General features: G+C 36.2%; 43 protein-coding genes and 2 riboswitches (1 of these 45 running past the window's edge). Of the genes, 21 read left to right on the top strand and 22 right to left on the bottom strand.

Features of this window, described 5'->3' with window-relative positions:
• A protein-coding gene (locus I6U49_RS13155; RefSeq protein ID WP_198629154.1) for a DUF4198 domain-containing protein crosses the window boundary here: on the bottom strand, positions 1-354 show its beginning. It extends 378 nt beyond the left edge of the window; 354 of the gene's 732 nt are visible here — the first part of the coding sequence; the start codon lies at positions 352-354; its stop codon lies off the left edge, out of view.
• Between the two features lie 246 nt (positions 355-600).
• On the opposite strand from I6U49_RS13155, the gene I6U49_RS13150 reads away from it, so the two are divergent.
• The 5 genes from I6U49_RS13150 (at position 601) to I6U49_RS13135 (ending at position 6,577) form a co-directional block, all read left to right on the top strand.
• Positions 601-2,970 (top strand): TonB-dependent receptor, encoded by a 2,370-nt coding sequence (locus I6U49_RS13150; RefSeq protein WP_198629153.1) that lies wholly within the window; start codon positions 601-603, stop codon positions 2,968-2,970.
• Positions 2,971-3,000: 30 nt separating this feature from the next.
• A complete protein-coding gene (locus I6U49_RS13145) occupies positions 3,001-4,239 on the top strand; it encodes a DUF4374 domain-containing protein (RefSeq protein ID WP_198629152.1) in 1,239 nt (412 codons plus the stop codon).
• Positions 4,240-4,350: 111 nt separating this feature from the next.
• Complete coding sequence (locus I6U49_RS17295) at positions 4,351-4,698, top strand: DUF3325 family protein (RefSeq protein WP_193712022.1); 348 nt, start codon at positions 4,351-4,353, stop codon at positions 4,696-4,698.
• Positions 4,685-4,963, top strand: a complete 279-nt coding sequence (locus tag I6U49_RS13140) for a hypothetical protein (RefSeq protein ID WP_193712021.1) — start codon at positions 4,685-4,687, stop codon at positions 4,961-4,963. Before I6U49_RS17295 ends, I6U49_RS13140 begins: the two co-directional genes overlap by 14 nt.
• Positions 4,964-4,975: 12 nt before the next feature.
• Positions 4,976-6,577, top strand: a complete 1,602-nt coding sequence (locus tag I6U49_RS13135; RefSeq protein WP_198629151.1) for a PepSY-associated TM helix domain-containing protein — start codon at positions 4,976-4,978, stop codon at positions 6,575-6,577.
• A 427-nt stretch (positions 6,578-7,004) separates the two neighbouring features.
• Here I6U49_RS13135 and I6U49_RS13130 read toward each other — a convergent pair whose 3' ends face one another.
• The 7 genes from I6U49_RS13130 to metE all read right to left on the bottom strand — a co-directional run bounded on the left by I6U49_RS13130 (position 7,005) and on the right by metE (position 19,706).
• Positions 7,005-9,818, bottom strand: coding sequence for a M16 family metallopeptidase (locus I6U49_RS13130; protein WP_198629150.1), 2,814 nt, complete (start codon positions 9,816-9,818; stop codon positions 7,005-7,007).
• Between the two features lie 97 nt (positions 9,819-9,915).
• Positions 9,916-11,256 carry a RagB/SusD family nutrient uptake outer membrane protein gene (locus I6U49_RS13125; protein WP_198629149.1) on the bottom strand — a complete coding sequence of 447 codons (1,341 nt, stop codon included), beginning with the start codon at positions 11,254-11,256 and terminating at the stop codon, positions 9,916-9,918.
• A gap of 10 nt (positions 11,257-11,266) precedes the next feature.
• Positions 11,267-14,701, bottom strand: a complete 3,435-nt coding sequence (locus tag I6U49_RS13120) for a TonB-dependent receptor (RefSeq protein WP_198629148.1) — start codon at positions 14,699-14,701, stop codon at positions 11,267-11,269.
• 109 nt (positions 14,702-14,810) lie between these two features.
• Positions 14,811-15,932 carry a FecR family protein gene (locus I6U49_RS13115; protein ID WP_198629147.1) on the bottom strand — a complete coding sequence of 374 codons (1,122 nt, stop codon included), beginning with the start codon at positions 15,930-15,932 and terminating at the stop codon, positions 14,811-14,813.
• 77 nt (positions 15,933-16,009) lie between these two features.
• Positions 16,010-16,546 carry an RNA polymerase sigma factor gene (locus tag I6U49_RS13110; RefSeq protein ID WP_198629146.1) on the bottom strand — a complete coding sequence of 179 codons (537 nt, stop codon included), beginning with the start codon at positions 16,544-16,546 and terminating at the stop codon, positions 16,010-16,012.
• Between the two features lie 568 nt (positions 16,547-17,114).
• Positions 17,115-17,375 (bottom strand): cysteine-rich CWC family protein, encoded by a 261-nt coding sequence (locus I6U49_RS13105; RefSeq protein ID WP_193712014.1) that lies wholly within the window; start codon positions 17,373-17,375, stop codon positions 17,115-17,117.
• A gap of 24 nt (positions 17,376-17,399) precedes the next feature.
• A complete protein-coding gene (gene metE / locus I6U49_RS13100; protein WP_198629145.1) occupies positions 17,400-19,706 on the bottom strand; it encodes a 5-methyltetrahydropteroyltriglutamate--homocysteine S-methyltransferase in 2,307 nt (768 codons plus the stop codon).
• A 177-nt stretch (positions 19,707-19,883) separates the two neighbouring features.
• A riboswitch (cobalamin riboswitch) is annotated at positions 19,884-20,070 on the bottom strand.
• A gap of 130 nt (positions 20,071-20,200) precedes the next feature.
• Positions 20,201-20,403: riboswitch (cobalamin riboswitch) on the top strand.
• Positions 20,404-20,512: 109 nt separating this feature from the next.
• Between metE and I6U49_RS13095 the strand changes: the two genes are divergently transcribed.
• The 5 genes from I6U49_RS13095 (at position 20,513) to I6U49_RS13075 (ending at position 27,064) form a co-directional block, all read left to right on the top strand.
• Positions 20,513-21,658, top strand: a complete 1,146-nt coding sequence (locus tag I6U49_RS13095) for a hypothetical protein (RefSeq protein ID WP_198629144.1) — start codon at positions 20,513-20,515, stop codon at positions 21,656-21,658.
• A gap of 409 nt (positions 21,659-22,067) precedes the next feature.
• Positions 22,068-23,786: a tetratricopeptide repeat-containing sensor histidine kinase gene (locus I6U49_RS13090; RefSeq protein ID WP_198629143.1), complete on the top strand. Its 1,719-nt coding sequence runs from the start codon at positions 22,068-22,070 to the stop codon at positions 23,784-23,786.
• 11 nt (positions 23,787-23,797) lie between these two features.
• Positions 23,798-24,562, top strand: coding sequence for a LytR/AlgR family response regulator transcription factor (locus I6U49_RS13085; protein WP_193712007.1), 765 nt, complete (start codon positions 23,798-23,800; stop codon positions 24,560-24,562).
• Positions 24,563-24,679: 117 nt separating this feature from the next.
• A complete protein-coding gene (locus I6U49_RS13080; RefSeq protein ID WP_198629142.1) occupies positions 24,680-25,483 on the top strand; it encodes a hypothetical protein in 804 nt (267 codons plus the stop codon).
• Between the two features lie 294 nt (positions 25,484-25,777).
• Positions 25,778-27,064 (top strand): hypothetical protein, encoded by a 1,287-nt coding sequence (locus tag I6U49_RS13075; RefSeq protein ID WP_198629141.1) that lies wholly within the window; start codon positions 25,778-25,780, stop codon positions 27,062-27,064.
• Between the two features lie 10 nt (positions 27,065-27,074).
• On the opposite strand, the gene I6U49_RS13070 is transcribed toward I6U49_RS13075, so the two are convergent.
• The gene (locus I6U49_RS13070) at positions 27,075-27,641 is read right to left on the bottom strand and encodes a PAS domain-containing protein (protein ID WP_198629140.1); all 567 of its coding nucleotides are present in this window, start codon (positions 27,639-27,641) and stop codon (positions 27,075-27,077) included.
• A gap of 551 nt (positions 27,642-28,192) precedes the next feature.
• Here I6U49_RS13070 and I6U49_RS13065 point away from each other — a divergent pair.
• The 3 genes from I6U49_RS13065 to I6U49_RS13055 are packed head-to-tail and all read left to right on the top strand — an operon-like array spanning position 28,193 to position 30,858.
• Positions 28,193-28,783, top strand: a complete 591-nt coding sequence (locus I6U49_RS13065; protein ID WP_193712003.1) for a HupE/UreJ family protein — start codon at positions 28,193-28,195, stop codon at positions 28,781-28,783.
• 57 nt (positions 28,784-28,840) lie between these two features.
• The gene (locus tag I6U49_RS13060; protein WP_193712002.1) at positions 28,841-29,272 is read left to right on the top strand and encodes a deoxycytidylate deaminase; all 432 of its coding nucleotides are present in this window, start codon (positions 28,841-28,843) and stop codon (positions 29,270-29,272) included.
• The gene (locus I6U49_RS13055) at positions 29,269-30,858 is read left to right on the top strand and encodes a S41 family peptidase (protein WP_198629139.1); all 1,590 of its coding nucleotides are present in this window, start codon (positions 29,269-29,271) and stop codon (positions 30,856-30,858) included. Before I6U49_RS13060 ends, I6U49_RS13055 begins: the two co-directional genes overlap by 4 nt.
• Positions 30,859-31,164: 306 nt before the next feature.
• Here I6U49_RS13055 and I6U49_RS13050 read toward each other — a convergent pair whose 3' ends face one another.
• Genes I6U49_RS13050 through I6U49_RS13040 form a run of 3 tightly spaced genes read right to left on the bottom strand, consistent with a single transcriptional unit; the run spans position 31,165 to position 32,547 of the window.
• A complete protein-coding gene (locus tag I6U49_RS13050) occupies positions 31,165-31,770 on the bottom strand; it encodes an FAD-dependent oxidoreductase (RefSeq protein WP_198629138.1) in 606 nt (201 codons plus the stop codon).
• A gap of 1 nt (position 31,771) precedes the next feature.
• Positions 31,772-31,969, bottom strand: a complete 198-nt coding sequence (locus tag I6U49_RS13045; protein WP_193711999.1) for a hypothetical protein — start codon at positions 31,967-31,969, stop codon at positions 31,772-31,774.
• Entirely contained in the window at positions 31,966-32,547 is a 582-nt protein-coding gene (locus I6U49_RS13040; protein WP_193711998.1) for a MarC family protein, read from the bottom strand. Before I6U49_RS13040 ends, I6U49_RS13045 begins: the two co-directional genes overlap by 4 nt.
• 134 nt (positions 32,548-32,681) lie before the next feature.
• Between I6U49_RS13040 and I6U49_RS13035 the strand changes: the two genes are divergently transcribed.
• The 5 genes from I6U49_RS13035 (at position 32,682) to I6U49_RS13015 (ending at position 37,781) form a co-directional block, all read left to right on the top strand.
• A complete protein-coding gene (locus I6U49_RS13035) occupies positions 32,682-33,245 on the top strand; it encodes a DUF3109 family protein (protein WP_193711997.1) in 564 nt (187 codons plus the stop codon).
• Between the two features lie 216 nt (positions 33,246-33,461).
• Positions 33,462-34,286 (top strand): DUF4412 domain-containing protein, encoded by an 825-nt coding sequence (locus I6U49_RS13030; protein ID WP_193711996.1) that lies wholly within the window; start codon positions 33,462-33,464, stop codon positions 34,284-34,286.
• A gap of 8 nt (positions 34,287-34,294) precedes the next feature.
• A complete protein-coding gene (locus tag I6U49_RS13025) occupies positions 34,295-34,648 on the top strand; it encodes a DUF4870 domain-containing protein (protein ID WP_198629137.1) in 354 nt (117 codons plus the stop codon).
• A gap of 558 nt (positions 34,649-35,206) precedes the next feature.
• Positions 35,207-36,139: a ribonucleotide-diphosphate reductase subunit beta gene (locus I6U49_RS13020; RefSeq protein WP_198629136.1), complete on the top strand. Its 933-nt coding sequence runs from the start codon at positions 35,207-35,209 to the stop codon at positions 36,137-36,139.
• A gap of 295 nt (positions 36,140-36,434) precedes the next feature.
• Entirely contained in the window at positions 36,435-37,781 is a 1,347-nt protein-coding gene (locus I6U49_RS13015) for a deoxyguanosinetriphosphate triphosphohydrolase (RefSeq protein ID WP_198629162.1), read from the top strand.
• Positions 37,782-37,859: 78 nt separating this feature from the next.
• Here I6U49_RS13015 and I6U49_RS13010 read toward each other — a convergent pair whose 3' ends face one another.
• Positions 37,860-38,882 (bottom strand): DUF3078 domain-containing protein, encoded by a 1,023-nt coding sequence (locus tag I6U49_RS13010; RefSeq protein ID WP_193711993.1) that lies wholly within the window; start codon positions 38,880-38,882, stop codon positions 37,860-37,862.
• 32 nt (positions 38,883-38,914) lie between these two features.
• Positions 38,915-40,693, bottom strand: coding sequence for a 1-deoxy-D-xylulose-5-phosphate synthase (dxs, locus tag I6U49_RS13005; protein WP_193711992.1), 1,779 nt, complete (start codon positions 40,691-40,693; stop codon positions 38,915-38,917).
• Between the two features lie 97 nt (positions 40,694-40,790).
• Between dxs and I6U49_RS13000 the strand changes: the two genes are divergently transcribed.
• The 3 genes from I6U49_RS13000 to I6U49_RS12990 all read left to right on the top strand — a co-directional run bounded on the left by I6U49_RS13000 (position 40,791) and on the right by I6U49_RS12990 (position 46,387).
• A complete protein-coding gene (locus I6U49_RS13000) occupies positions 40,791-41,240 on the top strand; it encodes a nucleoside deaminase (protein WP_198629135.1) in 450 nt (149 codons plus the stop codon).
• A 125-nt stretch (positions 41,241-41,365) separates the two neighbouring features.
• Positions 41,366-44,956, top strand: a complete 3,591-nt coding sequence (locus I6U49_RS12995; RefSeq protein ID WP_198629134.1) for a metallophosphatase — start codon at positions 41,366-41,368, stop codon at positions 44,954-44,956.
• Positions 44,957-45,157: 201 nt separating this feature from the next.
• Complete coding sequence (locus I6U49_RS12990) at positions 45,158-46,387, top strand: hypothetical protein (RefSeq protein ID WP_232804720.1); 1,230 nt, start codon at positions 45,158-45,160, stop codon at positions 46,385-46,387.
• 313 nt (positions 46,388-46,700) lie between these two features.
• Here I6U49_RS12990 and I6U49_RS12985 read toward each other — a convergent pair whose 3' ends face one another.
• The 8 genes from I6U49_RS12985 to I6U49_RS12950 form a co-directional block, all read right to left on the bottom strand.
• A complete protein-coding gene (locus I6U49_RS12985) occupies positions 46,701-46,961 on the bottom strand; it encodes a hypothetical protein (protein WP_193711989.1) in 261 nt (86 codons plus the stop codon).
• 145 nt (positions 46,962-47,106) lie between these two features.
• The gene (locus tag I6U49_RS12980; protein WP_193711988.1) at positions 47,107-48,114 is read right to left on the bottom strand and encodes an acyl-CoA dehydrogenase family protein; all 1,008 of its coding nucleotides are present in this window, start codon (positions 48,112-48,114) and stop codon (positions 47,107-47,109) included.
• A gap of 66 nt (positions 48,115-48,180) precedes the next feature.
• Positions 48,181-48,780 carry a nicotinamide riboside transporter PnuC gene (gene pnuC, locus I6U49_RS12975; RefSeq protein WP_193711987.1) on the bottom strand — a complete coding sequence of 200 codons (600 nt, stop codon included), beginning with the start codon at positions 48,778-48,780 and terminating at the stop codon, positions 48,181-48,183.
• A gap of 395 nt (positions 48,781-49,175) precedes the next feature.
• Positions 49,176-51,107 (bottom strand): OmpA family protein, encoded by a 1,932-nt coding sequence (locus I6U49_RS12970; protein WP_198629133.1) that lies wholly within the window; start codon positions 51,105-51,107, stop codon positions 49,176-49,178.
• A 19-nt stretch (positions 51,108-51,126) separates the two neighbouring features.
• Entirely contained in the window at positions 51,127-52,056 is a 930-nt protein-coding gene (locus tag I6U49_RS12965) for a PorP/SprF family type IX secretion system membrane protein (protein WP_198629132.1), read from the bottom strand.
• 110 nt (positions 52,057-52,166) lie between these two features.
• A complete protein-coding gene (locus I6U49_RS12960; protein WP_198629131.1) occupies positions 52,167-53,402 on the bottom strand; it encodes a gliding motility-associated C-terminal domain-containing protein in 1,236 nt (411 codons plus the stop codon).
• Between the two features lie 379 nt (positions 53,403-53,781).
• Entirely contained in the window at positions 53,782-56,379 is a 2,598-nt protein-coding gene (locus I6U49_RS12955) for a lectin-like domain-containing protein (RefSeq protein WP_198629130.1), read from the bottom strand.
• 89 nt (positions 56,380-56,468) lie between these two features.
• Positions 56,469-57,671 (bottom strand): hypothetical protein (locus tag I6U49_RS12950; RefSeq protein ID WP_198629129.1); only part of this gene is annotated, 1,203 nt, incomplete at its 5' end.

Raw genomic sequence — 57,671 nt, 5'->3', positions numbered from 1 at the left:
AAAATCATATGCTGTATAATCTAAAACCTGCACATTCTTATTATCTAAAACCAGGGCATAGCTTCCTTCCTCAGAGGGAACAAAAACCGCCTGGTAGAAATCACGCTTCATGCTTATTTTCAATTCCTTTTTCTCTCCACTGGGAGCTATTAACCACAAACTAAAATTTTTAACTGCATTAAAAGCATCATTTCCCGGTTTTTCAATTGCTCCTGAAGTATATTCTCCATACTTAATTTTCACCAGGTGTTCTTTATTTAGTTTACCACTGGCAGCTGTTTCTATCCATAAATAATGAGCTGAAGCTGTGGCCTGAACCAGTAGTACAAAGATTAAAATCGTAATTTTTTTCATTTTAATTATTTAGAATGATTATCGATAGTGCAAACATAGGCTAAGCTTTTGAATTACAAAACTTATTTAGACTTATTTTAAATAAAATATGAATTTCCCTTTTCCAGTTAAGAAAAATAATTACATTTGCTCCAGTTTAGAACCAGTCTTAATAATTATGTATTGATTTTAAACAAAAAAAAGAGCCATACAGCGGCAACTGTATGACTCCATGATTACTCTTTAACCTCTTACAATTAAAAAGCAATGCAATATACAACTTTGCGTGGATTTTTTTTGCTATGCCTCTTTATAGGCGGCCACTTATGTGCCCAGGAGCAGCAGCAAATTGAAGGAAAAATAACCGATACCAAGGGAAACCCTCTACTTGGGGTGACCATCTGGATTTCTGAAATTTCTAAAGGGACTACAACAAATCCTCAAGGTTATTTTTCTTTAGCGATACCTTCCAATAATAGCAATCTCAACCTCAACATCTCATTCGTTGGCTATGTCCCGGAAACACGCATAATTACACCAGCTTATAACTTTTTTGATATCCGTTTAAAAGAATCAGCAACCCAATTGGAAGAAGTAAATCTTACCGCAAAAAGTAAACTTCAACAAATTGAGGCACTGGCGTATAATGTAGATGTAGTAGATGCTAAAAAACTACACCATACTTCATTAGACATTGGGCATGCCCTGGACCGGGTTTCGGGAATACGGGTTCGGGAAAGTGGCGGCGTAGGTTCAAATATGCAACTTTCAATGAACGGTTTTAGGGGAAACCAGGTAAAAGTCTTTATTGACGGAATCCCGATGGAGAATTTTGGTTCTTCTTTTCAATTAAACAATATCCCTATTAACCTGGCTGAACGTATTGAAGTGTACAAAGGTGTGGTTCCTGTTGGTTTAGGAGCCGATGCCCTTGGTGGTGCTATCAATATAGTTACAAAAAGTGACTTTGGAAATCATTTAGATGCCTCTTATTCCTATGGTTCTTTTAACACGCATCGTAGCAACATTAATGCTATATACACGGCAAAATCGGGTTTCACTGCAAGAATAAATGCCTTTCAAAACTATTCTGATAACAACTACGCTGTTAATGTTGATGTAGCCGATTTGGAAACCGGAGAGTATTTCCCAAACCAGGAAGTTAAGCGCTTTAATGATAATTACCACAACGAAATAATAATTGGAAATATAGGTGTTGTAAATACATCTTATGCCGATAAGCTATTACTTGGTTTTACAGTGGGCCAAAACTACAATGAAATTCAAACAGGTGCCAGACAGGTTAGCGTTTATGGCAATAGGCACAGACAGGGAAATATTCTAATGCCCAGTTTAAAATATCAAAAAAAAGATCTCTTTACCCAAGGCCTGGATGTCACTTTAAATGCGAACTATAATTTCGGAAAAGAAGAAGTGGTAGATACAGTAAACCGACGTTATAATTGGTTTGGGGAGTTTATTGAATATGACAGCCCGGGAGGAGAATTAAATTATACGCATTTAAAATTTCAGAATAATAATGGTATTGCAAATGCAAACCTTAACTATAACATTAATGAAACGCACAAACTGGCCATTAGTAATGTATATACCAGTTTTAACAGAAAGAGGGAAAACCTGCTATCGGAAGAGGAACAAATCTATAATCAACCTCAAAAAACCACTAAAAATGTGGCCGGCCTAGGTTATACCTTTGAGAAAGAAAATTGGAGCATTACCGGTTTTTTAAAGAATTACAACCAGGTTAATACATTTGAAGAAGCTTACAGGCCCGAAGGTTCAGAATACGGCAGCGTTGCATACCGCTTTAAAAAGAATACATTTAATAGTTTAGGTTATGGAGCAGCCGGTACATATTTCCTTACAGATAATTTTCAGATAAAAGCTTCTTTTGAGAAAAGTTTCCGCTTACCGCAGCCTAACGAATTATTTGGAGATGGCGGTGTATTGTTGCAGGGAAACAGTAGCCTAAAGCCAGAAACAAGTTATAATTATAACCTTGGTGCTCAATATCTATTCAAAATTCAAAAATATCACCAGCTTAATCTAAGCACAAATGGATTTTACCGTGATGCAAAAGATTTTATAAGGCCCAGGCTCAACAAAAATCAGGTTTTTCAGGTAATGGATAACCTTGCAGATGTTAGCAATCTGGGAATAGAAGCCGAAGCTCGTTATTCTTATAAAAATAAATTTTCTGCGGGAGCGAATTTAACCTATCAAAACCTTAGAAACAACACTCAGTTTGAAGATGGTCAAACCCAGGAAAGTATTGTTTACAGAGATAGAATTCCCAACATACCCTACCTGTACGGCAATGCTGATGCCAGCTACACCATAGAGAGCCCTTTTAACTCCAATAACAGTATCAGCTTTGGCTACAATCTGTTATATGTTCATTCTTTCTATTTGTATTGGCCCAGCTTAGGAAGCACAAAGCTGGAAGTACCCGAACAAATTGCGCACGATTTGAGCATGACTTACAGTTTTGGGAAAAAGAACAGCTTTCAGTTTACCCTGGAAGCAAGAAACCTGGCAAATGCCAACTTATACGACAATTTTAGCTTACAGAAACCCGGTAGAAACTTTACCGCCAAAATAAGATATTCATTTTAATCTAATACTAACACCAAAACAATAATCAATATGAAAAAGTTCAATTTTAATTTTCTCGCCATGCTAAGTTTAGCTCTAATTAGTGTAAGCTGCAGTGAAGACGATCCCGATGTTCCGGGAGAAGGAGAAACCGCTACAGATAAATATATTATTGCAGCCACCCCGGTAGCTTCAGAAGGAGTAGCCGACTATTTACTTACTGCAGAAAGTGTTACGGAAGGCACAATAAGCACTCAGGGAAACGGAGTAGAACAAGACGGCACTTACCGTTATTATATTACTTCCAATAATAAGTTTTTTAGCTTGCTCTATGGCCAGGGAAACCCCGGTGCAGTAACCACCTACCAGTTAAATGAAAATGGAGCTTTAGATAAAATATCAGATTTCCAATCGGAAACTGTACATACTTTTACTAATGTAGGAGATGACGTTCTTATGAGCCGGGTTTCCAGAAACAGCGAATCGCCGGTGGCAAGCTGGTACCGATTAGATACCGGCAACAGCCAGTTTGTGGACGAAGGTGAAATTAACACGGCTGCTCTTGCGCCCGAAGGGGAACAGGCATTTTTTACCTGGATGACCCAGGTAGGCGATAAAGTTTTTGCTCCTTTTTATAGTATTAAGGCTTGTTGTAATGATAGGTTTGGAACCAATTACCCAAACCAGGCCTGGATTGCCGTGTATTCTTATCCTGAAATGGAACTGGAAAAAGTTATAAATGACGATAGGACAAGTTCTATTGGCAGGTATTTCACCAATGGGCTTAGTGTAGACGAAACGGGAGATGCCTATGCATTTTCATCATCTCTTGGCTCATCTAATGGAGATATAACCTCTACAAAACCTTCGGCAGTTACCAGGATAAACAGCGGAGAAACCGAATTCGATGAATCTTACCTTTTTGATCTGGAGCAAGCCTCAGGAGGCTACTACGTTACCAATCATATTTATGGCGGAGATGGAGACTTTGTTGTGATGATGAAAAAAGAAAAAGCAGCTTATAGCGTAGGCACGAATTTGGCGATAATCAATGTTTACGATAAAACATTTGAGTGGTTAGATGGAGTCCCTGAGGCAGCAAGCATACAAAATGTAACCAGTAATAACTATGTAGATGCTAATGGAACTGTACACATTGGCATTACCACAACCGAAAGCAGTTATGTTTATAATATTAATGTTAAAACTGCAACTGCTACAAAAGGCTTAGAAGTAAAGGGAGGTAATATAACAGCTATTAGCAAGCTTAGCCCGGTAAAAGTAAATTAGTAAACCAGTTTGAATAAGCCAGAGACATTTCGGCCTTCGGGCCGAAATGCTCACCTTACTAATATAGTTTATAACTCATAATTTTATGAGGCCTACTATTAAAATTTAAAGATGATCTCACTCGCCTTTTTAATAACGCTTTTAGGTTTTATCTCCTGTTATCATAGTTCAAAGAGAGCAAAATTCAATGTAAAATATCCTGTGCAACAATGGCTAAAAAATCATCCCAAAAATGCCAATTATCTAGGGATTTTATTAATGGTATTAGGTCTGTGCATTTGTTTTTTACATTTAGGTTGGTTAGTAGGATCTCTTTATTTTTTAATGATCTTAAGCCTGGCAGCGAGTCTAAGCATACTGCTTATACCTTTAAAAATTCCGTCTCTAAAATTATGGGGCGTTTTAATTGCACTAATCTTACTTACTGAAATTTACCTCTCTTATTATGCCGGCAAATAAAAAACACTTCTCCTCTACGTGGCAACGTCTCTTAAAAATTACGGCTGGTTTTATTGGTGGATTTATCCTCACGCAAAGCTTTTTTATGATTTTCATCCAATTTTTTAAAAATGCCGCATCGCTCATTACCTTACAATTTGCAGGTTTTATAGTATGGGTTGCGTTAATGATAATCGCCTTTTTGGCTAAAAATGGCTTTAAAATATGGGGGATATACCTTCTTTTATCCGCATTTTTCGTTCTGCTTATTTATGTCATTCCCTAAATTCCCTTCAAAATGTCCAATAGAATTTACAATATTCTCTTTCATACCCACACCATTAGCGGTATAATTATAAGTGCACTTTTATATATTATTTTTTTCACCGGTTCTATTGCTTTTTTGCGAGATGAAATAAGTGCCTGGGAGCATAACAAACCTATTGAAGAAAATTACTTTAACACCATTAATTTTGATAGGTCTTTAAAGAAATTAGAAGAAAATAAAAATCTCTATGGAAGAGATATTTCCTACTCTCATCGTTATTTTGAGCGGGAAGTAAATGTTTCTATGACGCCTTCCAAAGACTCTAGCCTTACTGATGAAAATAGCGGAAGATTATCTAATTATCTTTTTATGGATATGGATTCTTTTGAAAAAAAGGACTATCAGTCTAATTATTCACTTGGTGAATTCTTCTATCGCTTACACTTTTTTGCACAGCTTAACTTTTTTGGAAGGTCTGGTTATTTACTGGCAGGTTTAGTTGCTTTCTTTTTTCTTTTTGCCATAATAACCGGTGTGCTGGTACATTGGAAAAAAATAATCTCCAACTTCTACACATTCCGTCCCATGGCCAAATGGAAAACTATTTGGACTGATGCCCATGTGGCACTGGGTATAATTGGACTTCCCTACCAGTTTATTTTTGCAGTTACCGGTTGCTATTTAATGATTGGATATATGGTAATGCTCCCGCCCGTAGAAAGCTACCTGTTTCCAGATGAACCCGGTGAAATAGCAAACATCCTAAACCTGGAAGAAGAAGTTGACAACATGGAATTCACCTATACACCAATACAAAAAGACTTTTCAATTAATCATTTTGCAGGGAAGATCCTGAAAAAATGGCCCGACCTAAAACTTAGTGAGCTTAAAATTATAAATTATGGCGACGCCAATATGTATGTACAACTAAGCGGTTCTCCCGGTTTTGATGAAAATCTGCTAGACCGGGCCTCCCAAACCTATAGAATAGCAGACGCTAAACTTATCGCCGAAAAATCTATCGACTCCCCCACTTCTTACGCCCAGGGAACTTTTAACCTTTTACGCCGATTGCATTATGGTGATTATGGTGGGTATGGCCTTAAACTAATTTACCTTGTTCTGGGTTTTGTTACATGTTTTGTAATTCTTTCAGGGGTTTATATATGGCTAGTTGCCAGAAATAAAAAAAGTGTTTCAAAAAGCAAGAGAACCTTCAATAACTGGCTGGTCACTATTTATACCTCTGTTTGCCTAAGTTTATTACCAATAACTGCCATTATTTTTATAGTTATGAAGGTTTTTGGAGAAAGTTATGTTGCAGATACAGGGGGAGTACGAAAGGATCTTATTTACCAGGTGTTTTTTTGGGGATGGTTAATATTAAGCATTTTATTCACCATAAAACGAGACAATCATTTCACTAATAAAACCTGTTTAGTCTTAGGGAGTATCCTCGGTATGCTGGTTCCGGTTGCTAATGGTATAATCACGGGTAATTGGATATGGATTTCCCTTCAAAAAGGTTATACCCAAATTTTTGTAGTTGATGTATTTTGGGTACTACTTTCTTTAACCGCTTTTTTTGCTGTTTTGAGGATATCAAAGAAAACTAAGGCGAGCGCAGCTTAAAGGCAATTACAAGTTTACTCTATAATCCTTTATCCCGAGATTATTGAGACTTTCAGGCACGCCTTGAAATCAAAAAACTTTACATTTAATGCTCCATTGGCTTGTCACGAGGTAATTTATTTTTTCACCTTAAATACTTTACTTTTCCATTCAAACCTAAAAAGCTTAGTAGAATAGAATGAACAAATTTTAATGTAATATGCTCTTATTTGTTCCGGCACCACAACTGTATTTTCACACCAGTTTTGTGCAGTGCAGATTACCGGGAAATAAGCGTAAAATGATTTCTAAATTTCTGTTTATTATCAAAGCTTATTCATTGGCTATGTAAGCTTGAAGGATTAAAGAGCTTGTAAAAAAGTCATAAAAAAAACCGTTTCTTTTTAACGAAACGGTTTTTCTTGCTAACTCAATCAAATCACTGAAATTACCCAGCTTTCTTTTCCATTTTTTCAGGTAGAAGAATAAATTGAGAATAATTATCTTCTATTAAATATTCTTTGGCAAGCTCCTGAAGCTCCTTTGAGCTTAATTCATCGGCAAAAGAATTAAAGTCTGGAATTTTAGAAGGGTTCAGGTTGTATTTATAAGCTTCTTTTAGCTTCATAGACCAATAACTATTATAGTCCAGGCCTTCTTTTCCCCTTAAGCGTAAAGCTTCTTTTACCTTATTTAAATCTTCCTGGGTCACGCCTTCTTTTCTAATTTTATCTAATTCTACGTGTACGGCCTTTATAAGGTCCTCAACATCATCTGGAGCAGTGGTAAAGTCAATGCTTTGGCGGTACCATTTGTAAGGTATATCTGTAGCAAATGAAGCTACTCTAACACCATAAACCCCTCCTCTATTCTCTCTTAATTCTTCATATAACCTAAGCCTTATAACGTGCGTCAGTGCACTTAATAAATCTCTTTTTCTTGTAGAAAAATCAAATTTACCTGTATACCTAAGATGCACTTCAGCTTTATCTTCCTGTCCTTTATAAAAGGTTTCGTTATTCCCCTGGGTATAGCGCAATTTAATGTCTTTGCTCTTTTGCTTTATATTCTTTGAAGGTAAACTAGCAATATAAGTTTCAACATAAGGCTTTATAGAATCCAGTTCAAAATTTCCTAAAATAAAGAAGGTAAAGCCTTTGGCAGAAGCAAAGCGTTCTTTATAAAAATCAAAAGCTTTATCTAAATTCAATCCATCTTTAATTTGTTTCGATTCTACCGGAACAGCCCTAAGATGGTTATCGCTCATTTCAATAGCGATTTTCTTACGGAAATAGCTATAAGGGGTGATTTCGTTATTTTTATAGGCTGAAACCCTTCTGTCTTTAAAAACTGAAAAGGCAGCTTCGTCTTTATTAGGATTGGTAAAAGAAAGATGTATCATTTTTAACATCGTTTCTAAATCTTTAGTAGAGCTCTCTCCAGAGATTAGTTCTTCATAAAAGTTTATATAATTTTTAACTGAAACTGTCTTTCCCATATTCAGTTTTCTCAATCCGCTTTCAGAAATATTATTTAAACCGCTTTTATTGATTATACCTGCTGCAAAACGTGCAGATATATAGTCTTCATCGGGAGCTAAAGAACTACCGCCGGGACGAACAGCACTAATGCTTATAACATCATTTTGTAATTTTGTAGGTTTCAAAACTACTGTTACCCCGTTTGATAATTCCCATTCGGTAACATTAATATCTTTATTGTAAGAAGTATTTTTAACCTTTCCCGGTTTTGGTTCCCAGGACATTAATTCATCTACTTTTAAATCGTCTTCATAGGGTTCTAATTTCAAATCTTTTACAGATTCAAACCACTGTACCAAAGTTTCCTCTCCCGGAAGTTTTAAATCATCTTTTTCCGGTCCTGCTAGGATTAAGCTTATATTCTCATCGCCTATCCATTTCTCACTTAAGGCATTTACTTCTTCCAGGCTAATTGTAGGAAGCTGGTCTTTGTAAAAATTGTAGGTAAATTCACTACCCGGAATTGGATCACCTTCTATAAAATGATCTACATAATCTTCAACATAACTACGAGAATTTATTTTTCCTTCTTCCTTTCTAACCAGGTTTGCACGATTAAGAAGTTGTTTTTTATAGCGATCTAATTCACTTTGGTTAAAGCCATAACGTTTAGCCCGTTCACTTTCTTTAAGCGTAGCAATAATACCTTCTTTAATCTGGTCTTCTTTAAGGGTAGCACTTACAAAATATGAATTCTTATCGGCTAGAAAATTCCCCATTCCTCCTTTAATTTCAATAACAGGAGCTCTTCCTTCTTCCCTGGCCTCTTCCATTCGTAAGTTTAACATACCGGTATACAACCTACCCACTAAGGTTTTGCGGTAATCTTCTAAAGTTTCGGTGTTGTTTTTCTGTTTTTTATAATAAGCAAAAAACTTAAGGGATGATACCTCGGGATCTGTAAAAATACCGGCCTTTAATTCCTTATTATCAGGTATACCATATTGGGTTCGTGGCTTAGGACTGGTTGGGTTCTTCAAGTCCCCAAAATTTTGTATTATTTTTTGTTTGGTTTCTTCTACATCAATATCCCCAACTACCATTAAAGCCATTAGATCTGGTCTATACCAATCTCTATAAAATTTTCTAAGCTCTTCGTAATCAGCATTAAGAATAACGTCTAATTTTCCAATAGGAAGCCTTTCGGCGTGCCGGGCATTATTTGTAATTAAAGGTATATAACTGTTAAAAAGTCGGCGTGAACCTATAAGTCCGCTTCTCAATTCTTCTGCAATCACGCCACGTTCCTCATCTATGTCTTTTTCTGCCAGGGTTATACCATCACTCCAGTCTCTTAAAATCTCAATACCTTTATCATAAACCTCTTCATCATCTGTTGGCAGTGTTAGCTTATAAACGGTCTCATCAAAACTGGTGTGCGCATTAAGGTCGGCACCAAATAGTACTCCCAGATTTTCCAGGTAGTCAATAAGTTCATTTTTTTCAAAATTACGGGTTCCATTAAATGCCATGTGCTCAAGAAAGTGGGCAAGACCTTGTTGTTCTTCGGTTTCCAGTAAGGAACCTGCATTTATAACCAGGCGTAATTCTGCTTTGTTCTCTGTTTTGGGATTATGTTTAATATAGTAAGTTAAACCGTTATCCAGCTTTCCAGTAGTTATAGAAGGATCTATAGGAACCTTTTTAGTTAGGTCCTGGGCAACTAGATTGGTTAGGGCACAAAAAAGCAGTATCCCCGTAAGGAATTTTAATTTACTCATATAGTTTATCTTTAAAAAATGATTTTTATAAACACCCAAAAAGCAGATTTACACCTTTGATATAGAGGCTTTTTTTTACTTTTTGGGCATTGTATTATTAATAACCAGGATTCTGGTCTGAAAGGTTTAATTCTGAATTTCCAAAAATTTCATCTTCCGGTATTGGTAAAATGAATTGGTTTTTATTTGTTACTTCCGGCTTTAGCTCCATAATTTTATTAAATCTAATCGCAGCAAACCATTCGGTACCATTTTCAAAAGCAAGTTCTTTCACATATTCCTGAAAGATCTCTTCTTTTACAGCCTCGATAGTAGTTGCTTCAGAAGGTGCCAAACCTGCTCTTAAACGAATTGCATTAAGTGGTTCCTGAATATCTTCAAGCGCAGCATTTTCAAATGCCAGGGCTTCAGCTTTAATTAAGTACATTTGAGCCAATCTAAGAAAGTAAGTAGGCCTAAAAGTTTCCTCATTATTTACCTTCAGAATTTTAAGCCCTTCATAGGTAAACTCCTGCCTGGGGTCTCCTTCCATCATTTCAGGATACCAGCTGTTACCGGTTCTTCCTGAATAAAATCGCTTTCGGTTATTGTCTTCAGTGTCTGAATCTGGACTTCTATGGGTAAGAAGAATAATTTCAGAAGAATTTAATCCATTATTAAACACTGTAGGGAAATCTGGCTCCAACTGCCTAACCTGGCTTTCTATAACCTCGTTTGCCATACTGGCTGCACCACTATAGTTCCCCATGAACAAAAGCACACGAGCTTTTAATGCCTTAGCCGCAGTTTTAGAAGCTCTATGGTTTACCGAAAAATCTGGAGCATTAGCGATGGCATAATCTAAATCTGACAATATCTGCTCGTAGGTAGCGGCCACGCTGCTTCTAGCTTTATTACGGGTAACAAAGTTTACCGGTTCTGTACGAATAATAATTCCATATTCACTATCTAAATCGTAGAACTCACCGAAATACCTTAATAAATCAAAGCTACTCATTGCCCTTAAAAAATGAGCTTCGCCAATAATTTCAGACTTGGTATTCCCCGAAAATTCTTCATCGGGCAATTCCTCTACAAGAGCTATGGTATTATTAGCTGCATCCAGTACTTTGTACTTAATTTGCCAGAAACTTTTTAATTCACTATTGTCAAAAAGAACGCTGTTGGTCACAAAAGCTGAATTTCCGTCACCAAAACCAATGTAGCTCATAGATCCGCTAAGGCCAGCGGGAACTAATTCTGAGTACATATAATAATGCGCACTTGAGAAAGAAATTATTGTACTGTAAACACCATTCAATAATGCTTTTGCGTCATTCTCATTTTTCACTACATTCTCGGGAACCAAATTATTTGGTGGGTCCTGATCTAAGACATCGGTTAGTTCACAGGATGCCATTAGGAATATTGATAATATAGGTATTATTATTTTTTTCATCATATAGTTTTTAAAATCCAATTTTCACTCCTGCCGTAAATACTCTAGATATAGGATACCTGTTATTGTCTCTTCCTGCACTTATATCGTTATTATACAAGTTAGAAGCTTCAGGATCTGCACCAGGGTAGTTGGTAAAGGTTAACAAGTTTTGTCCGGTAACGTATATAGTAGCACTATTTACAAACCCAAACTTGTTCAAAGCTTCCTTAGAAAACACATATTGAAGGTTTACGGTTTTTAAACGTAGGAAAGAAGCATCATATACATAATAGCTTGAAATACGATCGTTATTATTTGGATCTCCATAAACTGCCCTTGGCTGGTTGGTTGGGTTTTCTGGGGTCCAGGCATTAAGCACTTCAGTAGTCTTATTTTCACCAAAATATGAATTAGCAAAATTTATAGACCTTGCCTGGTTAAACCAATGTAAATCATTCCCTACTGAAAAATTGAATAAGGTAGTAAGTGAGAAGCCTTTATAGCTAAAGGTATTGGTAAACCCTCCAAAGAAATCGGGTTGGGTATCACCAATAACCTCCTGGTCCTGGGCATTCACCACTCCGTCATTGTTAAGATCTGCAAATCGAAGGTCACCTAGAGACGTCCCGGCCTCTTGGTAAATTCCGGTGGGAGAATTAGCATTTAGCCCATCAATCTCGCTTTGTTCCTGAAAAATACCTTCTGACACATAACCGTAGATAAGTCCTATTGGGCTTCCTTCCCTAAGTAAACCTCCACCGCCAAAGCCAGATACAAAACCATCTTCATCTTTAAAGTCATCAGAAATTTCGGTTAATTTATTTCTGTTTTTATTGGCATTTAAGCCAAGGCGCCAGTTGAAGTCATCTGATCTAATTATATCGGCATTTATTTCAAACTCAACACCCTTGTTACTGGTATTACCTACATTGGCCTGTACAGAAGAAAAACCTGTACTACCCGGACTAATGGCTGTAAAAATAGCATCCTCGGTATTCTTTTCATAATAACCAATAGTACCGCTAAGCCTATCATCAAAAAGGGAGTAATCAACTCCAAGGTCAAATTGTTTACTGCGTTCCCATTTTAAGCGATCATTTCCTAACTGGTTAAGTACAATAGCGGGCATATCTCCATAATCATCTGTTGCATAAAGCGTTCTCCACTGGTAAGGAGAAAAGTCCTGTTGTCCCGTAACACCCCAACTAGTCCTTAACTTAAGCTCATTAACTGTATTAGAGTTTTTAAGGAAAGCTTCTTCTGAAAGTCTCCATCCCACTGCAGCCGCAGGGAAAAAAGCGTGGGTATTTTCTTTGGCAAATTTGGAAGAACCATCTACCCTGGCCGATAAGCTTAGTAAATATCTGGAATCAAAATTATAATTGAATCTTCCAAAATAAGACTGCAAACCATAAGCCGTTTTATTAGAGGAAGCATCCCTACTTACTGTAGCACTGGAAATGTTGGTAAGTACATCGTTAAAATAACCGGTTCCCCAGCCTTTAAGCAAAGAAGTTTTATTTTGCTCAAATGAAGCACCAATTACTGTATTTATTTGGTGAACTTCATTAAAGACTTTATCATATCTTAATGTATTTTCCCACATAAGGTTAGAAAACTTACTGGAGCTCTGTTGGGCATATCCATCGCCTTCTCCTGTAAAACTACTCCACCCACCTCTAAATGTGAATTTTGGATAGAAACTTGCTTGCGAACCATCGTTGTAGTTTAATGCAATAAGGGATTTTGCAGTTAAACCATCGGTAATTTCCAATTCTGCAAATAAAGAAGTAAGCAGTAATAGGGTTTGGTTATTATTGGTAGCCTGGGCTAAAGCTGCCGGGCTTTCGCTTGCATAACCACTGGAAAAAGAATAGTTCCCATCAGTATCAAAAATTGGCAAATCTGGTCTAAAGGTGTACATTCTATCAATTAATGATCTATCAAGCGCATCCTGGTTTGTATATGAAATGCTAGACTGAACTCCAATATTCAATGCATTGTTAACTTTAGTATCCAGATTAAGCTTAAACGAATACCTATCGAAGTTTGATCCTTCAAAAGCCCCCTCCTGTGTATTGGCTCCTATTGCTGAAAAATATCGGGTATTTTCACTACCACCCTGCACACTTAAATTAAAATTCGAGATTACCGAACTAGAAGGAGAAAGTACTTCTTCCCAATTGGTATTGGCATTTCCAAAATAAGAACCATCTAAAACATTTCTAGTGTAAGAATTATCTAAGATTCCGTTTTCTACCGCAGTAGTAGTAATTGCTTTAAATTGTTCAGCATTTAAAACATCAAGGGTTTTGGCTTCCTGCGAGCTTAAAGAATAATCTATATTAAATCGGGGAGCCTGGGAGAAATTCCCTGATTTGGTTTCAATTATTATTACCCCATTGGCTGCACGAGAACCGTAAATGGCCCCGGCAGATGCATCTTTTAATACAGTAATAGAAGCAATATCGTTCGCATTAATATTTCCAATGGGTGTATTTAGGCCTTGCGCCTCCAGCACACCACCCAGTCCCTGGCCTTCTCTACCACCTACCGGGATATTACTATTAGGAACCACCGGAATTCCATCAATTACATAAAGCGGTTGATTTGAGCCCTGTAAGGAAGTTGTTCCCCTAATTCTAATCCTGGCAGGTGCCCCGGGTTGCCCGGTAGCTCCAGAAACATAAACTCCGGGAATTTGACCTTGCAAAGCATGGTCTAGATTTATGTTGGGAGATTGCATTCGAATATTCTCCATATTTACCGTACTCACCGCACCGGTTAAATTCTGTCGTTCTGTAGTACCATATCCTACTACCACCACTTCATTTAGATTACCAAGATCTGCTTGTAGGGTTATTTCATAGAAATCATTATCGGTTATCTCAACTTCTTTACTTTTATAACCTACAAAAGAAATATTTAAAACAGCCTCATTTGGTACTGCCAGGCTAAATTCACCGTCAAAATTAGCGGTAGTACCGCGGTTCATACCCTTAACAGTAATTGTAGCGCCCAATAGCGGAATTCCCTTTTCATCTAAAACCTTTCCGCTAATTTCCCTTTGTTGCGATTGAGGCTCCCGGGAGCTAGACTTTAACGGAATATCTTTTTTGGTTAGAATTATTTGCTCCTTTAAAATTTCGAAATTAATAGCTGTATTCTTGAACAGCATCTCCAGAACGGTTTTAACTTCTTGATTTGAAACATCTAAGGAAACTTTTCGCTCTAAATCAATTATAGAGTTTTCATAAAAGATATTATAAGAAGTCTTTGCTTCTATCTCTTCAAACACCTGTGCCAGAGAGACTTTTTCCAGATGTATTGAAACTTTTTCCTGCCCATAAGTATTGGCATTAATTGGGAAAAGAGAAAGCATGAAAAATAAAAAGGAAAGTTTAAGCGATAACCTTTTACACTTTGGTTCGGTAGCTCCGAACAAAGCTAATATTTTTTTCATAATTTTGTTTTTAGTTTAAGAATTGAGGAAATTTTTAAATAATTTGTATTTTAAATCGGGAAATGTTCCAGCATTTTCCGATTTTCTCTTTTTGTAGCCTTATGTCATATTAATTATTTTTTGGATTAATGGTAACTTTATCGTTGTTTATACTAAAATTGAAGGAGGCGGCTCTCTGAAAGGTTTTAAAAACTTCTTCTATAGACTCATTTCTAAAACGCCCGGTAAAGCTTTGCTTTAATAGATCCTTATTTTTACAATCTATACTAACATTGTAGTGTCTTTCAAGTTTACGTTGAATTGTGCTAAACTTTTCGTTTCTAAAAAGCATAATTCCTTTAGTCCATGCGATATGGTCGGTGGCATTGGTATTAACACTGTGCAAAGAATTCTTGGATTTTTGAAATACAGCCATTTCATTAGGCTTAAGCACACTTGTATGCTGTAATCCCTCTGTAGAAACCTGCACTGAACCTTCCAGCAATGCAATATTCTCATCCTTATCGCCAGGATAAGCCGAAACATTAAACTTTGTCCCTAAAACCTGTGTTCTGGTATGATTTGAATTTACTATAAATGGTTCGTCGGGGTTTGAGACCACTTCAAAATACGCTTCCCCCTCAAGGTAAACCTCACGGCCTTTCCCTTTTAGAAAAGTTTTTGGATACTTTAAAGAAGACCCCGCATTAATTATAGTCGTGGAACCATCAGATAAAACCAATGTTACCGATTTTCCAAAAGGCACACGTATGGTATTAAATTCCAACTTTTCATTTGAAGGCTTGCTTTTTGGTGTATACAACAATTTCCCCTTTTTATAAGTAAAATCTGAATGTTCTACCAGGTCTTCTTGTGAATCTAATGTTCTTATACTCCCATCTTCCAACTCAATGGTTATTTCAGGACTATCTTGCGTATCAGCGGGCAGGTTAAAAAACCAGATTGACACGCCAAGTATTCCAATAAAGATGGCTGCATATTTTAAAAATGCAGTCAATTTAAAACGTGACTGTTTTTCAACACTCACCTGTTTCATAATCTCTTTCAGAACCAATTCCTTTTTTTCACGGGGTAAATCATTAGGCTTAGGATTATTCCATTCATCCAGCAAAAAAGCCTCAAGCTCTTCAAAAGAATCCTTTTCGAGGTAATTCTTTAAAACATTGATTTCATGACGAGTACAATTACCCTCAAAGAATTTTTCTAATAAAATGTGAATATTTTGAGACATTGGTTACAAGTGTTTCTATAAGGTTTACGATGCCCAACTAGAAAATCACTAGTTCCAAATGTTAAAATTTTAAGTTTTTATAGTATTGGAAAGAAAAAGCTAAACAGCCTACTATTCTTTTTTAAAAACTTCATGGCTGTTGAAAAGTGGCTGGAAACGGTATGTTTAGAAATACCTAACTTAGAAGCAACTTCATTATAAGTATATCCCTGAAATTTAATTAATTTAAAAATTTCTTGCTGTCGTTTAGGGAGTTGCTCTAATAGGCCATTCAATTTTTTTAGCTGATCATTTTCACTAGAAGTTGTAGGGTTCCTGGCTTGCTCCTGGTGTAATTTGTATTCCCTCAATAGCTTTTCTTCGTTTACTTTTTTTCGAAAATGGTCAAAAACAACATTCTTGGTAATAACATACAACTGCTGATCTAGAGGGAGTTCCAGGTTAATGCTACTACGGTTTTTCCATATTTTTAAAAAGGAGTCCTGCACCAGGTCCAGGGCAACACTTTCATTTTTCACAAACTTTATGGCAACGGCATATACTTTAGAAAAATACAGGTTGTAAATTTCCTCTAATGCTTTTGAATCTCCGTCCTTCAGTTTTTTTTGCAGCATTTTTAAACCTTTTACGCCAGGTATAGGCACTCATAATGTTTGCAATAGTTAACAAAATGCTAATATACTATTTCCAAAGTTTTATTTTATTTTTCTAAAAGCTATAAATTGAGGAAAATTTATATGCCATATAAATAGTTTTATAGAACCTATTTATATTTTCTTTAAAGAAGACCCTGCTAACAATGCGTAAACCCACTTAAGTAAAAAAGTCATAAAAAGAACAAGAGATGTAAACTGGAAAGAATCATTTTTTTTATTTGAACAAATTTTACTCATTTTAATCAACAGCTATTAATATCGGCTAAAGTGGGTTGTAAGTAACCGGTTAAAATTTCCGGACTGAAAAATAAACCTGGCAGATTGAGATACCATGATATAAAAAGACTGCCTGAAAAGCCTTAAAAATTCACCTTGAGCTTTTTAAACTGAAATAAATCCAGTTTGGTGAAAATTAACCTTTCAGACAGCCTTAATTTGTTATTGTTAACCAAATATACTTTTTCAGTTAACTACCTCGGGGTGTTACACCCTTTGGCAGTGTCAATAAAATTCCAACTAAGCCTCTTCAGCCGCCTTTATTATTTTTTGGCGGCCTATAAAATACACCCAGAATAGCCTTTAATTTTTCCTGTAAATTTTGGTTGCGATACTCTGTTTTTAAAGCCTTCATACATTTAGCGCAAAGGCAACTTTCATAAAGTTTATGTATGTATTCCAGTTCTTCATTATCCAGTACCACTTGAGAGCATTGGCAAAGTTCTATAGAGCCAACTTTACATTCAAAGGCTGTTTTACATCTTGGGCAGTATTTTTCTTCGTGCTTCATGGGTATTTATAAAAAAAGTTGGTTTTAATTCTCCACCAAAGCAGTTCTTACCATTTTTGCGGCGCTAACCATTGCTTTTAATGCAGCTTCAGTTTCTTCCCATTTCCTGGTTTTTAAACCACAATCTGGATTTACCCAAAGTTGTTCTGCAGGGATTACTTTTTCGGCTTTTTTTAGCAAAGTAAGCATTTCTTCGGCGGCAGGAACCCTGGGGGAATGTATATCATAAACCCCCGGACCAATTTCATTGGGATACTCAAAATCAGAAAAAATTTCCAGCAACTCCATTTGCGATCGGGAGCACTCAATGGTAATCACATCTGCATCCATATTTGCTATACTCTCCATAATATCATTAAACTCAGAATAGCACATGTGTGTATGAATTTGAGTAGAATCTTTTACCCCTGCCGATGCTAATTTAAAACAAGTAACCGCCCAATCTAAATATTCTTTCCAGCCGGATATCCGTAGCGGTAATCCTTCTCTAATGGCAGGTTCGTCAATTTGAATTATTTGAATCCCGGCCTGCTCTAAATCTTTTACTTCTTCACGAATAGCCAAAGCTATTTGTTTACAAGTGGCAGATCTTGGTTGATCGTCTCTAACAAAAGACCATTGCAAGATGGTTACAGGCCCCGTCAACATTCCTTTAACCCATTTATCGGTTAAAGATTGCGCATATTGAGACCAATAAACCGTCATGGCTTCTGGCCTGGAGACATCTCCATATATAATAGGAGGCTTAACACATCGGCTACCGTAACTTTGTACCCAGGCTTTTTTGGTAAACAGAAAACCATCTAATTGCTCTCCAAAATATTCTACCATGTCATTACGCTCATATTCTCCATGTACAAGAACATCTAAACCTATTTCTTCCTGCCATTTTATGGCATTTTGGGTTTCTTTTTTTAGTAAACTATCATATGTTTCTGCTGATAATTTTCCTTTTTTAAATTGAGCCCTCCAACTCCTCACTTCTTTGGTTTGCGGAAACGAACCAATGGTGGTGGTAGCAAACAAAGGCAAATCCAATACTCTCTGCTGCTCAATCTTTCTTATGCTGAAGGAGTTGGATCTTTGTGAGTCTTTTTCTGAAATTTGACTCACCGCATCTTTCACCTTTTTGTTGTGAATTACCTCTGAAGTTTTTCTACTCTTAACAGCATCTAAATTCTCTTTAAACTCCTTTAAAAGGGGCGCTTCAGTACTACCGGTAGCCAAAGCCCGAAGAGTTTTTAATTCTCCTACTTTTTGCCGGGCAAAGGCCATCCAGTTCTTAATTTCAGGGTTTATTTCAGTCTCCAAATCAAGATCGTATGGAACATGTAACAACGAACAGGAAGGAGCCAGTAGCAATCTATCAGAACCTATTTTATCCTGTGCCTTTTGAATAAGATGAAGGGAATTTTCAAAATCATTTTTCCAAATATTACGTCCATCTACTATCCCGAGCGATAAATTTAAGCTAGCAGGAATTTCTTCAAGCACCCTGTCTAATTGTGATGGGCATCGCACCAAATCCAGGTGTAACACATCTACCGGAAGCTTTAGAGCCAGGGCAAGATTGTCGTTAAGGCCTTCAAAATAAGTGCTGAGAACAAATCTAAGTTTAGGGAATTTTTTTCTAAGCTCATTATATACAAAAGAGTAGGCATCCCTGGCTTTCTCATCTAGGTCTAAAGCTAGAAAAGGCTCGTCAAACTGAATCCATTGTGCTCCTTCTTCCTGTAATTGAGTTAAAAGCTCCTGGTAAACCGGCAATAATTTTTCTGCAAGGTCTATTTTATCAAAACCTCCCTCTTTTTCTTTTCCCAAAAGAAGGTATGTAACCAGTCCAATAATTACAGGTTTAGGATGAATCCCAGCTTCCTTTGCCTCCTTAAATTCGTTAAGAATCTTATTGGAGTTAAGCTTAAAGTGCTGATTTTTGGAAAATTCAGGAACGATATAATGATAATTGGTATCAAACCATTTGGTCATTTCCATGGCGGTAATATCTAAGCCATCTTTTTGATAGCCTCTGGCCATCGCAAAATATAAATCAAGATTGGTTAAGTCACTTCTACTTTCAATCTCCCTATAACGTTCAGGAATAGCTCCTACGGTAAGGCTCATATCCAAAACCTGGTCATAATAAGAAAAATCGTTACAGGGAATTAGATCAATTCCTTCGTCTTTTTGAAGCTTCCAGTTTTCATGGCGGCTTTTTTTTCCTACCTGAAGAAGATCCTGAAGTTCACTTTTGCCTGACCAATATTGCTCGCAGGCTTTTTTGAGTTCTCTGTTGCTACCAATTCGCGGATAGCCAAGAATGTGCGTTTGCATTTCTAACTTTTAATAATTAAACAATTTGTTTTAAAAGTCTTTATAAATGCTTCGTAATGCCAGGCGATAAGAAAAAAAGGAGAAAGAAGATACACCCAAAAAGAGATACTTCTCCTGTAAAATAAAAAGTATTATAACGGGTACATCTCTAAGACCTAAGCTTCAAACCGCGAAAGCATTGTCCAATCAGAATAGGCAGGTCTCCTGACTTGTAACGGCTGCTGTCATCCTTCCCGCGTTATGCAGTGGATAATTCTTTAGACAGTAGCTTTATTATGTTACTTACAGTTGCGCGACAGTTCGTGATTCTCACACGATTCCCTATTAATCTACCTTAAGTAAAACCTTTTCTGTTTGATGAAGTATGCTAAAGAACTTATGCGGGATAAAACTAGGGATTATTTATTTAATTTCAAGACTTTCATTGAGCTTATAACTAAAAAGAAGTAAAGATAAATTCAGTTTTTAAGATTCTCAAACCAGAAATTTAACTTAATATTGCCGGGATTTTCGGTTACAATGCTTTTAAGGTATTGTATTAAAAGGGAATCAGGTGTAAATCCTGAACAGTTCCCGCTGCTGTAAATCCCTTCCTTAATTTTTAGGAAAATCTTTTTATTGATACCACTGTCTTTTGGGACGGGAAGGTTTAAAAAGAGGGAGAAGTCAGAAAACCTGCCGGAAACATAAGGAACAAAGCTTTCGGGAGTTATTGCTTTGGGTAGGTCTTCTATTCTAACTATATCCCCTGCTGTTTTGTTTTGTAAAATAAGTTAATTCCAATTATTAACCTTTATACAAATCAAATGCAACAAAAATCATTTTTTAAATCATTAATCCTTATTGGAGGTATTTTACTTTTTTCATCTTGTAGCAAAGATGACGGCCCAGGCATAATTCCTATGGAGTTTGCGGATCTAAATTACCAGAAAGATTACGAATTAACCCTGGGAGATACTTTATCTATTAATCCTGAAATTCTAAATTTACCGGAAGGGACAGGTTTTAGCTGGAAACTAGGTGATGATAAAGTTTCTGAAGCTCAAAACCTTCATTACGCCCCCAAGCAATTTGGCACATTTGCACTACAATTTAAAGCATTGGCGAATAACGACTCTCTGCTGCGCTCTTATGAAGTTACCGTAAATGATCCTTATCAGCTTTATTTCCGCCCAAAAACAGAAAACAGCAGTAAATATATTTCTGAAATTATTGAATATAAACCTGCACCCGGCCAATATATTAATAAAACCTACGGTTCTTTGGAAAGCGCAGAAAAATTAGTGGGTGGAAAATCGGCCATTCTATCTTTAGGAGCATGGGGAGGCTACGTAACCTTCACTTTTGATCATACCATTGAAAATAGAGAAGATGCTAAAGACTTTGTAGTTTATGGTAATGCAATGGGCGGACTTTCTGAACCCGGTATTGTAAAGGTTTCTTTTGATGAGAATGGTAATGGCTTACCAGATGACACCTGGTATGAACTAGCAGGAAGTGCACATCAAAAAGAAGAAACTATATTGAATTATCAATTAACCTACACCAATCCAAAAAAGTACGCCAATGTACCCTGGGAAGATAACCAGGAAGATCAAGACAGTGTAATGGTTAATCCCTACCACTCCCAAAATTACTATCCACTCTTTATTGAAGAAAAGGATAAAATGAGTTTTAACGGAACCCGGGTTTACCCTAAGGTGAGCCTGGAAGGATTTGCCTCTATAGATGCACTTGAATGGGGGTATGTAGACAATTTTGATGCTGATTATAATACTTATGCCGGAAACGCCATGGATTTGGATTGGGCAGTAGATGATAATATGAACCCCGTAGCATTAAGAGGTGTAGATTTTATAAGCGTCTACACAGGGGCGCAGGGAAATGTTGGCTGGCTTGGTGAGATATCAACGGAAATCAAAGGAGCTTTAGATCTATCTATGACCGAGTAAAGCCTCTAATAATATCCTTTATTTATCCTTATATAAGAACTTTACTATTTTTCCAGCTCCAAATAGTATTGTTTTTATATAAGGATAAACCTATAAGCTTAAGCTCATTTGTAAACTTCCCGCGTCCATCTGCCAAACTAAAAAATACTTCTAAAAATCAAAAATCGGTAGACTAAGATGCCTTAAACCTTAAATTGATTTCTGCTAAAAGCAAAAACAAGATTAATACTATACTTTTGCAAACGTATTGGCTTAGAAAAGTAATTACCTTGTAACAAGCCATAGATTTTTTAAATCTCGATTATCGAGTAAAATAACATTTTTTATCCTTTAAGAATGTAATACTTTTGTCGCACTAAACAGCGCCAATCTAGCAGAATCCCACAGCATTACCCCCCAATTAAACTTCATGCATTATTTTACAAAATTTACAATAGTACTCTTTTTCAACCTGCTTTTTACTTTTAGTTATGGAATACAACAAAACCCCAAGGACTTTAAAAGTATTGACTCCCTAATTCAGAATAGAGCCCTGGAAAAAGCTAAAGAAGAAAGCTTTCAAATTATCAGGAAACAACCTAAGAATTTTCAAACTGTTGGCAGGGCACACATCTATTTGGGGAAAATAAACCTATTGCAGGGCGAACTGGATATTGCGCTGTCTAATTATATGGATGCCAAAAAGCACCTGGAACTGTTATCTGAAACAGATCGCGTAGAACTATTCTCAGGAATTGGAATAGTGTACTCAAGATCCAAAAACTTTAACAGCGCCGAAGAAAGCTTCAAAAAAGCATTATTGGGCTATAAAAACAATGATTTTTGGCGCCTTAAAACTTTGGTTAACCTCGGCGGGGTTTATATGGAAAAGAATGACCCCAAAGTAATAAAGGTCTACAAAGAGGCTTTGCAGTTGGCTAAAGAAATTGAGCAACCTAAAGTTGAAGTCGTTATTTTAACGAATCTTAGTAATCAATACATCAAAGAATCACAATGGCAATTGGCCATTAACACTGCTAATAAAAGTTTAAGGATAAGGGATAGTTTACAAATGCCTCTATCTGTTATTACTTATAACAATCTAGGCTATGCATTAGTAAATTCGGGCAAAGTACCGGAGGGAATCAATTATTATGAGAAAGCCCTGGCAAAGGCTTCTTCCCAAGAACTACAACAATTATTCTATAACTTACAAAATGCCTATATCAATATAAAAGATTATGAAAAAGGTATAGATTATTATAACCGGTATGATAGCATTAAAGATCAAATAGCAGAAAAAAGGTATGAAGAAAAAATAGCTGCCATTAAAACATTTTATGATACTGCTGAAAAAGAAAGAAAAATTGCCAATCTAGAGGCCGAAAAAAAAGCTCATAACAAAAAAATTACCTGGCTAATTTTTGGGGGCGGTATCTTCTTTCTTCTAATATTGATAATCATTTTCTTTAGAATAAACCATCTTAAAACAAAACAAGCCTTACAGCAGTCGCAACTTCGTAGTAAATTCCTTAGACTTCAATTAAATCCGCATTTTCTTTTTAATGCGCTCCAACAGGTTCAGTATTACATCTATAAAAATGAACCTAATACTTCTATGCAGTATTTAGATAATTTCAGCAAATTAATAAGGCTTATTTTAGAACATTCAGACGAAGAATATATAAATTTAACAGACGAACTGGAAATTTTATCCAACTACCTTGAACTTCAAAAAACCCCTGAAAATCAAGGAATTTCATATCGCATTATTTATAAGGATGTTCATGACCCGGAAACTATTAAAATACCGGTAATGCTACTGCAACCTTTTGTTGAAAATGCCGTAATTCACGGTGCGAGACAGAATAGAGAAAATGGTAAGGTAAAACTTCTGTTCAGGCAAGATGTTAAGAAAAAAGTCCTCTACATAGAAATTGTAGATAATGGAAAAGGCATTCAGACAGACAGGTCTCAAGACCATAAAAAACTTCATCGCTCTATGGGAAGGGAAATTTTAAAAAATAGAGTAGAAGAATTTAATAAAATGAATAAGTCACATATTGTACTAAATGTAGAAAGAGCATGCAATGACAAAGCTTTTCCCGGCACCAAAGTGACCTTGACAGTACCCTATCTTGAATTCTAAATTTGCAGGTTATGAAAGAAATAAATAACGATGTAAAAATTTTAATCCTGGAAGATGATCATGCATCTTTAGATATGATTAGCGGCTTAATTAGGGTTAACTTTAAGGATTGTTTGGTAGAAACTACGAAAACTATCAAAGAAGCCCAGGTAGCCTTTGAAAATTTCCTTCCCGATATTCTTATCCTGGATATCAACCTCCCAGACGGAAATTCTATGGATTTCTTGGAGAATTTATTCCAAAAAGGCTATAAAAACATAAAGGTTATTTTTACCACAGCTTATTCAAATTATGCGGTAAAAGCTTTTCGCCTAAGTGCCCTGGATTTTCTTCTAAAGCCAATTTCCCCTCAAGATCTTATTTCCGCCATTGAAAAGACTATAAAATCACTTAAAGACCATCGTTATAGTTTAAAACTAGAGACTCTCTTTAGCAACCAACAAATGAAAGCCGAGAAAAAAATAGTTTTAAAAACTCTTGAAGATATTCATATCATTCCTTTAAAAGATATTATTCAGGCACAAGCCGATAATAATTATACTATTTTTTTTCTATGTGACGGTCGCCAAATCTTAGTCTCTAAATCTTTGAAGAATTTTGAAGAAGAGCTGCAAAAATTTAATTTCATGAGGGTACATCAGTCGCATCTCATAAACACTATGCATATCTTATCCTATCAAAAGAAAAGACACTGCGTTCAACTGGCAAATAATATTGCAGTACCAGTAGCGCAATCAAAAAGGCAATCACTACTGGAACTATTCAACGAATACTAATCCAGGAAGGTGGAATTCTAAACGAAGCTTATAGAATAATAATTCTTTATTTCCAATGGATTTGCTTATTGAGCTGATACTTACATTTGCTCATAAATTACTCTAAATAGACGCATCATGAAAGCTTCTAAATTTCTTATAATTTTAAGTTTATTTTTATTTGCCAAGCCTGTTCAGGCACAATTATTCGGAAAAATTAAGGATAAGCTTGAAAACAAAGCAGCCGAAATAGTTGAAGAGAAGCTAAATGGTAAAAAGGAAGATAACAAAGAAGGTAAAACTCAAAGCAAAAGTAAAATAACACTAGAAGAAGTTTATGACTTCAAACCAGGGGACTCTACAATTTTCGCTTCCAATTTCAACTCTATACCTAGTGGAGCTATGCCATTAGATTGGAAAACCACAAGTACCGGTGAAGTAGTTAGTATAAATGAAATAGGAGGCAAATGGCTTAAAATGGGGGAAAGAACAACCTATAAGCTCAACAAAAACATCTATTACCCTACCAACTTTACCCTGGAATTTGATATTCTGGTAGCCGCCGATAAAGTTAACGATTTATCTTCCTTATACTTTGGCTTCACTAAAGATAATAGTATTAGAGGTTGGATTTCTAACGAAAATATCTGGGCAGGAAAACTGGAGTATATGAATAACAACGACATAAACATTTCCAGTAGGGCAAATGACCTTTACCAGTCCTCTTCATTTGACCTGGAAACTTACGCCAACCAGGTAATGCATGTAGCCATAGAGGTAAACCAAAATAGGGTTAAAATATATTTAGACAAGACAAAAATTGCCGATACCGAACTTTTTAATAATGAAAAAGCCAAACACTTTTACATTAGTAGCCCATTAAGACAAAATCATGGAGCCAGGGTTCTATTCAGCAATTTTGTTGTAAAAACCTATAAATAAGACGCCTTCCACACGGGTTTTGTAGGCAAATTACTTTTAGATAAACCGCATAGCATTAAGCCGCAATTATTACTAAAATTACTATTAGTTCGGCTCGGGGGTCTTAAACTAAAATAAGCCGGCTTTAATTATTATTCTATATTCACGGCTCTAGCGGCACACTAAGAGCCATTAGAAGGGAGTGTAAAAAATTTCGGCTACCCCTATATCAATCATGTTTATTACCAAAAAATTAATAATAAATCTTTAATTTGGCTGCATAATTTTTACAATCAACAATTTTTAGCCCTTAAAATGCGTATAGCTCAACAACTATTTATCCTACTGGCAATTATAACTTTGCTTTCTTCCTGCGAAAAAGAGAATGATACTCCAAAAACTGATTATTCTATCCAGTCTAATTCAAACTTTGAGCTAACCAGTAAGCATGAAAATGGATGGATAAAGCAAGGGCAATATGAACGTTCTGGGGAACCTTCGGCTGAATTTGAATATTACGCAAACGGCTACATAAAAACTGCTAAAGTATATGCGAGTTATCCAAAGCAGCATCTTTATATGGAGGTGGGCCGAAGTGAAACCAATAAACCACTTTGGTCTAAATATTATACGCCGGAAGGAAATCTGTGGTTTGAAACCAAATATGAAAACGGATTTCCTTTGGTTAAAAAGATTTATAGCGATAAAGGTACTGCCATACATTCCTATACCAATGCTGAGTTAACCTCTGTTGAATTTACCTCAGCAGACAATAGTAACACCACCAAAACAACCTATAACAAAGCAGCCGGAACACGTAATGTATCTATTAATCTTAGCGGACAGGACATATTGAACAAAACCTACCCTTATCAAGAACAAGTTGGTTCGGGAATTTACACAGGTAACCATGTCCCGGTGGCCAATCCATTTGGTACAACTGAAGCTTCATATTACACCCTAAATCAATCCTTTTCTCAAAGCCCAACCTGGCAAACCACTGCCAACCCCATAGAATTTATGTATCCGTTTAGGTTATTTGATGAGTTCTACAATCCCGGAGATTACTTTGCCACCAAATTTGCTGTTAGCACCGAATTATACCAATCGGTTATTGAGCAATACCCAATAACTGAAAAAGGCGTTTTAATTGGCGGCGGATCATACCAGGATGGCTACCAGCATTTTCAAAATAATTGGCAGGTAAGAGATTCACTTAGGAAGATCTATAATGAAAACCCGGAACTTTATAAGCTTAAATACGGAAATGAGTATGTAGCCAAGCTGGGGTATGGAAAAATGTTTTTTATCATTGGGGCTATTCGCAACTTACCTACACAAAACGAAGCAGCTAATGAGATTAAAAAAGTTGCCCAAAAGCATATGAATAATTTGATTAGTGGTGATCAAGAACTTACTACAACAGAGCAGGGTTTATTAAATAAAGTTTGGTTTGAAGTAAAATTTTTCTCTACGCTAAAGAAACATCAAAACGGGGTGGTGATCAACTCTTCCCAGAGCTATAAAAACGCCATAATGGAAGTAAATGATGCAGAACCTTCGCTTGTCCAAATGAAATACGAGAGCCTGGAAAACTTATAAAAGCACCATACTAACCTGCCTTCCTTTCCAGGGCCAAATAATGGGTTGTGTTTTGAGTTTTTAAAGGAATAACATTAATCTCGCATTTATAAGTGCTTTTATCCTTCTTATAATTAACCAAAACCTCAGTAAAAGGTTCATCCTTAGCTAACTTATATCTTATTCTCTCTAAAGCAGCCGGATCGGTTTCTTCTCCCTGTAAAAAATGTGGAGTTCTATTAATTGCATATGTACTGCTATATCCCGTCATTTCAGTAAATCCTTCACTCACCCATTCGATCTTAGCCTTTTTATTGGTTACCACTAAGGCATCAAAAGATTTTCCCTTAAAAATAGCATCTAAATCGTTAGTCCATTCAAACTTCTCCGCCAATTCTTTAAAACTATTAATACTATTCTGTTGCCTTATAATTACTAACTGCCTCGAGTAATAATCATTATAAATATCCCAACTTCTTAGCGGCATCAATTTAATTTCAGAAGCCCTTATCTCATTTTCTATTGCCCTGGATTCCTCCAAACTAAGAGAGGAAAGGTAAATATCCAGAGACTGCATATTCATAAAGTTTTTCTTCATAATCTTTTCTTTTAACAACAAATACGCTCTTGCTACAGTTTTTTAAAATGGTTAAAAAATAGCTTACAATAATTTTATTATACAAATAAACTATCTCGGAGTTATACCCTCTGGCGGTGCCAATAAACACACGACAAGCCTGCATATTCTTAGGTGGAAACACCTGGACGTAAAAGCAAGGCCTGGGACACTAAAACCCTGTAACTGAGTAAATTTAAAAATCAATATAACAGGCAATATTAACCAAAAGTCCACTAAACATTCTTTAAACTAACGTTAATGTTTGAGTTTTTAGCTGAAATATTAGACATAATATAAAAGGAGACCGATTACCAAATAATTTAAAGAAGTACAGAAAATAGAGTAAACTACCTCGGGATATTACACCATTTGGCGGTGCCAATAAAGGAGCAAATACTTTTAAAATCTAATATTTACGGCAAGCTTTTGAAGATAAAAAGAAAGCTAGAAATGGCTTTAATTAGGCCTTTCTAAAGCTTTTGCGAATTTCTGAATAAGTTGTACTTTCGGGTCTTTCTAAATAATTAGATATGTCTCAATTTTGGCTGTATTTTAGATTGGGTTTAGAACACGTTCTAGACTGGCAGGCTTACGATCATATTCTGTTTTTAATTGTTTTGGTTACAGCCTACACCTTTAGCAGTTGGAAACGAATTCTTTGGTTGGTAACCCTGTTCACGCTGGGTCATACTCTTGCATTATTTTTATCGGTTTACGGTATTGTTAAAGTAGACGCTGCCTGGGTAGAACTCCTAATTCCGGTGACTATAATTCTTACAGCTTTATACAATTTAGTAACTGCCAGCAAAAAAGATCGTAACAAAAACCATAATCCTCTATATTTTACTACCATTTTCTTTGGCTTAATCCATGGTCTTGGTTTTTCCAGCTATTTCAAAATGGCTTCTGCCAATATTGAAAATAAATTTTTACCACTTCTAGAGTTTGCCCTCGGAATAGAAACAGCCCAGGTTATAGTTGTAATTGCTGTTATGATTCTTGGTTTTATTGCCCAAAACATCTTTTCGGTATCTAAAAGAGACTGGGTATTAATAAGTTCGGCAATAGTTATCGGTATTATTTTGCCTATACTTCAAAAGAATTTTCAGGCTATTTTTTAAATTAGAACGCTCTAACAAAAGCGAAATGGCACCTTAAAAAGCCGGAAAATATTAATAATGAATAAAAGAAAACAATTAAAATACGATAAAGCCTACTTGAGAATTGCTCGCGAATGGAGTAAATTATCGCAATGCAAAAGAAAACAGGTTGGCGCAGTTATTGTAAAAGATAGAATGATAATTTCTGACGGTTTTAACGGCACCCCTACCGGTTTTGAAAATTATTGCGAAGATGATGAAGGCTACACCAAATGGTATGTACTCCACGCTGAGGCCAATGCTATTTTAAAAGTTGCAAGCTCTACTCAATCTTGTAATGGCGCTACATTATATATTACAATGTCACCCTGCAAAGAATGCAGTAAATTAATCCATCAAGCGGGTATTACCAGATTGGTTTATCATGTAGACTATAAAGATAACTCAGGCCTGGAATTTCTAAGAAAAGCCGGGGTAAGCCTTGAACAAATAAATGATTTAGAAGATTGAATACCAGGCAAAAAATATTGATTCCTATTTTTCTTGCTTCAGCCTGCGCCCTGGGCGTATTGCTGGGCGCCAAACTGGATTTCTCTTCTTCTGACGCACTTTTCTCTTCCAACCCAAAAAAGCAAAAGCTCAACCGACTTATAGACTACATAGACTATGAATATGTAGATGATGTGAATACCGACAGTATAGTTGATCTCACAGTGAATAGAATTCTTGAAAATCTAGATCCACATTCGGTATACATACCTAAAGAAGAATATGCAGGAGTCATAGAAAATATGCAAGGGGATTTTGTAGGAATTGGTGTTAGCTTTTATAATGTAAACGATACGGTTGTGGTAATTCAGGCTCTGGAAGGCGGACCTAGCGAAAAAATAGGTATACGTGGTGGAGATCGCATCCTTTATGCCAACGGCACACCACTCTTCAATAAAAACATTAGTAACGATTCACTAACTAAACACTTAAAAGGTGAAGAAAATTCTCAGGTAACCCTTAAAATTAAAAGAAAAGGAATTAAAGATCTACTAACCTTTAAAGTTAAAAGAGGAAGGGTTCCATTAAAAAGTGTAGACGCGGCCTATATGTTATCGCCTGAGCTGGGCTATATTAAAATAAATAGATTTTCTGAAACTACTTATAAAGAATTTAAAGATGCACTAAGGAACCTTAAGAAAAAAGGAGCTAATAAAATTGCCTTAGACCTTAGAGACAACCCCGGAGGTTATCTTTCTGAAGCTATTAAAATTGTAGATGAATTCCTGGAAGACGAAAAGCTTATACTGTATACAAAAAACAAAAATGGTGCAATTGAAGAAACTTTTTCAAGACAAAAAGGACTTCTGGAGAATGGAGATTTGTATGTACTTATTAATGAAAGTTCAGCCTCTGCCAGTGAGGTTGTAGCCGGCGCTTTACAAGACAACGATCGTGGCACTATTGTAGGTCGTAGGTCTTATGGGAAAGGCCTTGTACAACGTGAAATGGAATTAGGAGACGGTAGCGCAGTTAGGTTAACCATTGCACGTTACTATACTCCAACAGGCCGCTCTATCCAAAAACCTTACAATAACGGAAACGAAAGTTACTTTAAGGATTATATGCGCCGTTACAAGAATGGCGAACTCAACAGCGCCGATAGTATAAATGTAGACGATTCCCTTAGGTATGAAACCCCTAAAGGCAAAGTAGTGTATGGAGGGGGTGGAATTATTCCCGATATTTTTATTCCGCTAGATAGCGATAACGAAAAGAATAACATTAAGCTTCTTCTGCAAGGTGGGTATATGAGTAGGTTTATCTTTAATGTACTGGAGAAAAATAGAAGTTTTTATAACAATGTGCAACGAAAGAATTTTGAGGGTGAAGTAATTATCTCAGATAAGATGGTACAGGATTTCATTGATTTTGTAAACAATGCAAATATTAGACTTGATGTACAGAATCAAAAAAGCCTGGTAAAACAATATTTAAAAGCTGTAATTGCCCAACAATTATACGGCACCAATGCTTTTGAAAAATTAATCAACAAAAATGACCCAGGAATAAAAAAAGTGCTTGAATTATCGCAAAAAAATCAATAGATTGCAGTTGTGATTGCAATTAATGAGAATCTTATAATTTTCTTTACAATTTCGCCGCTATTTTTCTTCATTATAGCGGTAAGCTTTAGGTTATTGGATAACAGCGCTTTGCTATTTTTACAGAAAGAAATTCTCGTTAACTCCTCTAATGTTTCAATAAGTTGTATAAAAAGTCAAATACAAATTACAGACGATAAAGAATTTAAAAATAAATTAAAACTGGCTCTGCTCTACAGAAGAGTACACCACACGTGTCTAATTTTAATGCTTTTTTCTATACCACTTATGTTTACAGGATATTATATGTTATAGTATTTTATCGTGTACCTTAGTTTGCTCTCCCGTCCATAAACTTAAAATATCTGTTGCTACACTTGCACCACTTCCACAGGCTATAGCAAATTGACTTCTCCAACCGGCAAGGCTACCTGCTACATAAATACCCGGTTTTACTAAATGATCTTTATTTTTAAGCTGAATACGATTTTTGGACACCTTTGCTTTTTGATGCGGTATCACTTCGCTTTCCAATCCTTGAATTCTAAACGGGCTGGTATAACCGGTGGCTACAACTACAATTTCAGTTTGATAGTTATTTTTATTGGTAACTACCCTAAAACCCTTGTCTAAAGTAACAATTTCCTTAACTTTTTCTCCCTCTATTTGTTCAATATCGGGATATTGCTCCTTTAAATGAACAACGCCTTCTTCCATAATTTGCTTCCCCGTAGTTCCTGGAACCACACCCAAAGCATTATTCAGCATAGCCGAGTTTAGATGAGAGGCTTTTTGATGCATAACTATTCCCACTTGCCTACCCGGAACTACACCTTTATGGATAGCTGAACCCAAAATTAGCGCGCAAGACATTCCTGCAGCTCCACCGCCTATAATAATAGTGTCAAATTTCATCTTACGAATTATGCTTTTCAGCAATACTCCTTGAGGTCAACAAAATGCCCATAAGCACAATAAGACAAAGACTTCCTACTATTACAAGTACAGCTGTTCCACTATCTCCCTTTAAGAGATCGTCAAAATCTAACGCGGTTGTACTGTAGCCCATAATAACTACAGCTAAAAAAATTACGGTATAAATAAATAACTTCATGTAAATAAACTCTGAATGTTAGTGGCAAATAATTTTACAGCAATAGCCAGTAAAATTACACCAAATACTTTTCTTATAACACTAATCCCCTGGCTTCCTAAAACCCGCTCTATTCTATTAGAGGATTTTAACACCATATATACAAAGATAATATTGATTAGGATAGCGACAATAATATTTATCGCTTCATATTCTGCTTGTAGCGATACCAAGGTAGTAAGCGTACCCGCACCCGCAATTAGTGGGAATGCCAACGGAACAATAGAAGCTGTTTCCGGCTCATCGTCCTTATAAAGCGTTATTCCCAAAATCATTTCAAGGGCTAGAAAAAATAGAATAAATGCGCCGGCCACAGCAAACGAATTTACATCTATCCCAATAAGGTTTAAAATCTCTTTCCCTACAAATAAGAACACAATCATGATAATACCTGCAACAACCGAAGCCTTTTCACTTTGAATATGCCCAACTTTTTTACGCAGGTCTATAATAATTGGGATATTTCCAATAATATCAATTACCGCAAAAAGAATCATTCCGGCTGTAAAAATCTGTTTTACATCTAGTAATTCCCACATAACTACCATTTTAAAAAATATTGCGCAAAAGTAATTTTTAAAAACACAGTATCAAGGAATTAGCAGGTAAAAATTTTATTAAAATTAAGCCTGTTTTTTTTCAGTAAAAATACCGATAGAGCTATATTTGCCAAATGTTTCAAATAGGAAAAACCATAGTTTCGGAAGAAATCTTGACCAAAGATTTTGTTTGTAACCTTTCAGCCTGTAAAGGAGCCTGTTGTGTAGATGGCGATGCTGGGGCTCCGGTAACCCCTCAAGAGCGGGAAATTCTCGATGAAATATACCCAAAAGTAAAACCATACTTACGCCAAAAGGGAATAGATGCCATAGAGGAACAGGGCACCTATATAACCACAGATCTTGATGAAATTGAAACACCTTTAATAAATGGTGCCGATTGCGCCTATGTAACTTTTGATGAGAAAGGTACAGCGCTTTGTGCTATTGAAGAAGCTTACAACCAGGGTGAAATAGACTTTAAAAAACCTATTTCCTGCCATCTATATCCAATAAGAATTCAGGAATATTCAGAGTTTTCAGCAGTGAATTACCACAAATGGCAAATTTGCGATGATGCCTGCAGCCTTGGAGCCGAACTTCAGGTACCTGTTTATAAATTTACCAAAGACGCGCTTATAAGGAAATTTGGTGAAGATTGGTATAACCAATTAGAAGAAGCTGCAAAAGATTTATAATTCACCCCAACCAAATTCAAGCAACTGACTTTCAGAACTATATTTTTTAATATTCTAAATTAATTTGTATATTTAACCTTCAATTTTCATACCCTATAATACCGATTTAACCCTTACATCGGTATTTAAACAATCCCCTACATTTTTAATTAATTCTGCCCCATAGTTTAATTTTTAGGCTTACAGCTTATTTGATAATCTTAAAACTCAAACATTATGAAAAAACCAATCTTAATGGGGTTTGCACTCCTATTCTGTATTTCCACGATGGAGGCTCAATTTCTCAAAAAATTAAAAGAAAAAGTCGAAAAAAAAGTGGAACATGCGGTAACCGAAAACATATCGAACAAAGCTGCGCGCGAAGCTAATAAGTCTCTAGATAAAATGTGGGACACACAACTTAAAAACAGCCCAATTCCCATGGGGGCCAATAGAGTGGATATTAGCGAAGTGCCGGAAGCTTATAATTTTAATTGGGAATACCAATTATATTTGGAGACCAAAGAAGGGAACATGGACATGACGTACTTTTTAAAAGAAGATGCTCCATATTTTGGTATACGAATGCCCCAGGTAGAAAACATGTTTATGGTGATGGATATGACTAAACAACTTAGTATTATGTATTTTTCTTCCGGTGAAAATAACTTTATTACCGCCACCAAAATAAGCGACCTTAACAATACCCAGGAAGATTCCAACCCTTATAAGGATACAGAGCTTAAAAAAATTGGAACTAAAAATATCATGGGATATGAATGCCAGGGCTATGAAGCCGAAACCGAAGAACATAAATTTACATTCTATATTACACGTGAGGCACCTATAACTTTCGCCAATATGTATAGTGATGAAAAAAGTAATATTCCGAAAGGCTGGAATGCAGATTGGCTGGAAGAAGGCGATGCTTTGATGATGGAGATGCAAATGATAGATAAAAATAATTCTAATCGCAATGCCAATATGCGTTGTACCGGTTTGGAGAAAAAATCCTTTTCAATAAATAAAAAAGATTATGCCGCATTAGGCTCACCTAACTAATAAATATCATGGAAAATTCAAACACGCACACCAACGAATCTAAAAGTACATTCGATCCTAAAACCATAGCTATCATTGCTTATTTAACCGTAATTGGCCTGGTAGTAGCTTTTGTTTTAAACAACGAGAAAAAAGATGAATTTGCTGCTTTTCATATAAAGCAATCTCTGGGATTGATATTAATTAGCCTCGGACTTTTTATTATAGGTATGATTCCAATTTTAGGATGGATATTAAGCTTTCTGGGTTCTATTTTTCTATTGTATTTATGGGTAATGGGGCTTATTAATGCAATCAACCATAAAACCAAAGCCGTACCAATTTTTGGCCAGCAATTCGAGAAGTGGTTTGCCAATATATAATCAATATATCCTCACTTCCCTTCCAGGGCTAATATTTAATCTAAATAATTTATTGAAACAAAATTAAGGAATTAGAAAAGGGGAAAAGTCCCATAGATATTGTTTTACGAAAATTTTAAACACTTTTTAAAAAGCGAGAATATAGACTAAGAGAGTTTTTAATATAGAAAAAGAGTCCTACATACAACAGATTACATCTTTATCTACTCTGGGAGCTATCTGGACATGCTTTGAACAGAAATTAAACGACTTTTCAATTGGTAGCCATCTTAGAACATTAAATCCGGACCTTTCAGCAAACTACCTCGAGGTAAGCTTCGGGGTAATATACCCTTTCACGGTACCGGGAAATTTTATTAGTATATAAAAAGGAATGTTTTCTTCATAAGTTTCAAAAATATCGATAAAATGCAAAAAATATAGACGTAACACCCTAATTATAAACTTTTTATGTTGAAAACTTTGTGGAAACATTAAACAATAAACCAATAAAATATTGTTAATAATTATCGATATTTATTAAATAATTATCATTTATACATTAACAATATCGTTTTTATGGATAAACAGAACCCCAGGCTTCGAGACAATAAAGACAGGTTTATAATATTTCCTGTAAAACATAACGATATTTGGGATGCTTACAAAGCAATTGAGGCTAATTTCTGGACCGCAGATAAGATAGATATCAATCAGGATTTGGAGGATTGGAAAAACCTAAGTGAAGAAAAACGTTCGCTCCTCCGTAAGGTAATTGGACTAATTCTTCATTCAGAACATAAACTAAATGGAAAAATTATAGCTAGTCTTAATAAAAATATAGAGTTGCCGGAAGTAAAGTCTTTCCTGGACCTTCAAACAGTAATGGAAAATACACATACTGAATCTTACGGTATCTTTTTAAACACATTTTTAAGCGCAGCAGAACAAGACCTGGTTTTTAAAGAAATTGAAGCATTTCCAGCTACTCTGGCAAGAGAAAAATGGATTAAAAAATGGACCAACAGCTCGTCTTTTGCCGAAAAACTGGTTGCACTGGCTACCGTGAAAAGTATTTTTAACTATAGTTGCTTTGCAGCCCTTTTTTGGATTAAAAACTGTGGATCAATGCATGGTTTAGGTTACACCTATGAGGTGATTTATCGCGATAAAGCTATTCACCGCGATTTTGCAACGCTCCTATTTAAAGATCATCTATTAGAAGATATTTCAGATGAAAAAGTTCAGCAAATAATTGAGGAAGCTGTGGCTATAGAAAAAGAAGTTATTTATAATTTTCTTCCGTTAAATTTAATTGGCCTTACCACAAAAGCTTTAGACGAATACCTGGATTATGAAAGCAATAGGCTTTTTACAGATTTAATGGTGAATAAAAGTTTAAACGAAAAGGCATTTAGCAACGAAAAACTTTTGAAAAAAAGAGCACAAGACCTTTCAAAAAACTTAGAAAAAAACAAAGATTATAATAATCTTAGAAAGAAAACAGATTAAGAAAATTATACATAACTAACGAAAACGGTATTATATATTTTAGTTTTGGTTAAAACAGAAACTTTTAAATCTCGAGGATCGAGTAAAACTGAAACCAGTACCATATTCCCCAATGTGGTACTGTTTCAGCTTTTTTAAGCAAAGCTGCTGCCGAAACTACTACTCTCTAAACCGCATGCGTCTTTCTTTAAAATTTACTTTCAGCAATTCATTAGGAACTAGCTTGTAATCTTAAGGCTTTTTCTATTTTTGGGACTAAATTCAAACTCAGCTTTTAACTAAGGATAAAATTATGATGAACTGGGAGCAACTCCTCTCGCTAAAACGTTTTGGAGACACGAATAAAAGGCTAAGGAAAGAGCAAAACGAAACCCGACTGGGCTTTGAAGTAGATTACGATCGTATTATTTTCTCTTCGGCTTTTAGAAGTCTACAGGACAAAACCCAGGTAATACCTCTTTCTAAAACCGATTTTGTACATACCCGACTAACACATAGTTTAGAAGTATCGGTAGTAGGACGTTCTTTAGGTAGGCTGGCAGGCCAGAAAATTCTGGAAAAACATCCACACCTGGCCAACATACACGCTTATAAAATGAACGATTTTGGTGCCATTGTAGCTGCGGCTGCTCTTGCTCACGATATTGGAAATCCGCCTTTTGGACATTCGGGAGAAAAAGCAATTGGAGAGTATTTTAGCCACGGAAACGGAAAACGCTTTAAAACTAAACTCTCTAACAAAGAATATCAGGACCTGGTTAAGTTTGAAGGGAATGCCAATGGCTTTAAAATACTAACCCAAAACAAACCCGGAATCTATGGTGGCCTTCGGCTATCTTATGCCACTTTAGGTGCTTTTATCAAATACCCAAAAGAATCTCTGCCACACAAACCCACATCGAATATAGCCGACAAAAAATTTGGCTTTTTTCAAACCGAAAAGGAAATCTTTGAAGAAGTAGCCGTAGAGCTTGGCCTTTTAAAAACAGGAAAAGATAACGATATAAGTTATTATAGACATCCCCTTGCGTTTTTAGTGGAAGCAGCAGATGATATATGTTATACTATTATCGATTTTGAAGACGGCATTAACCTTGGCCTTATAGATGAAGATTATGCACTTGAATATCTTATAAAACTAGTTAAAGACAATATAAACACCAACAAATACAATAGCCTTACCAATACTGCCGATAGGCTTAGCTATTTAAGGGCACTAGCCATTAATAGACTTATTACAGAGGCAGTAGAAATTTTCCTGGAAAACGAAGATGCCATTCTTGCCGGAAATTTTCATCAGAGCTTACTGGACAAGAGCAAATATGAAGCCCAAATAGACGATATTATTAAAATTAGTGTTGAAAAAATTTACCAAAGCGAAGAAGTAATCAATAAAGAGATTGCAGGCTATAAAATGCTATCACACCTGTTAGACACCTATACCGAGGCCTTGCTTCCAGAAGAAGATCAGCATAATTCCAATTTTAATAAACTGGTTTTAAAATCTGTACCAAACTTATCTGGCTTACAGGAAAACTCGTCTGTTTATAAACGTTTGCTGGAAATTTGTTCTCATACCGCTTCATTAACCGATGGCTTTACCGTGGCTTCTTTTGAAAAATATAAAGGCATAAAACTATAGGACCTTAAAAAAAGTTAAACAATTATGCTTACCGGCTACCATCTTTAACAAAAATGCCGGCTTAGACAGCCGGCATTTTTAAAATTCATAGACGAGCCCTACACCTAACATTTGCTTAAATTGCACCCTGGGACCGGTAGTTTCCAGTTTACCATCCCCGTTTGTATCTTCTTTAAACTTCACATCATCATCATATCGCAAGTGGGAGCCCACATTGGCTTTTATAAAATCGTTTACTTTTAAATCTACCCTTAGTTGCCATTCCACATCAATATTTCCGAATTTATTCAGGTAATCTGAATACAAGCTTAACTGACTATCTAACTCAACATTCTCAAAGATTTGTTTTGAAAAATCACTGGTAACAAGAAACCCTATTTCTGTTCGTACTTTCTCTCCTTCTTCCACAATATTACCAAGTGTATCGCGAACTGCGCCGGTAACACCAAACATACCTTCGTTTGCCAATCTTTGGTCTAAAACAAAAGTTGATTTTTGTGTAAGTGGTGAAATATATACTTTAAAATCTTCTATAGGATCAGAATATTCGGTACCAATACCTAAAAAGAAATAACCAGGTGCCATAAACTTCGAGATAGGACTATTAGTATCGGGGTACTTATATCCATTGGTAAATTGTGTATTAAAATTGAGTTTTGCTGAATAAAACCAGTTGGAGGTAGAATCCCTTCTATATCCAAAAGAGGAAGTTAAACGCAGTTCATCCTCAGTTTTCCTAAGTTTCTGGCCTTCCTGAGAGTTAATACCATAACGTGTCACAATCTTATTGCGCCAATAAAGATCATCTTTTTTATAATTTCTCTCCAGGTTACCATAAACAAGGGCCGAGACTGAATTATTTCCACCGGCATTCCAATTTACAAAGGCCACTTCGCTAAGGTTAACCCCAACTTCATTTTTCTGTGTCCAAAATGTAACAACCACAGAGTCCACCTTTTTCTCGGGCGGCTCTACTTTAATAGAATCTGAAGGTTTTACCGTATCCTTATAATAATGAGGGTAATTATAGGAATTTAGATTTTTTGCGGTTGAATTTAGATGTATTAAGCAAGCCAGGAGACATAAGACTTTGATTTTCATTAGTTAATTTAGATTTTTTCGGAATTGCAAAATTAAAGATTTTGAAGAAGAGAGACTATCACTTCCTCAATATATTCAACGTTAATTTTTGCAATTTCTTGTAACTCCTTTATTTTTCCTTGTTGGATAAATTCATCTGGCACACCTAAACTTCTAATTTTAGCTTTATAATCGTGTTTTGCGGCAAATTCTGTCACTGCAGAACCAAAGCCACCTGTCACTACCCCATCTTCTATCGTAACAACATATTTATACTTTTTAAATATAGTATGAAGTACTTCTTCGTCTAAAGGTTTTACAAAACGCATATCATAATGACCAATGCTTTTGTTTTCTATCTTTTCTATCGCCTTATTGGCATTATAAACCATATTCCCAATACTCAAAACAACAAGATCATCACCTTCCTGCAAACAATTTGCTTTCCCAATTGCTACCTCTTCAAAAGGAGTCTCCCAAACTTTTTGAATCCCTCTTCCACGAGGATATCTTATGGCTAAAGGTAACTCTATACCAAGTTGAGCGGTATAAAGCAAATTTCTAAGTTCTGTTTCATTGCTAGGGGTAGCAATAATAAGATTTGGTATACATCTTAAATAAGCAATATCAAAAACACCGTGATGGGTAGCACCATCTTCTCCAACCAGTCCTGCCCTATCCAGGCAAAAAATAACAGGCAGTTTTTGCAATGCTACATCGTGAATTACCTGATCGTAGGCGCGTTGCAGGAAAGTTGAATAAATAGCACAAAAAACCACGAAGTCCTGAGTAGCCATTCCTGCAGAAAGTGTTACTGCATGCTGTTCGGCTATACCAACATCGAAAGCCCTTTCGGGAAAAGCCTGCATCATAAATTTAAGGGAGCTTCCCGTGGGCATTGCAGGGGTAATTCCTATAATTTTCTCATTTTTCTTGGCTAATTCCACTAGAGTAAGACCAAAAACATCCTGGTATTTTAGCGGCAGTCCGGCCGTATCGTAAGTTAAAAGCTCTCCGGTCTCGGGCTTAAATTTTCCCGGGGCGTGATACTTTACCTGGTCTTCTTCTGCTCTCTTTAAACCTTTACCTTTAGTGGTAATAACATGAAGAAATTTTGGCCCTCTAATTTGCTTCATTTGTTCAAAAACTTCCAATAATCCACCAATGTCATGCCCATCTACGGGCCCGAAGTATTTAAAATTTAAAGCTTCTATAATATTGCTTTGCTTTGGCTTATAGCCTACCCTTGCTTTGGTTAAATATTGCTTTAAAGCTCCCACACTGGGATCTATACCAATAGCATTATCATTAAGAATAACCAATAAATTGGCTTTGGTCACTCCGGCATGATTTAATCCTTCAAAAGCCATCCCACTTGCAATAGAAGCATCTCCCACTACCGCTATATGGTGTTTATCTAAGTCTCCTTTTAAATTGGAAGCAATTGCCATCCCAAGCGCTGCAGAAATTGCGGTTGAGGAATGCCCTACCCCAAAAGTATCGTACTCACTTTCTTCCCGCTTTGGAAATCCACTAATGCCATTAAGCCTTCTGTTTGTATGAAATTGCAGGCGTCTACCCGTTAAAATTTTATGACCATAAGCCTGGTGACCTACATCCCAAACTAAAAGATCTTTAGGGGTATTAAAGGCATAATGTAGCGCAATAGTTAATTCTACCACCCCAAGGCTGGCGCCAAGATGCCCTTCTTTTGTGGCTACAATGTCTATAATAAACTTGCGAAGCGCAGCTGAAACTTCCTGCAGTCTTTCTGCCGGAAGTTGCCTTAAGTCTTCGGGAGTAAATATATCTTCTAAAATATTGGTATTCATAGTAAGCAAAGTTAAGCTTTGAAAATATATTTCTCATAAGGTTTTCTTCAGAAGCTAATTTTATAATTTTATCTTTCCAAAGAAATATAAAAGTAAGATGTTACAACCCTACAACGACGAATATTTTATGCGAAAAGCCCTGGAGGAAGCTGAAAAAGCTTTTGAAAAAGGCGAGATTCCTGTGGGCGTTGTTGTAGTTATCAACAATAAAATTATTGCACGCGGTCACAATCTAACCGAAACCCTTAACGATGTTACTGCCCATGCCGAAATGCAAGCCATAACGGCTGCCGCTAGTTTTCTTGGCGGAAAATATCTAAAAGATTGCAGTATGTATGTTAGTTTGGAACCCTGCCAAATGTGTGCGGGTGCTTTGTATTGGAGTCAGATTTCAAAACTTATTTTCGCTGCAGAAGACAAGCAACGCGGTTATCGCAAAAGCGGCGTAACACTTCATCCTAAAACCCAGGTAAAATCGGGTATCCTAGCAACAGAAGCTTCTACTTTATTAAAACGCTTCTTTATTGAGAAAAGAAATTTAAATTAAGTGGACAACATTTACGTTAAAGACTTGCTAACACCAAGTGTTATAATGCGTTAAAAACTATTGTTAAGTTGCATTTTTTCTAAAAATTTGTGATTCTATAACAATAATTTTCGTTTTACGCATCTATGGGGAATTACAATACAATTTTTAAATTATTACTATTTTTTTCGTTTTTAGGAATAACAGCAAATGCTCAGGTTACTCCCAATAAAGAAGAACCTAAATCTTTAGAGCATACTTTTTATGTTACAGCAAACCTGGGCAATAATCTTACCGATGAGGCCCAAAAAATACTCAAAGCAATTATAAGAGCTTCAAAAAAAGACAAAGAAGCAACACTTTTAGTTCCCGGGAATTTTCTTCCGCCCAAAGGATTTCAAAAAAACGATGCTAAACGTAAAGCTCAAAAGCAATTTCTCAAGCAACAGTTATTAAATAGAGTTCAAGACTTTAATGGCACCGTGGTTTTTACTCCCGGGCAAAATGAATGGACCAAACAAGGCCAGGATGCCATAGACGATTTAGAGTCTTTTCTTCAGGATAACCAATCTAATGTAGAAGTTTGGCCAGATGACGGCTGCCCTATTGAAAGTGAAGAAATTGCACCCAAAGTAGTTCTTGTAACAGTAGATACACAATGGTACCTGGAAAACTGGAACGAACATCCTAATATGAACACAAAATGTGATATTAAAACCAGAGAACGCTTTTTTGCCGAGTTTAAAGATGATATTAAAGATGCTCATGGAAAAACAATTATAGTTTCTATGCAGCATCCTGTAATGAGTAATTCAAAAAAATCTTTTGCCGAAAAAATTGGTGGTTTTACGCCACAAGATTATCAAAACGATGCGCATAGTTATTTACGGGGAAGATTAGAAACCCTGGCAAGCCAGTTTGATAATGTGATTTTTGTTTCCGGGAAAGATGAAAACCTTCAATATCTAGAAGATGATGGTATTCCACAAATTATAAGTGGAAGCATTGGAAAAACTAAAAAGCTTAGTATTAGAAAGGAAAATGAACACTTCGGAACAACTAAGCCCGGATATGCAAAAATAAAACTCTATAAAAACAACGAAACCCTAGTCGAATTCTTTTCCATAGAAGATACAGAAAATCCTATTTTCAGCAAAAATATTAAAAGCGACGAACCCAACTGGAATGAAATTAACTTTAAGACCAAAGAGGAAATTGGGGATAGCATAAGTGCTTCTATTTACACCAGGGAGGAAACCGATAAATCTGGGCTTTACAAATCTCTTTTTGGGGATTTTTACAGGGAAGTTTACAGCAAGAAAATTAAGGCTCCCGTACTGTTTCTTGACACCCTGGATGGAAATCTTGAGCCTTTAAAAGAAGGCGGCGGCATGCAGTCTAGATCTCTGCGTTTTATAGCCGATGATAAAAACGAATTTACCATTCGCGCGCTTAAAAAAAGCGCTACCCGCTTTTTGCAATCGGCTGCTATAAAAGATCACTATATTAAAGATTATATAGATAATACGGTGGCGCAGCGCTATGCGCAAGACCTTTTTACCACAGCACACCCTTATGCACGATACTCTTTAAAACATATTAATGATTTACTTGAAATAAATGCCGGAAAACCTCAAATATTCTATATCCCAAAGCAAAAAGCACTGGGGCTAAATAACGACGATTATGGAGACGAATTGTATATGTTTGAAGCCCACGTGGGCGATGAAAACAAAGGCTTTGAAAAATTTGGCTCCCCTGAAGATATTATTAGTACCCGAGATCTTCTGGCAGAATTAAAAGAGTCTAAAAACGTTAAGTCAGATGAAGTTGCATTTATAAAAAATAGGTTGGTAGATATGTTAATTGGTGACTGGGATAGGCACTACGACCAATGGCGATGGGGTCTGTATACACAACCCAATGGCATTAAGCTTTATAAACCAATTCCCAGAGATAGGGACTTTGCATTTCCTAATTACGATGGTTTTATTCCAGACCTGGTAAAATTGGGTCTGCCAATAGTACGCAAAATGGAAACCTACGATGAGAATGTAGATAATGTAAAATGGTTTAACCTTTCTGGATATCCTTTAGACCAGCGACTATTGAAAACTTTAGATTGGGAAGATTGGCAGGAGCAGGTGAACTTTATTCAATCCCGGCTTACCAACGAAGAAATAGAAACTGCTTTTGAAGCTTTACCCGAAGCAGTTCAGGATGAAACGATTAAAGACATTAAAGCACAGCTTAAGGCCAGGAGAGATAATTTAGGCGATATTGCTAAGCGGTATTACAACTACCTCCAGGAATTCCAGGTATTAACAGGAACCGAAGAAGATGACATATTTCATATTGAAAGAAAAGAAAACGGTATTACTGCGATAGAAATGATTAATGAAGACGGAAAAAAAGTCTTCAGTAAATCTTATAATTCTGAAGCTACCGATGAGATTTGGATCTACGGCCTTGATGGAGAAGATACTTTTAAAGTTACCGGTGATGAAGAAAACCCAATTAGAATCAATGTTATTGGTGGGGAAGAAAATGACATTTACGATTTTAAGAACACCAAAAAAGTTAAACTCTACGATCATAAAAGCAAGGAAAACACCATAAAAAATCCAAAATCTAAAAAATGGCTGGTAGATGATTACGAGATCAACACATACAATCCCGACAAGCGGTTAAAGACTGAAAATAAAATTTTGCCGCAAATAGACTATAATGGTGACGAGGGACTTTCTTTAGGCTTAAAAAACACCTACACCACCTATGGGCTAACCAATAATCCCTTTAATACAGAACATAGTTTTGATGCTTCCTATTATTTTGCAACCAGGGGTTTTGAAATAGGCTATAAAGGAGAGTTTGCACATATTTTTTACAACTGGAACCTGGGAATAGAGGCACGCTATACCAGTCCTAATTTCGCATTAAACTATTTTGGAAAAGGTATAGAATCGCAAAATATGCGAGACCGCTTTGGACGCGATTATAACAGGGTGAGAATTGAACAATGGGAATTTGCCCCATCGCTTATATGGCGTGGAAAATTTGGTGGAAGCTTTTATTTTAAACCAATGCTGCAATCTAAAGAAGTGTCTTATGACGAAGAACGTTTTATTGCCGACGCTTTTTCTAAAGAAAACGATCTTTTTAATCAGCAACTTTATGCCGGTGCTGAATTAAACTATCGTTATGAAAACAGGGATAACCCGGCATATCCTTCCCGCGGATTTGAAGCTGATCTTACTACAGGTTATAAAACCAATATTGATGAACATAATAACGAATTTGCTTATATAAGTCCGTCTTTAGCTATTGATTACCCCCTGCACGAAAGCGGTATTGCCGTATTGGCCACCAAAATTGGCGGAAAAGTAATTATTGGAAATGATTACGAATATTATGATGCTGCAATTTTGGGCGGAAACAATAATCTTAGAGCCTATCGCTGGGAACGTTTTAACGGAAAACGATCTTTCTACCACTCTACCGATCTTAGAGTTGGTGTAAGCCGATTTAAGACTAATTTTATTCCATTGCAAATTGGTGTAAGCGCAGGTTTTGATTACGGTAGGGTTTGGACCGAAAGTTCAAATTCAGATAAATGGCGAAACAACTATGGAGGCTCTATCTGGATTAATGGCTTTAACGCATTTACCGCGAATACCGGTTATTATTATGGTGATGATGGAGGAAGGTTAACCTTTACTCTTGGGTTCAAATTCTAAAAACATATTCCTTATTTCCACAAACCTGTGGAAATAAAAATGTAGAAAACAACAGGTTCTAAAATTAGAACAATAGCACCTCTAAATATAATTAAGCACAAACATCTAAAATTCAGTTAATTATTAACACAAAGCTTAAAGCTATCTTAATTTGAGTAATTAGGTAAGAATATTGGTTTCAAGAAGATAAACAGTTTTATCATGGCCCCAGAAACCAATTTGATACTTAACCTACTTCAAGCATTAATGCTAATCCCATTTTTGCATCTTTTAAATCAGGAAATTTTTAAAAAGCTAAGCAGAAAGCACGAGTTTTTCTCTACAGGATTAATGAACAAACTTTTCTTTTATCACTTAGTCTTTGCCGGGATTTACTATAGTTATGCCTTTTTTAATCCTTCAGATTCTAAAAGGTATTTTCGTGTGCCCGGCACAGAAGGCAAAACCTGGGGCGGCTTTCTGGATACCGGAACATCTTTTATAGATTTTCTATCCTATCCTTTTATAAATTTCTTCGGATTTAGCTATGAGATGATGATGCTACTATTTAGCTGGATTGGTTTTCTGGGCTTTGTTTACGCATACCTGTTTTTTAAAGAAAATATTTCTTTAAATATAAAATTGTTTAAAAGAATAGATTTTCTCACGCTTATTCTGTTTCTGCCCAACATGCATTTCTGGACAGCTTCTTTAGGTAAGGGAGCACCTATTTTTCTGGGTTTAATGTTATTTGCTTATGCACTTAAAGAACCAAAAACAAGATTCTTTAGTCTAAGTTTGGGGTCGCTATTGGTCTTTGCTATTAGGCCACATATGTTCCTATTATTAGCCGGAGCAGGAATGTTAAGTATTTTTTTAAATAAAAATCAAATCAGCTTAAAACAAAAAGCCATTTTTGTAGGAGCAATTACCGGTGTTTTACTGTTATTCCACAAACAAATTCTTGGTGTAATGAACCTTGGAAATTCTCAAAACTTAATCGCCGATTTTCTTTCTTTTACCGAAAATAGGGCAAAAGATTTAGACAATGCCACTTCGGGCGTACCCATGACCGAATATTCAATAGTAGAAAAATTCTTTACCTTCTGGTTTAGGCCCCTATTTTTTGATGCGCCGGGAATTCTTGGCATAATTGTATCAATAGAGAATTTAATCTATTTGATATTGTTTGGTAAACTATTTAAAAAGAGTTTCTTTGGGTTTCTAAAAACCGCTCCGGCAAACGTAAAATTGAGCTTAATCCTGTTTTTCACCAGCTCATTCGCCATGACCTTTGTAATGTCTAATTTAGGAATCATCCTAAGGCAAAAATCAATGATTATGTATTTCTTGTTCTTTGTAATATATTATTTTATGGCTTACGAAAAAGATACTGTTTTTAGATTAAAGCAAGAAGTGACCGGGAGAAAAACCATAACCAAAGCAGCTTAGTGCTTCTATGGATTTGAGGGAAATTTAAGAACCTAAGATTATTAATTATTCTTTAAGTTCATTTTTTATAGCTACAATAGCTGTTCTTGTGATGCCGAATATACTGAAGTTGTTCTTTATTATTGCCAAACGACTCGAAGCTTTTATTGTTCAGGCACAGTATCATTTAAAGAAATAAATAGGTTAGCAGGCTTACCGCTGATAACAACAAAATTGGTAATCATCAACGATTTTCACAAGCTTTAAAAAGTTCATTGAATTTCAAGGAGTTAAATTTCCTTGAAACTCTACTGGAAAATTAAAAATCCTGAGATTAAGAAGCCAACATTCTAAAAAGCTCCTCGTCTATTTTTGCATTTATATTTCTATGGTATTTATTGAGTAAATTGGCTATTAATTCTCCTATGGCATCCTGACGGTCTTCAGATTTGCTCATAAACTGAATCTTTCCCCATCCGCGAATATCGCAAACCATCATTCCCTTGGCATCCCAAATAGTTTGATTTCTATGGTCATAATTAACCGGAAATTTCAAGGTATCTAACGCTAAATTGTTTTTTTCACTTAAATTCATGAGTATTTTTTTTACTATTATTTTAAGCAAAATTAATCGCAAACAAACTGGTATAGGTTAATTAAAAATTAAACCTTAGCACCTGATTTTTAAGTGAGTGTTAAGTTGAATTTCAAGCAAATTACCCCAGGACAAAACTCTGAGCTTACCTGGTAAAAATATGGTGTTGTGTGGCGGTAAAATAATCGCAAAACACCTGATTTAAAGGCTCGTTATTCCTACTTGCTTTAACTCCCAAATAGGGATATATTTCAATTATACTTTTTGACAGGTTTTTTACCGAATCTGACGCCGAAATATGTACTTCTTCCCTATATTTTTGATGAATCTCCACCTCACATCTAATATTAGACTCTATTGTTTTTGCAAACCCGGCAACTTTTGAATTAGATACAGAGAGTATATTGGCCAAAGACTCCAGGCTTTTATTCATTTTAATTTTATGTGCTTCAGCCAGGAAATGTTCTGCCATACCAATATAATTCACCCAAAGTGTTAGGTCGGCAAATACCGAAAAAGGAATTTTAAAAATATCCTGCGGCTGGTGAAACTCATTATAGATAAAACTGAACCGCTTAGAGACCAAAACATCCTCAACGATAAAGGAGTGAGTGCTTGAAGCTTTTAAACCCATACTATTCCAATCTTTCACTATGCTAACTTTTTCCCGGGGAATCACAAAAGACAGAACTTTTGGTGAACCATCCTCATTCTTTACAGCTTTACCATGTTCGTGAATTTCGGCATTTAAAGTAAAATGGCTTAGGTACTCTGCACCGGTAGCATAACGCCAGGTACCAGATACTTTATACATATCCCCAATTTTTACAGCTTTGCCAAAAACACCTCCGCTACCTCCTAAAACAGGAGCTTTAGAACCTTGAAATATTTCGCCTGCCGCTTGCGGTTTTAGGTTTCCAATAAAATAATTGGCACCACTACAAAGTGTAAGTGTCCAACCCAGGCTACCATCAATTCTTGCCAGTTCCTGAAGCCTGGAAAGTCCTTCAGAAAGCAAAAGTTCAAGTCCTCCGTAATTTTTGGGTACCCAAATGTTCCAAAGATTCTCTTTGGCCAGCCAGTTTAAAACTTTTTCCGGAAAAATGTCTTTCCCTAAACACAATTTGGTAAGCTCTTGGTGCGGTTGTATCATGAAACAAAAATTTAGAAAATTAAATTCATATTCTTTAAAATGGATTGCAAATTATAGGGTTGTTTATTATGCTGCTAATTGCGCCTGCTTGGTTTTAACAATTTTTCGCCATTTAAAATAGCCCGAAGTTCCTACAATAAACAAGAAAACTGTTAATGCTGCATACACATATAAATCTTTATAAATAAGCAATGGGATAGAAATAATATTGCTAATATTCAGGAAAATCCAGTTCTCCATTTTTCTTTTGGCCATGAGCCACATGCCTGCCCAGGCAAATGCACTCACCCAGGCGTCCCAAAAAGGAACATCAGAATTGGTATAAAAACGCAGCCAATAACTCATTAAGCTAAAACAGCCTATAACAATTCCTATGGCTTTTACATATTCTAATTTACTGGCGTAAGAAATTGGGGTTTCCTCCTTTTGGCGGCCAAATTTCCAAAAAAACCAGCCATAGATACTCATCACCAAATAATAAAGGCTTAAAAGAATATCGGCATATAATTTTGACTGGTAAAGAACATAGAGGCCTATTAGGATAGAGGCAATTCCGAATAAATAATTATGGATATTGTTTTTTCTTGCCAACAGTACCTGCACCACTCCAAAAGTAGTCCCCAAAGCTTGCAACCAAACAATTTTTGTAAAGAAATCCTCTATCATGGTAATTTAATTTTACAATGAAATGAGGTGGTGAGATAACTAAAATTGCAGAAATACAATATCAGCATTGAAAAATCCCTTCGCTGGCATTATCCAGATCAGGTTCAGAGTATAATACATCTGGGACAAAGCCCAAAGAAACATTTTAGAAAATGAATCTTGATTCGAGAAAAAAATTAATCTCAAATGTCGAGTAAAACTCCCTGGGTATCATCTCAGCCTGCCTTAAAGCAAGCACCCCATTTCAGGCACAAAGCTATAGCTTATTTATGAAGATTTAGTAGTATTTGTGGTTTAAATAAATATAGAATTTCGTCAGAGTTTATACAGACAATAAATAGCTTATTAAATAGCCTTCCAAGCTTCTTAATTTATACACCCGGAAGGCTCATTTCCTATTCGAGTATAATAAATTCCGATCGGCGGTTTTCCTGATGTTTTTCTTTACTACAGTTCACTCCGTTTTTACATTCATTTAAAAGCCTCTCTTCTCCATATCCTTTTGCCTTTAACCTATTTGCATCAATATTGTTTTCAATAAGATATTCCATGGTAGACTTCGCCCTTCTCTCAGACAGCTTTTTATTATAAGCATCAGACCCCCTACTATCAGTATGCGATCTAATCTCAATTTTTAACTTTGGATACTTTTGCATAACGGCAAGAAGCTTCTCAAGTTCTACCCGGGCATCTTTTCTTATATTCCATTTATCAAAATCGAATAAAATATGCTTAATATTTAGCACCTTGCTAATATCGGTTCCCGGAACTAATGCCAGGCTGTTACGCTTCAACTGAAAATCGATTTTTTGGGATTCTCTTTTTGCTTCACTTGTATACTCCCTGGCATCAAAGTTTTCCTTTTGGGCACGAAGCCTATAAGAATTAAAATAATTAGTTACCACACTATAATTCCCTTCACTATCGGTTTTTACCAATTTATAGACACTATCATCATCTTTATATAGGGTGATGGTAGCATGGGGAATAGGCTTCATTGTTCCTTCTTCCTTTACCTGCCCTGTAATAGTAGCTTTATAAAAATTTACTATTTCTGAGTTTTCCTTAAGAAAATAGATATCAGCATAAGCAAAATCTCCATTATTTGTACGATTGGAACTAAAAAAACCGTTTTTGGTTTGGGTATCAACACCAAACGAAAAGTCATCGGCATAAGAATTAATTGGTTCCCCAACATTCAATAAATCTCCAAAGCCAGGGTTTTCTATCTTAATATAAAAAACGTCCAATCCCCCTAATCCGAAATGCCCGTCAGATGAAAAATATAACTCGTTGTTTTTAGACACAAAAGGAAAAGTCTCTTTACCTTCTGTATTAATTTTTGCACCTAAATTCTCGGGCTCTCCCAACTCACCTGTTTTTAGGATTGCAACCCTATATAAATCTGAATTGCCAAAACCTCCGGGACGATTAGATGAGAAATAAAGGTATTTTTCCTCACTATCCAGTGCCGGATGCGCCGTAGAAAAGGCATCACTATTTATAGCCAAATCTTCGGGCTCCTGCCATTTGCCATCCTTTTTTCTTGTTCTATAAATCTTTAAATATTTACTCTCTGATTTATTTTTGGCATCTGCATTGTTTTTTGTGAAGTACATGGTTTCGCCATCTTTACTTATCACTGCAGAAGATTCATGGAATTTCCCGGAAATACCTCTTTTTAATTTTTTTGGCTTATTTAATACCGAATCTTTTTTAATCGCTACCGAGTAAAGATTAAGAAAGCTAAGTCCGTCCCAGGCACTTTTTCTCTTTACAAAAACCCCGGTATCCCTGGTAGAGGCATAGATTAAATCTCCATCCTGATAGAAATGCCCAAACTCAATTCCACCAGAATTAATTTTTTTTAATTTTTTGATACGATACCTATCAGAATTCTTATCTATTAATTCTAAATAATCTTCAGCACTAAGTTCGACGCTAGAAGACTGTGCCCCGCCATTTTTACTTTTAAACAAATTATAATAATGCTTCGCTTTCTCATCATTCCCGGTTGCTTTTAAAGCCTGGGCATACCGCCTTAGATAGGATGTTTCCTGATCTTCTTCAAAATCAAACAACCTTTCATACCAGCTAACGGCATCATCGTAAGCTGCATTGAAATAATAAGAGTCCCCCAGTCTTTGAAAAAGTTCTTCAGACTCAAACCCCTTTTCAGCAACCTCCAAATAAATGTCGCGGGCATTAATATATTCATATTCATTAAAAGCTTCATTAGCCTTATCCAGTTTCGCCTCCTGGGCCATTACCGTGGAAGTTGAACACAAAAAGAAAAATATATACAGGTATTGAAAATTCTTAATCATAAAGTGGGCTATTAACTAATTAAAAGAATCTTGGGTTAACACTATTACGCACGCGTGTTCCTAATTCAAATCTTAGAAAGATCTCATGAGAGCCGGAGTTATACCGTTGTAAAGGCGTAGTGTCATAATCGTAAGCATAACCAATCATAATATTATCTGAAACATTAAATCCGGCAAGAGCACCTATAGCAGCATCCCAGCGGTAGGAAGCTCCCAGGCTAAAACGATTATAAAGTTGGAAATTGGCTGAAACATCTACGGCCAAAGGCGCCCCTGAAACCGCTTTAACCAAAAAAGCAGGTTTTAATTTTAAATCCTGATTTAAGTTAAAAACATAGCCTCCAATGGCATAAAAATGTAATTTCTCTGTAGCTGTTGAAACAGCGATTTCATCATAATGTTCGGTTTCAAGCATATTTGGGGTTGAAACTCCAAAATACCACTTCTTTGAGTGTAGGTAAAAACCAATTCCTACTACCGGAGAAGTAAGGTTTCTATTTATAAGGTTCACGTCGTTTGGATTTTCGATATCCAATTTGTTAACATCAAGGCTAAACATATTGATCCCTGCTTTTAAGCCGAAAGAAAGTTTTGTTTCCGGATTAAAAACGGGAATTGAATAAGAGAAATCGGCGGTTAGAATATCTTCCGAAGAAGGCCCAATACGATCACTAATAAAACTTAGCCCTACCCCTACTCGTTTAATTCCAATTGGGGAATTAACAGAAAAGTTAAGAGTTTCAGGAGCTCCTTCAAGCCCTACCCATTGGTTACGGTACATCCCAAATGTACTCAACATACCCCTGCTACCTGCATAACCCGGATTAATACTAACCGTATTATACATATACTGGCTATATTGAGAATCTTGCTGGGCATTTACCTCCTGGAGGCAAACAACAATACTACACAGTAAGAAAAAAAGTATTCTTTTAATATTTATTCCCATTCTATTTTTTTTACTCGATAATTGAGGTTTAATTGTTTCGAAGCATACCTCGAAACCACAAATAATTTCCTGGCCAATCTCCCGGAAACTTCTCCCGGGATATCCATTAATTAGTTAGCATTTAGGTATAAATAACCTGCCTTTTTAAAGGTGTCTATTTCTTGGTTCCCTACTGAATAATCAAATTTGAGTATGTAGAAATAAGTACCTGAAGGCAATTGTTCATTTCCATTAACATTAAGTCTTCCGCGGGAGTAGCCATCAAACAAATCTCCCTGTTCCCCATAATTATCGGTTTCAAAAACCTTCACGCCCCATCTGTTATAAACTTCTACTGTAATATTCTCTGTACATGTATTAGAAGCTCCAGAGGTTATAGAGAAATAATCGTTAACTCCATCCCCATTTGGAGTAACTGCATTATAAACTGCAATTTGACACGGAATTACACTTACTTCATTGATTCTTGCCAGGGTAAAAACGCCAAATTTATCTACCATGGTAGAAACAGTTTGATTAGCATTATTAACTATTCCTCCTTCATCTACCCATCTATTCTCCATTTCATCCCATCTTACAATATGAATTGCTTCCTCCCGGGGTGTGGCCAGAATCTCTGAAGGCGTGGTTTCATCGTTCCACGAAAGACTGATGAATATTTCTTCTGAATCGCCAATATTTTCTATAGTCCAATACTCGTTCTCATTAATTATTTCCACGAATTCTGAACGTAAATCGTGTGGATATAAAGCATTGCTATTCTCCAGGTAGTATTTAGCTTCTACAATACTGTTGGTATTTTCCATTTCGGCTGTACCTGCAAACCGATAAAAGCCTCCATCCCCAATTGGAAACTTAAAATCTTCGGTTCCATAATGAATTACATGACCATCTACATGACTGGCATTAGAGGTATTGGTATGGCCTGCAGTTTCGCCAAAAGTGAAGCTTCCACCGTAATTATCATTATCTACAATCCCCTGAAAAAAATTGGACTCCCCGGCTATGTGTATATCGCCAGATAATTGGAAGGGAGCAGCCTCACTGCTATTCTCAAAAATGGCATTGTAAAAATAACTTGTTTCCCCTCCAGAAATTTGCTGCAGATTATTCCCGGTAAACCGGGTTGTACCGGTTTCACCATAAAAATCTACAACACCATCATTGTTAAAATGACTGTAGATAAATGATTCGCCATCGTTATAAAACTCAGCATATTCTAAGTTGTTAAAACGCTCTACTGTTGAAAACTCAGTACCCTCACTTACGTAGAGTGTTCCTTTGTTGCTTGTTTGAGCAATAACTCCCAAAGGAAAGACCAGTATTATAAGTATTAATAAGCGCATAATTTAAGGTAGATTAATATTAAAAATATGCCCGCCATTGATACCAGACACATTAGATATTCAAATTCTTTATTTTTTGCTATTCTATTTTTCATTGTTTGAAAAAAACATTCAGCTTACAAAAGTTCCGGCCCCATTAGCTTCATTCTAAGTCCAGGCGGGTTGATCTCTACATTTATATTCATAATTTATAGAGAACAGGAGCAATAGATATATCTATGTTGTTTTTTTATTACCACGGGCAGCATATAGCCTATGTATATAAAATCGGCTATTCCAGATATTAAAAATGTGGTATCTCTTACCTTACTTAAGAGAGAGATATTCTTCCGATATTCATAAAAACCCTTAGCCATACATATGTGCTTTAGAATATTCATTAGTTTCTTGCTTTTGAAGGCAACATAGGATTGGTGATTATTAAACAGGGTGTCTTATTTTTCCCACTACCATAGCCCGTCATAGTAGTAGCTCCTACTACGTTTTGTGTTCCAGTAATCGTATTTGTACCTGTGGAGTTCCATGGTATATTATTAAATTCGTTATCATTGATTAAAACCAAAGGAAACAACGGCCCTCCCGAAACTTTACTCGCATAGAGGGCTACCGAGCCAGTAGGACCTATAACCACCCGTATAAGAGGGGCTGATGCACTTCCTGTCATTTGCCATATATCTCCTTCTGTGTCCGTTTCAAATTCATCACCATCGGCAAAACGAACGTTGATTCCGTTTGTGTCTTTCGATTGAAACTCAAGTTCGTTCACAGCCAATTTGGTATCGTTAATCTCCAGGTTAAATGAATTGTCTAGAGTATAAATATCAAACTGGAAACCATAATTAGTAGCTGGTTGATTAAAAGTTACCGATTCTCCATCCGATAAACTAAAACTTTCCCCTTCAACATCTTCCACGCACCATCCCGTATCACATCCCCCCATACTTTCGGGAAGAGAAGCATCTTTAACCAGGACCAATATTTCGGTTAATTCACTTTCACAACCCCCTTCGCTCTGACTTAAATAATAGGTATTGTAACCCGGTGTGGAGGTATCAGGAATTATTGGTGAACCTCCTTCGTTCAGATACCAGGTAAGGGTATATCCGGGATCAGCAATATTACTTGTTGGAATGGTTTCCCCCTGACAAACTTCAATATAACCGGCTTCCGGCACACTAGGAGCATTAGGCTGTGAGGCTATATTTATTGAAGAACTATTGTTCCCAAGGTTTTCTGGAGGCTCTATATTACTCCCTGAACCATTAAATTCTACTTGTGCTGTATTGGTATAACCGGAAGAAACCCCATCTATGGTAAACATAATTGGCGGTGCAGACCTTCCTGAGCCTAAAGTACCAGTACCATTTAAAGTAAATGTATGAATATTACCATTACTACTATGCGTCCAACCGGTACTGTTATTGGTAAGTGTTGCACCTGCCGGTATTTCATCAGTCACTACCACATCGTTGGTACTACTGTAGTTCAAATCTTCCGTTCCTAAGTTAGAAACCCTTATAATAAAATCATTACCATTGGTGGCATCCAAACACTGCTGATCGGTATCTTTTTTGATGGTTAAGTCCACACCCTCTGCTATAACAGGGGTGTTTACAGTAGAAGTATTATTACCCAAATCGGGATCGGTAACTTCATTATTACCAATATTGACCGTGTTTTGTAGTAAGTTCCCAGTGGGAATTTCGTTCAAAATGGCTTTTACCGTAATAGTTCCGGTGCTGTTTGCCGGCAAACCTACGGTTCCATTAAAATTCCCGGAAGTTATAGGTGCTCCAGAAGTAGGTGTAGGTAAATTAGCATTGGTGAAACCACTATGGCTAATGTCTGTAATATTAAGCATCCCGTTGGGAATAGGATTTCCTTCCCCATCAGTAAGTTGGTCTTCTATATCAATAGTTGAAATTGCTGCTGGGGTATCATTGTTTACCTCTATTATATAGGTAATTTCATTCTCATTACCCGAACCGGCAACAGAACGCAACACATTCTTATCTGCCAATTTATTCACCCTCAAATTCCCTGGGGTTGTAACCAAAAGGTTTCGAATTTCGTGATAGTTGAACCCACCGCCAGTAGAAGCTGCGAAGCCCAATTTTAATAACTCTGGTGGAATATCTGAAGTAGTATAATTAATCAATTCTGTAAAAACATCTCCTTGAGTTGTTGCCCAGCGTACGGTAATGTTATAAGTACTATTTCCAGTAGGAGTTATTTCAACTTGAATTCGACGATAAAAGTTGGCATAGCTTGGTCGAGAGCCTACCGTAGTATTATAGTCAACTACATCATCTTGAGCATTTCCTTGCTGATTAAGAGCATCGACAATATTGCCATTACCTAAAATTGTTACTCCATCTAAATATTTATTAGTGTTAGGATCATCTGGATTCGCAGAAGTAGTTGGCCCTCTAAGTGCTACAGAATTGGGACTCAGCTGTGATGATCCTCCGTTTTTTCCTTCAGAATTTCTTACATAGTTTCCATAAGCATCAAAACCAATGCCCACATAACCTCCAGTAAGACCAGGAGTTCTAGGGTTGGTAGCAGTATTGTTTGCATATCCCAAAGAACTTCCATAGGCACCTAAAGCAAAATTTCCAGGGCCGTAATTGGCGTCGAATAAAAAGACACTAAACCCATCTGCTCCATTATAGGTATTATCATCCTGGTCTCGCCACATTGTAAATTCAAAATCCACCAACACACCCAAAGTTGACGGAAAGGATTTATTGACATAGGCATAACCTTTTTGGCTTTCCGAAGCTTCCGTTAAACGCAACCAACCAGCATTTACAGGGTCAGAAACACCTGATGTTAGATAAGCTTCATCACCCAGGATGACATCGGGGGAACCACTGCCCTTAAAGTCATCTGTAATGGTAAACTGTGCTGAAACCTTAGAAGTGGCGAGCAAAAAAACAATACCAGTAATTAGTATATGTATTATGTTTTTCAAATTGTTAATTTTAAAATTTGACTTTAAATTTCTGGTTTCAAACAAACCTACAAGGCTTCCAAAAACCTTGTAGGCTCTATCTTGTACTACTATTTCACCACAAATACAATGTTCATAAAGGATGCTGCACTGTTTGTAGAGCTTATAATATCATAAGTTAGTACACCATTGCCATCTACACTTACATTTGCAAACACAGTAGTATCGTAATAAGTAATATGATATTCCAACTCGTTAGCCGGTAAAGTTGGGATTGCTGCTGAAGCACCTGCACTGCTAACCATTGGCGAGCCAAATTGATTCACATATTCCTGGTGTAGATTACGTGTAAAGCTTGTACCTTGAGTCGAAGTATCAAAAACTACACTTGGCATATAGAAAAACTTTGGCATTGCAGACTTCACTTGCCTTAAAGTACCATCAGCTTCTGCAACTACCAATTGATCGTTAGCAGTACCCGGTTGCAAGCCTGCTACTGCCAATGTGTTTGTTGCATCGGTCGTAATGCTTGTAGGCTCAATTAAAGCTCCTCCTAATTTAATATCTAAGGCAGATTTCGTCAATCCATTTTTAGCTTCCAGGATTTCACCCACTCCAGATTTATCTATCCAGGTTACATTTCCTGTAGCATCGGTAGCCATTATTTGATCATTACCTACGCCTTGTATTTTATTTGTAGTAACCGCTCCATCGGCTAGTTTAGCTGTAGAAATCCCAGCATCTGCTACTTGTATTCCGGCATCTGCCAACAATTTCGAAAGTCCGTCTGTCCCGCTTATAAACTCCAGACCTCCATCAAGACTTAAATCTCCTTCGCTGGTATTTACTGTGGCCAACAACTCCTCAATTGCAGTCTGAACATTTGTTGCTGTCAATATATTGGTCGTATTATCGAAGGAAACTGCACTTGCATTGGTATCGATAGTTGTAATAGTATTCCCAGAAGCATCAGTAAAAGTATAAACTCCATCGGTTACACTTACTGAAGTAGTATTGGCATCAATAATCACCTCCGTACCGTCTACTGCGGTATGCGTATAGGTGCCGTTGCCATTAGCAACTAAAACATCGGTAGTATTATCCAGGTTAGACTGAATCTCATCCAAAGCATCCTGTACATTGGTAGAGGTTAAACCTGAATTGGTATTGTCATAACCGGAAGCACTTGCATTGGTATCGATAGTCGTAATTACATCACCATTACCATTTGTAAAAGTATATACCCCATCGGTTACACTTACTGAAGTAGTGTTGGCATCAATAATCACCTCCGTACCGTCTACAGCGGTATG

This window comes from Salegentibacter maritimus, from assembly GCF_016236915.1.
In the GTDB taxonomy this organism is placed as follows: Bacteria; Bacteroidota; Bacteroidia; order Flavobacteriales; family Flavobacteriaceae; genus Salegentibacter; species Salegentibacter maritimus.
The sequence above is the reverse complement of the archived record's forward strand: the minus strand, read 5'-3'. Positions and strand labels throughout refer to the sequence as shown.

What these genes read in the sequence shown, in the direction of transcription:
- I6U49_RS13150 (WP_198629153.1), top strand. Translation starts at nt 601, where the DNA reads ATGCAATATACAACTTTGCGTGGATTTTTTTTGCTATGCCTCTTTATA.
- I6U49_RS13145 (WP_198629152.1), top strand. Translation starts at nt 3,001, where the DNA reads ATGAAAAAGTTCAATTTTAATTTTCTCGCCATGCTAAGTTTAGCTCTA.
- I6U49_RS17295 (WP_193712022.1), top strand. Translation starts at nt 4,351, where the DNA reads ATGATCTCACTCGCCTTTTTAATAACGCTTTTAGGTTTTATCTCCTGT.
- I6U49_RS13140 (WP_193712021.1), top strand. Translation starts at nt 4,685, where the DNA reads ATGCCGGCAAATAAAAAACACTTCTCCTCTACGTGGCAACGTCTCTTA.
- I6U49_RS13135 (WP_198629151.1), top strand. Translation starts at nt 4,976, where the DNA reads ATGTCCAATAGAATTTACAATATTCTCTTTCATACCCACACCATTAGC.
- I6U49_RS13130 (WP_198629150.1), bottom strand. Translation starts at nt 9,818, where the DNA reads ATGAGTAAATTAAAATTCCTTACGGGGATACTGCTTTTTTGTGCCCTA.
- I6U49_RS13125 (WP_198629149.1), bottom strand. Translation starts at nt 11,256, where the DNA reads ATGAAAAAAATAATAATACCTATATTATCAATATTCCTAATGGCATCC.
- I6U49_RS13120 (WP_198629148.1), bottom strand. Translation starts at nt 14,701, where the DNA reads ATGAAAAAAATATTAGCTTTGTTCGGAGCTACCGAACCAAAGTGTAAA.
- I6U49_RS13115 (WP_198629147.1), bottom strand. Translation starts at nt 15,932, where the DNA reads ATGTCTCAAAATATTCACATTTTATTAGAAAAATTCTTTGAGGGTAAT.
- I6U49_RS13110 (WP_198629146.1), bottom strand. Translation starts at nt 16,546, where the DNA reads ATGCTGCAAAAAAAACTGAAGGACGGAGATTCAAAAGCATTAGAGGAA.
- I6U49_RS13105 (WP_193712014.1), bottom strand. Translation starts at nt 17,375, where the DNA reads ATGAAGCACGAAGAAAAATACTGCCCAAGATGTAAAACAGCCTTTGAA.
- metE (WP_198629145.1), bottom strand. Translation starts at nt 19,706, where the DNA reads ATGCAAACGCACATTCTTGGCTATCCGCGAATTGGTAGCAACAGAGAA.
- I6U49_RS13095 (WP_198629144.1), top strand. Translation starts at nt 20,513, where the DNA reads ATGCAACAAAAATCATTTTTTAAATCATTAATCCTTATTGGAGGTATT.
- I6U49_RS13090 (WP_198629143.1), top strand. Translation starts at nt 22,068, where the DNA reads ATGCATTATTTTACAAAATTTACAATAGTACTCTTTTTCAACCTGCTT.
- I6U49_RS13085 (WP_193712007.1), top strand. Translation starts at nt 23,798, where the DNA reads ATGAAAGAAATAAATAACGATGTAAAAATTTTAATCCTGGAAGATGAT.
- I6U49_RS13080 (WP_198629142.1), top strand. Translation starts at nt 24,680, where the DNA reads ATGAAAGCTTCTAAATTTCTTATAATTTTAAGTTTATTTTTATTTGCC.
- I6U49_RS13075 (WP_198629141.1), top strand. Translation starts at nt 25,778, where the DNA reads ATGCGTATAGCTCAACAACTATTTATCCTACTGGCAATTATAACTTTG.
- I6U49_RS13070 (WP_198629140.1), bottom strand. Translation starts at nt 27,641, where the DNA reads ATGAAGAAAAACTTTATGAATATGCAGTCTCTGGATATTTACCTTTCC.
- I6U49_RS13065 (WP_193712003.1), top strand. Translation starts at nt 28,193, where the DNA reads ATGTCTCAATTTTGGCTGTATTTTAGATTGGGTTTAGAACACGTTCTA.
- I6U49_RS13060 (WP_193712002.1), top strand. Translation starts at nt 28,841, where the DNA reads ATGAATAAAAGAAAACAATTAAAATACGATAAAGCCTACTTGAGAATT.
- I6U49_RS13050 (WP_198629138.1), bottom strand. Translation starts at nt 31,770, where the DNA reads ATGAAATTTGACACTATTATTATAGGCGGTGGAGCTGCAGGAATGTCT.
- I6U49_RS13045 (WP_193711999.1), bottom strand. Translation starts at nt 31,969, where the DNA reads ATGAAGTTATTTATTTATACCGTAATTTTTTTAGCTGTAGTTATTATG.
- I6U49_RS13040 (WP_193711998.1), bottom strand. Translation starts at nt 32,547, where the DNA reads ATGTGGGAATTACTAGATGTAAAACAGATTTTTACAGCCGGAATGATT.
- I6U49_RS13035 (WP_193711997.1), top strand. Translation starts at nt 32,682, where the DNA reads ATGTTTCAAATAGGAAAAACCATAGTTTCGGAAGAAATCTTGACCAAA.
- I6U49_RS13030 (WP_193711996.1), top strand. Translation starts at nt 33,462, where the DNA reads ATGAAAAAACCAATCTTAATGGGGTTTGCACTCCTATTCTGTATTTCC.
- I6U49_RS13025 (WP_198629137.1), top strand. Translation starts at nt 34,295, where the DNA reads ATGGAAAATTCAAACACGCACACCAACGAATCTAAAAGTACATTCGAT.
- I6U49_RS13020 (WP_198629136.1), top strand. Translation starts at nt 35,207, where the DNA reads ATGGATAAACAGAACCCCAGGCTTCGAGACAATAAAGACAGGTTTATA.
- I6U49_RS13015 (WP_198629162.1), top strand. Translation starts at nt 36,435, where the DNA reads ATGAACTGGGAGCAACTCCTCTCGCTAAAACGTTTTGGAGACACGAAT.
- I6U49_RS13010 (WP_193711993.1), bottom strand. Translation starts at nt 38,882, where the DNA reads ATGAAAATCAAAGTCTTATGTCTCCTGGCTTGCTTAATACATCTAAAT.
- dxs (WP_193711992.1), bottom strand. Translation starts at nt 40,693, where the DNA reads ATGAATACCAATATTTTAGAAGATATATTTACTCCCGAAGACTTAAGG.
- I6U49_RS13000 (WP_198629135.1), top strand. Translation starts at nt 40,791, where the DNA reads ATGTTACAACCCTACAACGACGAATATTTTATGCGAAAAGCCCTGGAG.
- I6U49_RS12995 (WP_198629134.1), top strand. Translation starts at nt 41,366, where the DNA reads ATGGGGAATTACAATACAATTTTTAAATTATTACTATTTTTTTCGTTT.
- I6U49_RS12990 (WP_232804720.1), top strand. Translation starts at nt 45,158, where the DNA reads ATGGCCCCAGAAACCAATTTGATACTTAACCTACTTCAAGCATTAATG.
- I6U49_RS12985 (WP_193711989.1), bottom strand. Translation starts at nt 46,961, where the DNA reads ATGAATTTAAGTGAAAAAAACAATTTAGCGTTAGATACCTTGAAATTT.
- I6U49_RS12980 (WP_193711988.1), bottom strand. Translation starts at nt 48,114, where the DNA reads ATGATACAACCGCACCAAGAGCTTACCAAATTGTGTTTAGGGAAAGAC.
- pnuC (WP_193711987.1), bottom strand. Translation starts at nt 48,780, where the DNA reads ATGATAGAGGATTTCTTTACAAAAATTGTTTGGTTGCAAGCTTTGGGG.
- I6U49_RS12970 (WP_198629133.1), bottom strand. Translation starts at nt 51,107, where the DNA reads ATGATTAAGAATTTTCAATACCTGTATATATTTTTCTTTTTGTGTTCA.
- I6U49_RS12965 (WP_198629132.1), bottom strand. Translation starts at nt 52,056, where the DNA reads ATGGGAATAAATATTAAAAGAATACTTTTTTTCTTACTGTGTAGTATT.
- I6U49_RS12960 (WP_198629131.1), bottom strand. Translation starts at nt 53,402, where the DNA reads ATGCGCTTATTAATACTTATAATACTGGTCTTTCCTTTGGGAGTTATT.